This is a genomic window from Paenibacillus sp. MY03, from assembly GCF_002165585.1.
Classification (GTDB): domain Bacteria; phylum Bacillota; class Bacilli; order Paenibacillales; family Paenibacillaceae; genus Pristimantibacillus; species Pristimantibacillus agaridevorans.
The window spans coordinates 1-56,209 of sequence record NZ_MXQD01000062.1 but is presented as its reverse complement, the minus strand read 5'-3'; the positions used below and the strand labels follow the sequence as shown (position 1 = coordinate 56,209).

The 56,209-nt window shown below is 53.7% G+C and carries 46 protein-coding genes and 1 other annotated feature; of the genes, 33 read left to right on the top strand and 13 right to left on the bottom strand.

Features of this window, described 5'->3' with window-relative positions:
- Positions 1-183: 183 nt before the first annotated feature.
- Complete coding sequence (locus B1748_RS32325; protein ID WP_087572088.1) at positions 184-1,086, bottom strand: helix-turn-helix transcriptional regulator; 903 nt, start codon at positions 1,084-1,086, stop codon at positions 184-186.
- 153 nt (positions 1,087-1,239) lie between these two features.
- Between B1748_RS32325 and B1748_RS32320 the strand changes: the two genes are divergently transcribed.
- The 3 genes from B1748_RS32320 (at position 1,240) to B1748_RS32310 (ending at position 7,213) form a co-directional block, all read left to right on the top strand.
- On the top strand, positions 1,240-2,370 hold the full coding sequence (locus B1748_RS32320) for a Gfo/Idh/MocA family protein (protein WP_087572087.1): 1,131 nt from the start codon (positions 1,240-1,242) through the stop codon (positions 2,368-2,370).
- Positions 2,371-2,749: 379 nt separating this feature from the next.
- Complete coding sequence (locus B1748_RS32315; protein ID WP_256976079.1) at positions 2,750-5,884, top strand: ATP-binding protein; 3,135 nt, start codon at positions 2,750-2,752, stop codon at positions 5,882-5,884.
- A 48-nt stretch (positions 5,885-5,932) separates the two neighbouring features.
- Positions 5,933-7,213 carry a molybdopterin-dependent oxidoreductase gene (locus B1748_RS32310; protein WP_306299353.1) on the top strand — a complete coding sequence of 427 codons (1,281 nt, stop codon included), beginning with the start codon at positions 5,933-5,935 and terminating at the stop codon, positions 7,211-7,213.
- A gap of 70 nt (positions 7,214-7,283) precedes the next feature.
- Here B1748_RS32310 and B1748_RS32305 read toward each other — a convergent pair whose 3' ends face one another.
- Entirely contained in the window at positions 7,284-7,772 is a 489-nt protein-coding gene (locus B1748_RS32305; RefSeq protein WP_087572086.1) for a hypothetical protein, read from the bottom strand.
- A 12-nt stretch (positions 7,773-7,784) separates the two neighbouring features.
- The gene (locus B1748_RS32300; RefSeq protein ID WP_087572085.1) at positions 7,785-9,491 is read right to left on the bottom strand and encodes a hypothetical protein; all 1,707 of its coding nucleotides are present in this window, start codon (positions 9,489-9,491) and stop codon (positions 7,785-7,787) included.
- A 219-nt stretch (positions 9,492-9,710) separates the two neighbouring features.
- On the opposite strand from B1748_RS32300, the gene B1748_RS32295 reads away from it, so the two are divergent.
- The 10 genes from B1748_RS32295 (at position 9,711) to B1748_RS32250 (ending at position 20,033) form a co-directional block, all read left to right on the top strand.
- The gene (locus B1748_RS32295) at positions 9,711-11,438 is read left to right on the top strand and encodes a bifunctional diguanylate cyclase/phosphodiesterase (protein ID WP_087572084.1); all 1,728 of its coding nucleotides are present in this window, start codon (positions 9,711-9,713) and stop codon (positions 11,436-11,438) included.
- Positions 11,439-11,596: 158 nt separating this feature from the next.
- On the top strand, positions 11,597-12,397 hold the full coding sequence (locus B1748_RS32290; RefSeq protein WP_087572083.1) for an undecaprenyl-diphosphate phosphatase: 801 nt from the start codon (positions 11,597-11,599) through the stop codon (positions 12,395-12,397).
- A gap of 115 nt (positions 12,398-12,512) precedes the next feature.
- Positions 12,513-12,647, top strand: a complete 135-nt coding sequence (locus B1748_RS38145) for an S-layer homology domain-containing protein (protein ID WP_373271318.1) — start codon at positions 12,513-12,515, stop codon at positions 12,645-12,647.
- Positions 12,648-13,597: 950 nt separating this feature from the next.
- Positions 13,598-14,575 (top strand): diaminopimelate dehydrogenase, encoded by a 978-nt coding sequence (locus B1748_RS32280; RefSeq protein ID WP_087572081.1) that lies wholly within the window; start codon positions 13,598-13,600, stop codon positions 14,573-14,575.
- A gap of 117 nt (positions 14,576-14,692) precedes the next feature.
- A complete protein-coding gene (gdhA, locus tag B1748_RS32275) occupies positions 14,693-16,063 on the top strand; it encodes an NADP-specific glutamate dehydrogenase (protein WP_087572080.1) in 1,371 nt (456 codons plus the stop codon).
- Between the two features lie 152 nt (positions 16,064-16,215).
- Positions 16,216-16,602 carry a hypothetical protein gene (locus B1748_RS32270; RefSeq protein ID WP_087572079.1) on the top strand — a complete coding sequence of 129 codons (387 nt, stop codon included), beginning with the start codon at positions 16,216-16,218 and terminating at the stop codon, positions 16,600-16,602.
- A gap of 164 nt (positions 16,603-16,766) precedes the next feature.
- The gene (locus B1748_RS32265) at positions 16,767-17,144 is read left to right on the top strand and encodes a GntR family transcriptional regulator (protein WP_108995171.1); all 378 of its coding nucleotides are present in this window, start codon (positions 16,767-16,769) and stop codon (positions 17,142-17,144) included.
- Positions 17,145-17,196: 52 nt separating this feature from the next.
- Complete coding sequence (locus tag B1748_RS32260) at positions 17,197-17,964, top strand: hypothetical protein (protein ID WP_087572077.1); 768 nt, start codon at positions 17,197-17,199, stop codon at positions 17,962-17,964.
- Positions 17,961-19,286 carry a hypothetical protein gene (locus B1748_RS32255; protein ID WP_087572076.1) on the top strand — a complete coding sequence of 442 codons (1,326 nt, stop codon included), beginning with the start codon at positions 17,961-17,963 and terminating at the stop codon, positions 19,284-19,286. Before B1748_RS32260 ends, B1748_RS32255 begins: the two co-directional genes overlap by 4 nt.
- 15 nt (positions 19,287-19,301) lie before the next feature.
- Complete coding sequence (locus B1748_RS32250) at positions 19,302-20,033, top strand: ATP-binding cassette domain-containing protein (protein ID WP_087572075.1); 732 nt, start codon at positions 19,302-19,304, stop codon at positions 20,031-20,033.
- Between the two features lie 11 nt (positions 20,034-20,044).
- On the opposite strand, the gene B1748_RS32245 is transcribed toward B1748_RS32250, so the two are convergent.
- Both B1748_RS32245 and B1748_RS32240 read right to left on the bottom strand, forming a co-directional pair.
- Positions 20,045-20,923, bottom strand: coding sequence for a LysR family transcriptional regulator (locus B1748_RS32245; protein WP_087572074.1), 879 nt, complete (start codon positions 20,921-20,923; stop codon positions 20,045-20,047).
- A 140-nt stretch (positions 20,924-21,063) separates the two neighbouring features.
- On the bottom strand, positions 21,064-22,521 hold the full coding sequence (locus tag B1748_RS32240) for an S-layer homology domain-containing protein (RefSeq protein ID WP_087572073.1): 1,458 nt from the start codon (positions 22,519-22,521) through the stop codon (positions 21,064-21,066).
- A 180-nt stretch (positions 22,522-22,701) separates the two neighbouring features.
- Positions 22,702-22,974, top strand: a binding site (T-box leader).
- A gap of 312 nt (positions 22,975-23,286) precedes the next feature.
- Here B1748_RS32240 and asd point away from each other — a divergent pair.
- The 10 genes from asd (at position 23,287) to B1748_RS32190 (ending at position 36,921) form a co-directional block, all read left to right on the top strand.
- On the top strand, positions 23,287-24,378 hold the full coding sequence (gene asd, locus B1748_RS32235; protein WP_087572072.1) for an aspartate-semialdehyde dehydrogenase: 1,092 nt from the start codon (positions 23,287-23,289) through the stop codon (positions 24,376-24,378).
- A gap of 156 nt (positions 24,379-24,534) precedes the next feature.
- Complete coding sequence (locus B1748_RS32230; protein ID WP_087572071.1) at positions 24,535-24,828, top strand: RNA polymerase alpha subunit C-terminal domain-containing protein; 294 nt, start codon at positions 24,535-24,537, stop codon at positions 24,826-24,828.
- A gap of 648 nt (positions 24,829-25,476) precedes the next feature.
- Positions 25,477-26,367, top strand: coding sequence for an ABC transporter permease (locus B1748_RS32225; RefSeq protein WP_087572070.1), 891 nt, complete (start codon positions 25,477-25,479; stop codon positions 26,365-26,367).
- 3 nt (positions 26,368-26,370) lie between these two features.
- The gene (locus tag B1748_RS32220; protein WP_087572069.1) at positions 26,371-27,264 is read left to right on the top strand and encodes a carbohydrate ABC transporter permease; all 894 of its coding nucleotides are present in this window, start codon (positions 26,371-26,373) and stop codon (positions 27,262-27,264) included.
- 86 nt (positions 27,265-27,350) lie between these two features.
- Complete coding sequence (locus B1748_RS32215; protein ID WP_087572068.1) at positions 27,351-29,030, top strand: type 2 periplasmic-binding domain-containing protein; 1,680 nt, start codon at positions 27,351-27,353, stop codon at positions 29,028-29,030.
- A gap of 115 nt (positions 29,031-29,145) precedes the next feature.
- A complete protein-coding gene (locus B1748_RS32210) occupies positions 29,146-30,951 on the top strand; it encodes a cache domain-containing sensor histidine kinase (protein ID WP_087572067.1) in 1,806 nt (601 codons plus the stop codon).
- The gene (locus tag B1748_RS32205; RefSeq protein WP_256976078.1) at positions 30,948-32,537 is read left to right on the top strand and encodes a response regulator transcription factor; all 1,590 of its coding nucleotides are present in this window, start codon (positions 30,948-30,950) and stop codon (positions 32,535-32,537) included. The genes B1748_RS32210 and B1748_RS32205 overlap by 4 nt, the downstream gene beginning before the upstream one ends.
- 210 nt (positions 32,538-32,747) lie before the next feature.
- Positions 32,748-35,576, top strand: coding sequence for a glycoside hydrolase family 2 TIM barrel-domain containing protein (locus B1748_RS32200; RefSeq protein ID WP_087572066.1), 2,829 nt, complete (start codon positions 32,748-32,750; stop codon positions 35,574-35,576).
- Positions 35,577-36,076: 500 nt separating this feature from the next.
- The gene (locus B1748_RS32195; protein ID WP_087572065.1) at positions 36,077-36,427 is read left to right on the top strand and encodes an ArsR/SmtB family transcription factor; all 351 of its coding nucleotides are present in this window, start codon (positions 36,077-36,079) and stop codon (positions 36,425-36,427) included.
- Positions 36,424-36,921 carry an SRPBCC family protein gene (locus B1748_RS32190; protein ID WP_087572064.1) on the top strand — a complete coding sequence of 166 codons (498 nt, stop codon included), beginning with the start codon at positions 36,424-36,426 and terminating at the stop codon, positions 36,919-36,921. The genes B1748_RS32195 and B1748_RS32190 overlap by 4 nt, the downstream gene beginning before the upstream one ends.
- A 235-nt stretch (positions 36,922-37,156) precedes the next feature.
- Here B1748_RS32190 and B1748_RS32185 read toward each other — a convergent pair whose 3' ends face one another.
- From B1748_RS32185 to B1748_RS32170, 4 genes are all read right to left on the bottom strand, one after another.
- The gene (locus tag B1748_RS32185; protein ID WP_087572063.1) at positions 37,157-37,435 is read right to left on the bottom strand and encodes a hypothetical protein; all 279 of its coding nucleotides are present in this window, start codon (positions 37,433-37,435) and stop codon (positions 37,157-37,159) included.
- Entirely contained in the window at positions 37,416-38,858 is a 1,443-nt protein-coding gene (locus B1748_RS32180; RefSeq protein WP_087572062.1) for a radical SAM protein, read from the bottom strand. The genes B1748_RS32185 and B1748_RS32180 overlap by 20 nt, the downstream gene beginning before the upstream one ends.
- Entirely contained in the window at positions 38,859-39,620 is a 762-nt protein-coding gene (locus tag B1748_RS32175; protein WP_087572061.1) for a prolipoprotein diacylglyceryl transferase, read from the bottom strand.
- Positions 39,621-39,987: 367 nt separating this feature from the next.
- On the bottom strand, positions 39,988-40,419 hold the full coding sequence (locus B1748_RS32170) for a DUF4395 domain-containing protein (protein ID WP_256976077.1): 432 nt from the start codon (positions 40,417-40,419) through the stop codon (positions 39,988-39,990).
- A gap of 169 nt (positions 40,420-40,588) precedes the next feature.
- Here B1748_RS32170 and B1748_RS32165 point away from each other — a divergent pair, with 169 nt between their 5' ends.
- Positions 40,589-40,945 (top strand): nucleotide excision repair endonuclease, encoded by a 357-nt coding sequence (locus B1748_RS32165; RefSeq protein WP_087572060.1) that lies wholly within the window; start codon positions 40,589-40,591, stop codon positions 40,943-40,945.
- 1,094 nt (positions 40,946-42,039) lie between these two features.
- Here the strand turns inward: B1748_RS32165 and pdxR are convergent.
- A complete protein-coding gene (gene pdxR / locus B1748_RS32160; RefSeq protein ID WP_087572059.1) occupies positions 42,040-43,458 on the bottom strand; it encodes a MocR-like pyridoxine biosynthesis transcription factor PdxR in 1,419 nt (472 codons plus the stop codon).
- 135 nt (positions 43,459-43,593) lie between these two features.
- Between pdxR and B1748_RS32155 the strand changes: the two genes are divergently transcribed.
- Together B1748_RS32155 and B1748_RS32150 are read left to right on the top strand one after the other, a co-directional pair.
- Positions 43,594-44,304: an aspartate/glutamate racemase family protein gene (locus B1748_RS32155; RefSeq protein ID WP_087572091.1), complete on the top strand. Its 711-nt coding sequence runs from the start codon at positions 43,594-43,596 to the stop codon at positions 44,302-44,304.
- Positions 44,305-44,521: 217 nt separating this feature from the next.
- Positions 44,522-46,228 (top strand): hypothetical protein, encoded by a 1,707-nt coding sequence (locus B1748_RS32150; RefSeq protein ID WP_143810422.1) that lies wholly within the window; start codon positions 44,522-44,524, stop codon positions 46,226-46,228.
- Positions 46,229-46,282: 54 nt separating this feature from the next.
- Here B1748_RS32150 and B1748_RS32145 read toward each other — a convergent pair whose 3' ends face one another.
- Positions 46,283-46,792, bottom strand: a complete 510-nt coding sequence (locus tag B1748_RS32145; protein ID WP_087572057.1) for an SRPBCC family protein — start codon at positions 46,790-46,792, stop codon at positions 46,283-46,285.
- A gap of 58 nt (positions 46,793-46,850) precedes the next feature.
- Positions 46,851-47,189 carry an ArsR/SmtB family transcription factor gene (locus B1748_RS32140; protein ID WP_256976076.1) on the bottom strand — a complete coding sequence of 113 codons (339 nt, stop codon included), beginning with the start codon at positions 47,187-47,189 and terminating at the stop codon, positions 46,851-46,853.
- A gap of 133 nt (positions 47,190-47,322) precedes the next feature.
- Here B1748_RS32140 and B1748_RS32135 point away from each other — a divergent pair, with 133 nt between their 5' ends.
- The 7 genes from B1748_RS32135 (at position 47,323) to B1748_RS32105 (ending at position 55,967) form a co-directional block, all read left to right on the top strand.
- Positions 47,323-48,093 (top strand): NUDIX domain-containing protein, encoded by a 771-nt coding sequence (locus tag B1748_RS32135; protein ID WP_087572089.1) that lies wholly within the window; start codon positions 47,323-47,325, stop codon positions 48,091-48,093.
- Positions 48,094-48,150: 57 nt separating this feature from the next.
- On the top strand, positions 48,151-48,801 hold the full coding sequence (gene pnuC / locus B1748_RS32130) for a nicotinamide riboside transporter PnuC (RefSeq protein WP_087572056.1): 651 nt from the start codon (positions 48,151-48,153) through the stop codon (positions 48,799-48,801).
- Complete coding sequence (locus B1748_RS32125; protein WP_087572055.1) at positions 48,794-49,786, top strand: AAA family ATPase; 993 nt, start codon at positions 48,794-48,796, stop codon at positions 49,784-49,786. Before pnuC ends, B1748_RS32125 begins: the two co-directional genes overlap by 8 nt.
- A 37-nt stretch (positions 49,787-49,823) precedes the next feature.
- Positions 49,824-50,738 carry an ADP-ribosylglycohydrolase family protein gene (locus B1748_RS32120; protein ID WP_373271319.1) on the top strand — a complete coding sequence of 305 codons (915 nt, stop codon included), beginning with the start codon at positions 49,824-49,826 and terminating at the stop codon, positions 50,736-50,738.
- A gap of 124 nt (positions 50,739-50,862) precedes the next feature.
- Entirely contained in the window at positions 50,863-51,444 is a 582-nt protein-coding gene (locus tag B1748_RS32115) for a WYL domain-containing protein (RefSeq protein ID WP_087572053.1), read from the top strand.
- Positions 51,437-51,739 carry a putative quinol monooxygenase gene (locus B1748_RS32110; RefSeq protein ID WP_087572052.1) on the top strand — a complete coding sequence of 101 codons (303 nt, stop codon included), beginning with the start codon at positions 51,437-51,439 and terminating at the stop codon, positions 51,737-51,739. The genes B1748_RS32115 and B1748_RS32110 overlap by 8 nt, the downstream gene beginning before the upstream one ends.
- 388 nt (positions 51,740-52,127) lie before the next feature.
- Positions 52,128-55,967: an S-layer homology domain-containing protein gene (locus tag B1748_RS32105; protein WP_179215928.1), complete on the top strand. Its 3,840-nt coding sequence runs from the start codon at positions 52,128-52,130 to the stop codon at positions 55,965-55,967.
- 35 nt (positions 55,968-56,002) lie between these two features.
- Here B1748_RS32105 and B1748_RS37280 read toward each other — a convergent pair.
- On the bottom strand, positions 56,003-56,209 hold a 207-nt coding region (locus B1748_RS37280), incomplete at its 5' end, for a hypothetical protein (protein WP_218781681.1).

Here is a 56,209-nt window from a genome sequence, read left to right as displayed (position 1 = left end):
TTCAGTTTTTCACAATGAATAGACAGCCTCCGTGTGTCTGTTAGATTTTAGAAACATCAGCTAATCGAAGAATAGCGACGCTCCTGTCCGTTAGAAGGACACCCTCGCACAACGGAGCGATCGAATCATCCATCAGGGTGAGGTTGTTCCCTAGCACCCGTCGGGACGAATTTGTTGTTGGCGCTACAAGAGGGAGGACATTTTGCGATATTCGCGAGGGGAGACGCCCTGCCATCGCTTGAACGCATGACTGAAGTGATGCAAATCCTCGTATCCGATAAGCAGGCCGATCTGCTCGATTTTCAGATCGCTTTCCCTCAGACAGCGCTTGGCCTCCTGGTGGCGAAGCCTGCTGACATATTGCCCCGGGGTCGTCCCGTAATGCTTCTTGAACAGTCGGATGAAATAATCCGGGCTTACGTTCAGGCGATTAGCCATGATGTCGCTAGTCCAAGGAAAGTGTAGAGCGCGGGCAATCTCCTCCGTCAGCTCCTTGAACGCGTCTTGATAGGCCTGGGGAACAGTCCGCGCCGGGATCGGCAGCAATCTGGACAGAGCGGTCGCAATCAGCAGCATGCCTCCCTTGCAAGCCGCGCCGAAGCCCGGCTTCTCCTGTGTAAACTCCTCGCAAACCTTCTCCATCAAGCGGACAATGTCCTCGGGCACGGAAGCATAGCGACGGGCAAAGAGGTTGTTCCCTTCGCTGTCAAGCGGCGGCCGGCAAAATCGGTCGTTGCGCACATTCCTTTCATCGACATCGACAAACAGTTCGGGAGAGATCTCGAAATCATCGAAGAAATCAAAATGGATGCCGAGCAGATGCGTTCTATCGGCAGCCCGAGTTTCGATGCGGTGAGGCATGGCGGCATGGAGGAACAACAGGTCGCCAGGCAGATAAGTATCTGTGTCGTTAGACAGAGGGAAATGGACGCGCATTTCTCCCGAATAAACATACATGATCTCGAAATCGTAAATTCTTCTTGCCGGCAGCAGAACGGGAGGCACCCATTGATGCTGTGCCCAGTGGACGCTGGGATTCATATCCTGCATGTCGGAAGAGCGATTCTTTTGCAAGTACAGGTCCATGAGGCAATCCTCCTCGCAAATTTATATCGATAATATACAACTAATGAACTGATTCAAGCAAATACTTCCGTTATCATCCATGTTATTATTTCGGTAATTAATCGATAATCAATAAGTTTTTCGATTCAAACTACGGAAAGCCAGGTGCGGAACATGAGATTGGGAGTAATCGGTTACGGACTACGGGTTAGCAGTATTTTTCCCGCCCTTCAATCGGAGGAGTTAGGTTACAGCATCGCTGCGATAGCGGATCCGAAGCGCGATGAACTAAAGACCAGGCTTGGAGAGGAAGCTCGCCATACGCAATTTTTTGACAATGCGGACGAAATGCTGGATTCTTGCGAGCTAGACGGCATTATTATCGGAACGCGCTGCGACCTTCATACGGATATGGCGCTTAAAGTGCTTCGCCGGCATTTGCCGCTGTATCTGGAGAAGCCGGTCGCAACCACTTACGAGGATTTGTCGCGGCTCAAAGCAGGATACGAGGCTTCCCGGTCGGAGGTAGTCGTCTCGTTCCCGCTCCGCAATACGCCGCTCGTCAGGCTGGCCAAGGAAATTATCGATTCCGGGAAGATCGGTACGGTGGAGCATGTACAAGCGGTTAACAACGTCCCGTACGGAGGCGTGTATTATCATTCTTGGTACAGAGACGAGCGCATTACGGGCGGACTGTTTCTGCAAAAGGCGACGCATGACTTCGACTATATCAACTATCTCATCGGACTTAAGCCGATTGCCGTATGCGCGATGAAGTCGAAGCGGGTCTTTACGGGAACGAAGCCGGCAGGATTGAAATGCTCAAATTGCGAGGAAAATAGAACCTGCGAGGAAAGCGCACTGAAGCCGCATAATCGTCATGGGGATGACTACTGCAGTTTTGCGGAAGATACAGGCAACGAAGATTCTGGCGGGGCGTTGCTGCGTTACGAGACGGGCATGCATGTCAACTATTCTCAGAATTTTTTTGCGCGCAGGGGAGCGGCAAGGCGCGGCGCCCGTTTGCTCGGCTACAAGGGAACGTTGGAGTTCGACTGGTATACGAATGAGCTTAAGGTCTATATGCATCATGAGGCGCGGGTGGAGACGCATGCCATCGATGTCAATGCGATGGATGGACACGGCGGCGGAGACGGGATACTCGTGAACAATTTCCTGCAGACCGTCCGGGGCAAGGAGCGCTCGCAGACGACGCTGGGCGACGGCTTGCTGAGCGCGCTGCTCTGCTTGAAGGCAAACGAGTCCGCCGAGACGAATACGTTCCAGAACGTGGAATGGCCATAAAACGTCGTCCCATCCGGTTAGCGCGTACTGCTGGCGCAGGACGAAAGCCGGGGGAGGGGAGTTATCGGATGCCGCAAGGCATGCCTCCTCATCGGAACGGAGCATAGAACAGGGGGCTGTCCCAAAATGACAGCCCCCTTGTTTTTTGCTATACTCACCAGGCGTTACGCCAACTTGCTTGAAGCTGCGCGTGAAATTCTGCACATTTGCATGCCTGAGCCGGTGACTCGGTTGTTCGCATCCCGGACATTCAGCATACGGTCTGCGGCTGCGGTCAGCCCGAGATCGCACCTGCGAAGTAGCAGAATATTGCTGGTTTGAGGCGGTATGGGGTTACGAGGGCCCGTTACCGTAATCGTATAAAGGAGTAACGCTCCTGATGTCGAATCTTAGCTGTATGAAAACTTTACGAGACTACCCGCTAATAAAATCCGCTATGCTGACGATACTTTTCCTCGGACTTCTGCTGGGCTTTCGATGGTTATGGCAAGAATGGAATCCTATTCCGGAGCATCCTCCGATTCAACAAGGTGTCATCGATCTTGGACAGTGGGACTTCGAACAATCCCCCTCCATGCTGCTTGACGGCGAATGGGCATTCTACCCTGGCCAGCTGGAAGGAACGCCTGTCGGCGAACCCCGGTATGTGCCAGTGCCTGGAAGCTGGGGAGAGGCCATGCCTGACGGAGAGGCATACGGCTCCGGCACGTATAAGCTGACCATTCTGCTTAAAGAGCAGCCCGAGCAGACGTATGGTTTCTGGATCAAACGAATCGAGGCCGCCTCGCAGGTTGTCGTAAATGGAGAGACCCAGTCGGCATTCGGACAACTCGGCTTAAGCAAGGATCAATACAAGCCCAGTCGCTGGTCTTATACCGCAACCTACTCCAACGACGATGGAAAGGACTCCATCGAGCTGCTGATCCGCGTCTCCAATTACGACAACCCGGTTCGCGGCGGAATCGTAGTTCCGATCCGCTTCGGCTCTCAAGCGGCGATCGACGGAGAACGCTGGTATTCCATCGGCTTTCAACTGATGACATTCGTTATTTTGATGCTGCATGGCATTTACGCCATCATTTTATATATCTTCAATCGCAAGCAATACGCGTTTCTGGTCTTTTTCATGATGATGCTTTCATCTGCGCTATCTATCATTACAATCCATGACAAGCTTATTTTGCACTGGCTGCCCGTCAACTACACCTGGGTGGTGAAGCTTGGAAGCATTTCTTATGTCATGCTGACGTATTTCATGTTGATGCTGACGCGAATCTTCTCGGGGAGCGTGTCGGACGGACGATTGTTTCGTTTATTCTCGTGGCTGTTCGCGGCATACGTTATTACGATTATGGTGCTGCCAATCGACACGGTTCATTATTTGTCGAGCCTCCGCGTAGGCTTGTTCTTCTACGTCGTGCCTGTCGTCTGGTTCCTATACCTCATAGGCAAAATGGTGGTAAATAACCACAGCGGCGCTATCTTTTTGCTGCTGTCTGCGATCGGCGTCATATCCAGCATCGTGTGGGGGCTTCTTAATACGTATGGCATGAATTACACGGAATATTATCCGTTCGATGTTATTGCGGCCATCATCGGCTTCTCTTCTTACTGGTTCAAGCTGTACTTCCGCAATGCGGCCGAGAACGCGAAGCTTAATGAACAGCTCAGGCAGTCGGACAAGCTGAAAGACCAATTTCTTGCGCACACGTCGCATGAGCTTCGGACGCCGATCCACGGCATTATTAATATCGCCCAGACGGTTGCTCTAAGGGAACGCCAGTCGATCGAGGACAGAAGCTACAAGGATATGGAGCTGCTCATTACGATCGGCAGGCGTATGTCGCATTTGATAGAGGATTTGCTGGATCTCGTGCGTTTAAAGGACAAACATGTCGTTCTCCAGATGCGGCCGATCCCGTTGCAATCCATCGCGGAAGGCGTTATCGGCATGTTGGGCTATCTTGTCGAGCAGAAGCCCGTCAAGCTGGCTTCGCGAATACCGGACTCCTTCCCGGTCGTCATGGCGGACGAAAAGCGGCTTGCCCAGATTCTGTTCAATCTTATTCATAATGGCATTAAATATACGGAAAAAGGCGAGGTCTTCGTCGAAGCGGCGATCGTTCAGGGACGAGCCGTCGTTAGCGTAACGGATACCGGGGCCGGCATGGACGAAGCGACGCTTGCCCGCGTCTTCCTCCCGTATGAGCAAGGGCATTCGGACAACGGAGGCATCGGGCTTGGTCTCGGCATCTGCAAGCAGCTTGTGGAGCTTCATGGAGGAACGCTTACCGCTCGTTCGCGGCCCGGGAAAGGGACGGAATTCCAATTCTCGCTGCCTCTCGCAGATAGTCAGTCGCCGGATGGCACAGGAGATCCCAATGCGGCGGCGCAGCCATGGAATCATGTATTGGGGGCGGGAGAGAGTACGCTCCTGGCACCTGAGGAGAACGGCAGCTGGATAGAGCTGGCTCCGCCTGAAATGGGAACGCATGGCGTGAAGCAGAACATTCTCGCTATCGACGATGATCCGGTCAATCTTCAAGTGTTGGCTGGCATTTTGGGCAATGATTCTTATACCATCACAACAGCGGCAAACGCTTCTGAAGCGCTGGAGCTGCTGGAGAACGGCCAGTGGGATCTCGTCATCTCCGACGTCATGATGCCGGGCATGTCCGGCTATGAATTGACCAAAGCGATCAGGGAGCGGTATTCCATCTCCGAGCTGCCTGTACTGCTCCTGACGGCGAGAAGCCAACAGGCGGATATCTATGCGGGTTTTTCCGCTGGAGCGAACGACTATCTGACCAAGCCTGTAGACGCGCTGGAATTGAAATACCGCGTCTGGTCGCTAATGACGCTTAAGCGTTCCGTAACGGAGAGACTGCGACTGGAGGCCGCTTATTTGCAGGCGCAGATTCATCCGCATTTTTTGTTCAACACCTTAAATTCCATTCTGGCCTTAAGCGATATCGACCCGGACAAGATGAGGAAGCTCGCAGAAGCTTTTACATCCTATCTGCGGATTAGCTTTAACTTCCTGAACGCGGGGGAAATGGTGCCGTTCGCTCATGAGTTGAAGCTTGTTCGCTCCTATCTATACATCGAACAAGAACGATTTGGGTCGTTGTTGTCCGTCGAGTGGGAGATCGACGCGAACATCGATCTCATGCTGCCGCCGCTTAGCCTGCAGCCTATCGTAGAAAACGCCGTCAAGCACGGGGCGCTGAGTCGCGCGGAAGGAGGCACGGTTGTCATCCGGATCATCCGGCGGGGGCAGGATACGTTGTTCGAGGTGAAGGACAACGGCAAGGGGATGACGCAGCAAGATGCGGACAATCTGCTTCAGCATGTTTTCGGCGGCACGGGCGGCATTGGCATCGCCAATACGAACCGGCGGCTTGCTCAGCGTTACCGGCAAGGCCTGACTATCGTCAGCGTGCCGGGGACTGGCACGACGGTGTCCTTCGCAATCCCGATGGAACAGCAGAAGAAGGACCAGCCAGGGGAGTGAGCGCTCTCGCGAAGCTGGTCTTTCGCGTTGTGGGAGCATTACGGTACAATGAAAGCAGAAGATGAACCTTCGGGGGGCGGAGATGCCAGTATGAGTGGACTGTTGAAAAAGCTGCGTCAAGGGTATGGCAAGAAGCTTGTCTCCATCCATGCCTGGAATGGGTGGATCGTCCTGTTGCTGGCCTTGTCCGGCCTTGTTCTGTTGGGAGGCTTCTGGCGAGGCGTCCTTGGCGAAGGGCGCGTCTGGCTCAAGTGGTTTCATATCGCCGTCGGAATCGCCTCCGTGCTGCCTATTGCCTATTATCTCGTGCTTGCGGGCAAGCATTGGAGGAGGCTGAAGGGCAAGCCCATTCAGAAGCTTAACGTCTATATCGTGCTAACCTTTCTATTCGGATGGCTGCTGTCAGGCGTTATCCTCTGGCAGTTCAAGCTGGCAGGACCTCGCTTGTCGAACGCTTCGCTCGTAACTCACGATCTCCTGACGTGGATCGGCTTGCCTTATATCATCTATCATTCCTTGTCGAGAGCTCGTTGGCTCAAAGACTCCAATCGACGCACCATTGGGCCGCCGCCGACAGAGAGGGACGTCTACCATCCGGCGGCCCCGCAGCCGTTATATACGCGCCGCGCGTTCATTCGCGGCGCAATAGGCGCCGGTCTTGCGGTGACTGTCGGTCCGTCCTTCCTGAAGTGGTTCGGCGATCAGCTCGGCAGCGCGGGTAATGGCAGAAACATGGAGCAATTGATCCAAAACGATTCGAACGTAATGCTGCCTGCGCCGGAGCCTCTTCCAGACTCGGCGCCTCCCATTGGCGGAGGAGCGCAGGGCAGCTTCCGCGTGTACACGGTGACGCCCATCCCTTCGTTCAATAATGAGAACTGGTCATTGCGCATCGATGGACTCGTAGACAAGCCGCTGGAATGGGACTGGGATACGTTCGTTAAGCTTAAGCGAACGGTGCAGGTTAGCGATTTCCACTGCGTGACGGGGTGGTCGGTCTATAACAACACATGGGAGGGTATCCCGGTCAAGGAGATATTGGCGCTGGCTGGCGTAAAGGGGAAGGCAAAGTCCGCGATCTTCTACTCGGGCGACGGTGTCTATACTAGCGGCATTACGCTGGAGCAGCTGGCCCAGGACGATGCGATGATTGCCGTCATGCACGATGGAAAGCCGATTCCGAGCGATCTAGGCGGACCCGTACGGCTTATCATGCCGGGTATGTATGCCTATAAATCGGTCAAGTGGCTTAACCGGATCGAGCTCATCGAAGGGGAACATATCGGGTATTGGGAGCAGCGCGGTTATGCGAACGAGGCGTGGGTGTAGGAAAGCCGATACCTAAAAAATAGGGGTGTCCGCAGAGTCTTATCGACCCTCGGACACCCCCGTTATTATGTCAGACTTCGGCTATAAGCGTATCCGAGTATAGGTGAAGCTGGTGAAGCGCCAGGCCATTGACCCGATCAAGATGCTGAACGCCCGACTCTCCTTCCAACCATTCTGCCCGCAGCATGGAGTTATGCTTGAAGTATAAGGCTCCTCCAGGCTCCGAAACGCCGAAAGCGCCGATCGGGAGCGTAAGATTGAGGCTCGCGCATATTTGTACCAAGGATGTATAGCGATCCTGGACCGTCCGGTCCCGGAGTACGGCGAACGTCTGGAGCAGATAGACGCCGGCCTGCTCTGCTTCTTCTAATCCTGGAAGGAAGCTCATCTCCAGCAGCACCGATTCATTGCCGGAGCCGATCTCGTCGAATCGGATCAGTAGCGAGGCATAGGGAGCCTCGTCGTCCGGCTCGGCCAGCTTGGCGGCGATGCCGTGTCTGCCGTAATAGTCGTGCAGGCCGCCCAGCACGGAGCGGGCGAACGATAATGACTCGGTCATGGCGATTCTCCTCTACGTATGCAATTTCTTGGCGATCAGATCTTTGCCCGGTTTCTTTTTCGCCTTGTCGATCTTGAGGCCGATGTTTTCGATAATCGCCCGGCTCTCCTGATCGTCTCCCACGACCCCGCTCTCATACAGCATGCCGGCCAGGTCGGTAACGAGCTGATTGTAGCATTGCCCCAAGCTGTTGAAGCCGTGCTTCTCAAGCAACGACTGCCGAACCTTGTCTCTGGCAAGCCCCTTGTATGTCTCCGAGGCCATGGCTTCATCGACTTTAAGCGCCTTGTCCACAAACGCTTCTTTCCTTTTGTGTTTCTTGTAAAACTTCACGATTGCCGCGACTCCGCCCAAAATCGCGCCAAGCGCGATCAGGATTGGTCCGGCAGGAGATGCCGCTGCTGCGATCAATGCTACTCCGCCCGCGACCATCAATGCGCCCTTGACAGCGGTCATGCCGCTTTTGGATTTGTTCATCTCTTGCGTGGACTTGCCGAGTCCGGCCGCGAGCCGCTGCTGCTCGGCAAGCTCTCCGCTCTGCCCGGCCAGCCGCTCTTCGACTTCGCCCATGCGCTTGACATTGCGTCGGCCTTCGATATAGCCGGCCGCGCCTCCCGCCATGTAAGCCGCGCCTCCAATAATTGCGCCGGCGCCGGCAGCCGCGGTAGCCGCGCCATTGAGCGCCATGCCGGATACCTGTCTAACGCTGTTGACCGTGCCCGCTGTAACTCTCGCCAGGTCAGCCGCTCCTCCGGCGCCTTCGCCCGCGACGACCTGCGCCTTGCCGGCTGCGCTGAGCGCGCCGTCATAATTTTGGCTCGCATTATAGATTTGCGACACCGCGGCAACGCCGCCCAGCCCTCCCGCTATCGGAGCGGAGACGAGAGCCGTGCCCTTGGCGCCGGCCGCGCCAAGCGTCTGGCTGATCGTGGAGGAGCCGGATACGCCGCCTGCCGCGCTGGATGTACCGATCGCCGCGTAGCTGGCGTAGTCGCGATCCTGATCGGCATTGTAGTTGGTGGTGTCGATCTTTTTCGCTTCCCTAACAATAACGGAGAACTTGTCCCATTCGACGGACTTGCTGATGAAGCCGGACATCATGGTTTTCTTGACGGCGTCGACGGAGATCGCTCTCGCGCTGCCCGCCATCGCGCGGATGGCGCTCATCTTCTGTTCCGGACTTAAAGTATCAAAGAAGCCGAACAGATCCGTCTTCTTGGAGGAAGAGGCCTGCGCCTTCAGCCAGCCGTAGACCTCGCCATAGCCGCCTCGGCCTTGCAGATTCGGCGGTGTCCGGACTGCCGGGACGTCGGCGGCCGGGGAAGACGCCGATGACTCTGCCCGAGCGGGCGTCTCGACGACCGGCGTTGCCGAAGCGGCAGTCGAGGGGGCGGCTATCGAAGCGGCAGGCGTTGCTGCGGTCGATGCAGCCGCCGGAGTTCGTGTGGATTGAAACATATTGCCGGGACGCGTGATCTGCCGTTGAATCGGAGCCTGCGTGCCCGGGGCCGCCGCGCTGCGATCCCGGAACAGCTGCAGAACTGCCTGATTGCCGGAGGAACGCTGCAACTGCATGACGTCGGCAGGCGACATGCTGCCTTGCCTGAAGTTCGACAAGGCTTGTCCAGGAGCTGCTTGAGGCGTACTTGCGCTGCGCCCCGCGGGGGCAGGAGATGCGGTGGATTTGGATTGATGCACGTGATCGGCGGTTTCGGCCATTGCAAACACCCTCTGCTAAGTGGGAATCTATCTTCGTTTTTTACCATTCCGTGCTAGATTAGACAATTATATAGTAGCATAATCCTGGTCCTTTGGCACTAGGCAATACTTTGCGAGCAGGGTTGTGTGAAAGAGATTGAAATAACGGCAGTCTAGTGGGAAAATATATAGAACACAACATAGAAACGAAAAAAGACAGAGGATAGAGGCGAAACCGAATTGAATAGCACATACTCCCTGGACGACGGCAACAGCGGGATATCCAGCAGCATCAAAGAACTCGCCGCGATCAAATACGCGCTTGACGTATCCTCAATTGTAGCCATGACGGATGCTAGCGGCGTTATTACATATGCCAACGATAAATTTTGCGAGCTGTCGAAGTACAGCCATGACGAGTTGATCGGCAACACGCACCGCATTCTCAATTCGGGTTATCACAGCAAGCAGTTCTTTCGGGAAATGTGGGCGACGATCGCATCGGGCGAGGTGTGGTCCGGCGAGGTCAAGAACCGGGCGAAGGATGGATCGCACTACTGGGTAAAAACTTTCATCGTGCCGTTTATGAGAAATAATAAGCCCTATCAATATGTCTCGATCCGCACGGACATCACGGAGCATAAACGCGATCAGGAGCTGATCCGGCATATTGCTTATCACGACACGTTGACAGGGCTGTTTAACCGGGACAGTCTCCAGCAAAGTCTGAAGCAGTCCATCGAGAGGGCTAAGCCGGACAATCGCAGCGTCTCGATTCTGTGTATCGACCTGGACCGCTTCAAGTTCGTAAACGATTCGCTTGGCCACTCGTACGGGGATTTGCTGCTCAAGCAGGCTGCGGAGCGGATGTTGGCATGCATTCGTCCGAAGGATATCGCCTCCAGGCTCGGCGGGGACGAGTTCATGATTTTGCTTCCGGATACTTATGTAGAAGAAGCCTATCAAATGGCGGAAAAGATTGTATCCCGGCTGTCCGAGCCCTACCAATTGGAACACTATGAAGCTTCTATTACGGCAAGCATCGGCATTAGCGCTTTCCCGAATGACGGAGAGCATCCGGAATCGCTGCTGAAGTATGCGGATGCAGCCATGCTTCAGGCGAAGCAGGACAATTCGAACCCGGTCAGAACGTTCTCGTGGGAGATGAGAAGGGACTTCGAGCAGACGATTGATCTGGAGAAGGGGCTGCGAGAGGCGCTGGCGGGAGGAGAGTTTTTGCTCCATTATCAGCCGCAATACCACTCGCAAACCGGTCGGATTACGACGCTGGAGGCGTTGGTGCGATGGAATCGGGCAGGCGTGGGGCTCGTATCTCCAGCGGAATTTATCCCGGTGGCAGAATCCACGGGCTTGATCGTGCCGATCGGAAATTGGGTGATGAGAACGGCCTTCCAGCAACTCAAGGCGTGGCATGAGGAAGGACTGCCTCCCGTCAAGATTGCGATTAACATTTCCGCGTTGCAATTCCAGGCGCAGGACTTCATCGAGGTCGTCACGGCATTGCTGCGCGAGACGGGGCTTGATCCGCAATATGTCGAGCTGGAGTTGACGGAGAGTATAGCCATGCAGGATGAGAAGCATACGCTGGCGACGCTGGGCGAGCTTAAGCGGCGCGGCATTTCTATCGCGATGGACGACTTCGGCACCGGCTACTCGTCCTTAAGCTACTTAAAGCGCCTCCCGCTGCATACACTTAAGATTGACCGCTCTTTTATCCAGGACATAACAAGCTCTGAGGAGAATTTGGCCATCGTCCGAACGATAATCGAGCTGGCGCGCATCCTCCGAATGGATGTTATTGCCGAAGGAGCGGAGACGGGAGAGCAAGTAGAACTGCTGAAGCTGCAGGGCTGCTTTAACGTACAAGGCTATTATTACAGCAGGCCGCTGCCGACGGATGACATGACGGAGCTGCTTAAAGGCGCTTTTAAGTCCGATAAAAACTAAACGGGTTACAATATTGTAAGCTTTCTGTCATTCATTTTCGATTGATTATTGACCCGTTCTTCAACTAAACTAATAATACGTGTGTTGAACAACCTCTAAATAGAGTTTGGGATTTTGGCAGGCAAGAGGCAGACTGTAGTGAAAGGCGGAGTTATGGCATGCAGGATTTTATTAATGCGATTATATTGGGTATTGTAGAAGGACTGACGGAGTTCCTGCCGGTCTCGTCCACGGGCCATCTTATTTTGACCGGCGACCTGCTAGGCTTTGACGGGGAAGCGAAGAAGACTTTCATGATCGTGATTCAGCTTGGCGCGGTAATGGCGGTTCTGCTGCTGTACTGGAAACGGTATATGTCGATGCTTAAGGATATGGTTAAGCTCGACTTCAAGAAAAAGAAGCTGAACGTCATACATATGATTTTGGCGATGATTCCGGCACTGATTGTGTACTTGTTGTTTAATGATTTTATCAAAAGCGTGCTGTTCGGATCCGGTCCGGTGCTCATCAGCCTCGTTGCCGGCGGCATACTGCTCATCATCGCGGCGCGGGTAAAACGTAAGATCACCGCCGAAGAGACGGACGACATTACGTACAAGCAGGCGCTTGGCATCGGCCTCTTCCAATGTCTGGCGCTGTGGCCCGGCTTTTCCCGCTCCGGTTCTACAATCTCTGGCGGCTTGCTGCTAGGGACAAGCCAGAAGGCTGCCGCGGACTTTACGTTTATGATCTCGGTTCCCGTCATGCTTGGAGCGACGGTACTGGATCTGTATGACAGCCGCGACATGCTGACCTCGGATGATCTGCTGCTGTTCCTTATCGGCTTTATTGCAGCATTCGTAGTCGCTATGGTCGCCGTCGTGACTTTCCTTAACCTGATCAAGAAGCTCCGTCTGGAGTGGTTCGCGATCTACCGGTTCGTTATCGCTATTCTGTTCTATCTGTTTGTCATGAGATAACAGTATTATCAGGTACAACTTAACGTAGTTTTCCAATGAAAGTACACATGCATGCAACACTTTGTTATAAGGTGTGCGGCGTATGTGTGCTTTTTTTGTGCAGCAATAATCAATTTTGTGGCATTTCTTGTGCTTGCAAAATCTTGGAGCTGCCTCGGAAACAGGTATTATCTCCGGCTACGCAGACGGCACGCTTCGTCCGAACGATCGAATCAATCGAGCAGAGATGGTTACGATGCTGAGGAAATGATGCGACATACCAGACTGAAACGCCGATGGTTCGTGAAGTAACTTTGATTAGCGTCCATAGGCGTAAGTAACGCTTATGGCTCCGAAAAGTAGGCGAACGAGCAGCTGTAGGCGTTAAAAACGGATGGACCGGAAAGTAACACTGATTAGCAGCCATAGGCGTTAGTAACGCATATGGCTCCAATATAAATCACCCTCTAAAACGGCAACCGAAGCCGGCCGCAATTGTGGCAATTGTCGGAACAAAATGTGCGAGAACAGACGTCAAAACAGGCAGGATGCAGGCCCAATCGGGCTAATGAAGCTTTCCAGGGACGTTTTTTTTTGTTTTTTTGGGAAGAAAATAGTAAATTTGTTTTGCAGAAACGAACAAATGGCGTTAGATAACGTACTGTATGAAGTGTATATAAGTTGAATATGAACATGATTGTAGATATATGTTATGTTGTATGACTCTACGGGTAATAAAATGTCGATAAAATTAAGGCGGAAGAGGAATATATGTACATTTGCTAGCCGTTTTAATGCCATTTTGTATGCGCTTCTTTAAGCCGGGAACTGATGTTATGCGGTTGAAAACCTGGATGGATTACACCGATTCATTCGTCTTTTTAAATTGCGAAACAGTGCGTCTACTCAGTAAATGCAGATGAAAAATCAACATTTTTCAGGCGTTTTTATGCATCCGAAAATGGCAATTGAAAAAACGGTCATCACGTCGGCATTGCATCGATTTTCCACTGGCATTTGCTTCGGATTAGAATTGCTTACTCATGTTAGATTACCTGCGTTTGCATGATTTAATTATTTGTTTGCATAATTGCGATAGATTATTTAAAATAAAACGATATTATGAGGTAAATGAACTCATTTTCGGCAAGAGCGGCAAAATCTTGGCTAAACTCCTAAACGGGATTATAGGGGTGTGTGCTTTATTTTAGGAGGAGCAAAATGGAAACTGTGAAAGTAGGCATCGTGGGATACGGCAACCTTGGCAAAGGAGTCGAGCTGGCCATTAAACAAAATCCGGATATGGAGCTTGTTGCGATCTTTACGCGCAGACAGCCGGATCAGATGGCTTCGGGTGACGCCAAGTTTGAGCATATTTCGGCGACTGAGCAGTACATCGGCAAAATCGACGTCATGATTCTATGCGGCGGCTCTGCGACGGATCTTCCGGAGCAAACGCCATTTATGGCTAGCATGTTCAACACGGTAGACAGCTTTGACACGCACGCCAAAATACCGGAATTTTATGATAAGGTTAATGCTTTAGCAGAGCAAAGCGATAAACTGAGTGTAATCTCAACGGGCTGGGATCCTGGACTGTTCTCGCTTAATCGACTGCTGGGGCAAGCCATCCTGCCGGAAGGCAAGGACTTCACGTTCTGGGGCAAGGGCGTCAGCCAAGGACATTCCGACGCGATTCGCCGCGTTCCCGGCGTAAAAGCAGGCGTGCAGTACACGGTGCCCGTGCAATCGGTCATCGAGCGCATCCGCAACGGCGAGACGCCTGAATTGGAGACGCGCGAGAAGCATCTTCGCCAATGTTACATTGTTGCAGAAGAAGGCGCGGATCGCGATGCCATTGCAGAGACGATCGTATCCATGCCGAACTACTTCGCCGATTACGATACGACTGTCACGTTCATCACTGAGGATGAGCTGAAGTCCGAGCATAGCGGCATGCCGCATGGCGGCTTCGTCATTCGAAGCGGCGTAACGGGATCGGGCACGAAACAAATTATCGACTTCGGCCTAAAGCTGGAGAGCAACCCCGAGTTTACAGCAAGCGTGCTTGTGGCCTATGCAAGAGCAGCTAAGCGGATGAGCAAGGAGGGCCAGACGGGAGCGCGCACAGTATTCGACGTACCATTGTCCTATCTGTCGCCGAAGTCGGCCGAGGAGCTTCGCCGCGAGCTGCTGTAAGGCATACCGCATGAATCACGATTGTCGCAATATATATGCTTTACCCTATTCATAGCGCAAACTTCGGATTACCTGTACTAAGGTCCGACGTTTGGAGCCAAAGGAGCGACCACATAAGTGAATGAGTTATTGACCAAGCAGCAGTCGGCGAAAGACTATGTACAATCCGTCTACGAGTTGATTATCCACCGCAATCAAGGCGAAAAGGAATTTTTTCAGGCGGTAAAAGAAATTCTGGATTCGCTTGTTCCGGTTCTGGAAGCGAACCCGCATTACATCGAGCAAAACATTCTGGAGCGGATTACCGAGCCGGATCGTGTTGTCTATTTCCGCGTGCCATGGGTGGACGACAAAGGCAAGGTGCAAGTGAACCGCGGTTTCCGCGTACAGTTTAACAGCGCGCTAGGTCCGTACAAAGGCGGACTTCGCTTCCATCCTTCCGTAAACACAAGCATTATCAAGTTCCTCGGCTTCGAGCAGATCTTCAAAAATGCGCTGACCGGCCAACCGATCGGCGGAGGAAAAGGCGGCTCTGACTTCGATCCGAAAGGAAAGTCCGAGCAAGAAGTTATGCGTTTCACGCAAAGCTTTATGACGGAGCTGTATCGTTACATCGGGCCGGACATCGACGTTCCAGCCGGTGACATCGGCGTTGGCGCGCGCGAGATCGGTTATATGTTCGGTCAATACAAGCGGATTCGCAGCGGCAACGAAGCCGGCGTTCTGACGGGCAAAGGCCTGCAATACGGCGGAAGCCTGACGCGTAAGGAAGCGACAGGTTACGGCTGCGTGTACTTCGTTAACGAAATGCTGCAAGCAAAAGGTTTGGAACTGGAAGGGAAAACGGTAGTTGTCTCCGGCTCCGGCAACGTATCCATCTACGCGATCGAGAAGCTTCAACAAATGGGCGCCAAAGTCGTTGCCTGCAGCGATTCCGGCGGTTACGTGCACGACGAGGAAGGTATCGATCTGTCCCTCCTGAAACGCTTGAAGGAAGTTGAACGCAAGCGGATTAGCGAATACGTTCAGTCCCGTCCGAACGCGACTTATACAGAGGGCTGCGAAGGCATCTGGTCCATTCCTTGCGAGATCGCTCTTCCGTGTGCGACTCAGAACGAGATCGACGAAGATGCGGCGAAGCTGCTTGTCGCTAACGGTGTTATCGCAGTAGGCGAAGGAGCGAACATGCCTTCTACGCTGGCTGCGATCGACGTATTTATCAATGAAGGCGTACTATTTGGACCTGCTAAAGCAGCCAATGCCGGCGGCGTAGCCGTATCGGCGCTGGAGATGGCTCAGAACAGCATGCGTCTGTCGTGGTCCTTCGAAGAAGTGGACGCGAAGCTGCATGACATCATGCGCAACATCCACCGCAATGCCGAAGCGGAAGCGGCCAAATACGGCCATCCGGGCAACCTTGTCGTTGGCGCCAACATCGCTGGTTTCGTCCGCGTGGCTGATGCTATGATCGCTCAGGGCGTTGTTTAAAACGACTACGCTATTATATTCTTTTACAACCATATGAAAGCACCCCGCAGCTACACTCTAAAAAGTGCAGCTTGCGGGGTGTCTTTGCTTCAAACAGAGATTATCCGGGTAAAAGAACGAGTTGAATTCCTTACAACCGGGAGGTGATTGGCATGAATGCGACTTGGATCGGAATGGCGATCGTTGCCTTTTCTCTGCTGACTTTACTGTTTATAACGATTCCTCTGCTGCGACGGGGACTTCAAAATTCCGGCCGGGAGGATCGTGTTACGGCTAAAAAGGTATTGGAGGAAGGAACGGAGGCGAGAGCTGTCATTCGTTCCATAAAGCCTACAAATGCGAGGCTTGGCGGCGAGCCCGTCGTGATCTTGGAACTGGACGTCTTTTTGACGGACGGCAGTACCAGACGGACCGACGTCAGAACCGCCATACACTCCGTTCATATACCTGCCTTTCAACCAGGCCAAGTGATTGGCGTCAAATACGAGATGGGAACTGGCGGGTTCGTCGTTGCAGTGGAAGGCGCTTATTTGCCTTAAGAGAGATATGCGAATAAGAGGGAATGCCGCTACAGCCCACCCTGTCCGTTGGACAGGGTGGGTTGTTTGTGATATTGAGGTATCGCTTAATAGGGAAAAGTGACTTTACAACATTCGTGTATTACGCATATAATACAAAAATAGAAAGGATCGGTGACGGAAACGTGCTTTCATTCCACGAATTGGCGCTGGACGGCAAGGAGCCGGTCTATATGCAGATTGCCGGCTACATCAAGCGTCAAATTGTCCTCGGCAACGTCTCCTCCGGAGAGCGGCTGCCGTCCAGACGAGAAATCGCCGCGCAGCTGAACATCAATCCCAATACGGTACAAAAAGCCTTTAAGATGATGGAAGACGAAGGTTATGTCCATACGAGCGGCAATCAGGGAAGCGTCATCTTCGCTGATGCGTCTATGCTGGCCAGGCTGGAGGAGGAGTTGACCCAGGGGCTCGTGCTGTCATTTATCTCATCCGCCAAGGAGATGAACCTGTCTTTTAAGAAGATTATCGACTTGGTGAGCGAGCATTGGGAAGTAGAATGAGCAATTTTTTTGAGTATCATGTATTAGTCGAGTAGTACATGGAGGGATAACATTGAAATCATGGTATCGGTTATGGCAATACGAATTCAGCCTGCTGTTTCGCGGGACGCTGTTGCTCGCGATTGGAGCGGTCGTGACGCCGCTGCTGTTTCTGCATGCGGAGATGGGCAAGGACTATGCGGAAATCCGGCGGTACGAGCATCTTTTCGCCGAATCGGGGGCGCTTGCGTCCCTGCTTGTCTACTTTGTTGCCTTGCTCGCTCTTTTTCTGAAGTCCATTTATTCCGGCTATTGGGGCGGCAAAAGCATGTACGCAATGCTGACGTTGCCAGTCCGCAGAGAAAGCTTGTATTTGGGCAAGCTGGCGGCCTTCGCGGTTAGCATGCTGGTGTTCTGGGCGGCTTCGGTCCTGGGGATCTGGCTCGGCTTCGGGCTGCTGGACGACAGGGTTCTGCATGCGACCAATGGCATTGGCGTTCCTGCTAATGGCATGTTTCTGGCCGTTATTCGCTCCGATTATTTGCGATTGATAATACCTTATGGCTGGCAGGGGCTCCTGTCCACGATCAGCATAGGCACGGCGATGACGACCGGCATCTATTATGGCGTTTTGTGCGAGCGCAGCAAGCGGTATTGGGGGCTCTTCCTTGTTGCCGGATCGCTGTTTCTCGTTATCAGAGTGCTGATCTATCGTATCGGTTTGCCGCATCCGTATTTGACGGCTTTTAACTTGAACGCCAGCAGCGTAGCCTTGCTGATCTTTGTCCTGTGGTTCGCCGGGCACAGCATTCGGTTGATGAGAAGGGGGGCGATCGTATGAGAAGGGATGGAGTTGCAAGAGTAAAGCGCCTGCTGAAACGGCATGCCGCTCTGCCGCTGCTCGCGATAGGACTGGCGATATTGATCATTCTCTACTTTCAGATCTCGGGGGCCAGAAATAACGGGAAGCTGGAGCTGGTCGATCTTTACGGTGATCGCTCTGCGCTCCGGGACGTTGTATTGTCAGGTTATGTCCAGGATAGTTATCACAGGATGAGCTTCGAGCTTACCGAGGACAAAATAGACAAAGAGACAGTCGTGTTTGGCAAGCCTAGCCAGCCGATCGCGAATTATTCTCCCGGTATGCCGTTGCCGAGCGGGGATAGGGCTTATCAAATTTTTCCTGGTTTCTATGCCGGAATCGGGTTTGAAATTCAAGCTTGGCGCATGCAAGAAGGCTACAGAATGAACGTGGAAGGAACGGCATTGGTGGAAACGGCTCTGCAGTACAAAGGGACGGCTGACGGCTATTCGTTTTCCAACCATCAGGAGAAGGGGCTGGCTTTCGTAGGAGAACGTATCTTTTACGTTCCTCCTACAACCCGGTACTATACGGGGAAGAGCGGCATTTACGAGGTGCTGCGCTTCGGGGATCGGAACAGCATGCAGAAGCCCGAGGAAGACGAGACGCGCGTATTGGTCGAGCTGAACATGGAAGGGAATCGGCAGGAAGCGTGGCAGGGACTCGAAATTCTGGGGTTGGAGGCTGTCGGAGACAAGCTGGCGCTTATTGCCTTGGAGGATGGAGAGATCGTGGTAAGCGGGTATGACAGCGAGACGGGAGATTCGCTAGGTCGGGTTCGGCTAGCCGAATATGTGTATATGCTGGGCCAGGGAACGGAACCGCCAAAGGCCGACGATTATTACGAGGATTATGAAGCATATGTCGATGAGGATCTTGGCGTGTTGAATCTGAAGTTTTATAATACGGGGTCGCCGGAGAATGAAACGAGGCATATGGTCGCAAGCATCTCCATGAAGGATGAAGTAAAGCTCATCAACAAGCAGGAGTTAAGCTACAAGGGACGGGACCGCTCCCCGTCGGGAGCGTCGAATAATTGGTTCAGCTTCCGGAATGGAAGGTTGTACGTCATGAAGGTCTCCAGCGTAGAGCCGGAAATGTATACTTTATTCGAAAGTTTGTATGACCAGCAGGTCATGATCGAAGTGTATGAGAATGGCGAGAAATTGTATGCCGGCGAGCTCCGTACCGATGTAAACGACGATGTCATCGAGGATCGATATTTGGCTTCGACGCACTTCCAGCAAGAACGCAGCGAGTATCGCGAGATCGGCGGCCTGCGGATCGGCAATGCAAAGTAGAGAGGGGGAGCATGAATGTTGGAGCTGAAGCAACTCTATAAGCCGTTCGGCAAAGGGGCCGCGGCGGCGCTGTCCATTGGCAGCCTGACGATCCCGACGGGCGAAATCGTGGGCGTGCTTGGCCTTAACGGCGCCGGCAAAACCTCGCTGTTAAAAGCCATTGTGGGGCTGGGCGAATTGCAGGAGGGGGAGGTGTCGTGGCGCGGTCGGCCGGTTCAAGAGCAGTATGGCGAAGTCGCCTACATTACGGAAGAAGGCAGCTTTCCGCCTCATATGAACGCTTCCGAATATGCGGACTTTCTTGCCGACTTCTATCCAAAGTTCAACCGGGAACGATACGAGCGCCTGATGAAATTTTTCGAGCTGGACGAATACGTCCGGATGGGGAAAATGTCCAGAGGCCAGCGGGCAAGGATGGAGATTTGCGCCGGCTTCTCCAAGGGGGCCAAGCTCATTTTGATGGATGAGCCGTTTCTCGGCAAGGACGTATTCGCAAGACGCGACTTCCTAAAGCTGATGGTGACCAGTCTGCAGGAGGACGAAACCTTTTTGATCACGACCCATCTGGTGGACGAGATCGAGCATGTCATAGACAGGGCGCTTATTATCCATCAAGGCGCCATACGGGCGGATGTGTATATGGAACAGCTGCAAGAGGGCGGCAAACGGCTGGAATCGCTGCTGGCCGAAGTCGTCGGACATGACGGAGAGCGGTATCGACGGTTCCTGAGCGGCCCTTCGGATTGAAGGGGCTCGCCTCAGGGCAGCATATCCAGAAACGTTTTGCCCGCTGAGGATAACGGGACTCCTCGCAGAGTAGCGATGCCGATATGACGGGTAGGCAGAGGGAGCTGGAGGGGGATCTCGACGAGAGAGCCCGATTCCAGCTCCTTTTTTACGTAGTCCCGAATGACAAAGGAGACGCCGAAGCCGCTCTGGGCGAATTGGACGAGCAGATCCACGCTTCCCAGCTCGAATTCCGGCTGAAGCGAAATGCCGTGACCGGATGCATAGGCGTCAAGGAAACGTCTTGTGCTGGAGCCTTCCTCCAGCATTAACAGCGGATGCCCGCCAAGCGCCTCCAGCGAAAGAGGCGGTCCGGCGGCGAGCTCCGCGTACTTTTTGCCTCCTACCAGGCAGTCTTGCAGCGGAACGCTGCTCTTGAAATGGATGGCGGGGTCGGATGCCGGCAAGCTGACGATGCCGAAGTCGATTCGGCCTTCCTTGAGCAGTGCGAGCGTCTCCGGGGTCGTTCGGTTCGTTACGCCAATGCGGACGCCGGGATACCGCTCATGGAACATCTCCAGGTAGGGCAACAGGTAATGCTTGCACAACGTGTCGCTTGCTCCGATCGTTATTTCGCCGCTATGCAACCGATTCATATCCGCGATCGACTTCTCGCCAACCTCGATGGCCGCGAAGGCTTGCTCCAGCTGCCGGTAAAGGATGGCCCCTTCGTTCGTTAAAGTGACTCCCCTGGACGTTCGGAAAAATAACGGGCCGCCAAGCGCGTTCTCGAGCTGCTTGATGGTCTGGCTGACCGCTGGCTGCGTAATGTGCAGCCGAAGGGCGGCTTTCGTGAGGCTGCCGGTTCTGGCAATCCAGTAAAATACGCGATACCATTCAAGGTTAATCATGAAATTAGTACTCCTTATATTAGATATTAGTAATATCAATTATTTTAATAAATTTTTTGATGCGGTGAAATAGAAAGGCCCGGCTCGTTGTGGCGAGCCGGGCATGCTGTATAGATAAACCTATTTCTATTTTATATGTGTCAAGGGATATAAACTGGAGGCAAAGAAATCACTGGCGGGTTTACAGGAGGATATGACTCCACAGGAGCGGTAGGGTTAGGTTGGTCGATCCCTAACTCTTCATTAATATCTACACATTTGTAAGAGACGACTTTTCCATCGTCATCTACGGCAGCGATAGCGAGAAAGTTTTTGCCACTCTCGCGTTCGATGTCGAGTGTGCCGGAATCAAGATCAAGATCATTGCCGCCGAAAACTGCTTTGGCAGGAGGTGTCCCGATCATCGAATCGCTCATCTTGAATTGCCACTTTGTTGCACCGGCGGGAATACTGTTGAGTGTCAGCTTGATTGTATTCACCGTATCGCCTGCTTGTATGGCGTCTGGTAACAAATCAAGATCTTCAGGTGCCGTCAATGCAATATTGCTAAACTTAACGACCACGCCATAGCTAGTCACTTCATAGAGACCAATGTGATAAGGGAGAGGTACATCTTCGATGACATCGCCGGACTCATAGTCGGAACCGACTTCGTTTTCGAAGGCATTATAACCTACAATTGGCGTGCTAATTGCCGTGCTGCTTCGCTTGATTAAAAGACTATTGTTAGGTTGAGAAGAAGCCACGATAGCTACGGAATTAGACACGGATCCCATTTTGAGTACATAGTTCTCAATAGGGGGTACGGTTGGAGTTGGCGTCACCGTTGGTGTAGTCGTAGGCGTCTGTGTCGACACCGGCGGGTAATACGGCGTCGCCGTTGGTGTAGGCGTTGGCGTTGCCGTAGGTGTCGCTGGCGGTGTAGGCGATGCCGAAGGTCTAGACGAAACAAACTGCTCCTTGGCCTCATAAGCGCCTAACACGAGCAAATCTCTTGTGGCACTGGACGTTCCGCCGAATTTACCGTCTGCGCCGTTTGCAAGCAATTTTAGCTGCAACGCTAAATCCACATAACCCTTGGCCCAATCTGATACAGTGCTGTCGTCGACGCCTTCTTCTTTTTTGGCCTCATCATCCTTGCCTAGTCCACGAACCAAGAACGTGGCCAATTGCTCCTTGGTAACGTCGCCGGCAGGGTTGAACCTCCCATCGCCCATGCCATCCGTAATGCCAGCTTTCTTGATAGCCTCGATATACGGAAGAGCGTAACCGTTAGCGGCGTCGTCGGCTTTGACGTCCGAGAAGGATGAAGTTTTTGCATCCTTATTGACATCAAGTCCATAGATCAACGCCGCCACCTTCGCGAACTGGGCGCGATTCATCTCATCCTTCAATCCGAACGTGCCATCGCCGACGCCTTCGAAAATGCCAGCGCTGATCATGGCATCGAACTTGGCTTTGGTAGCCGCGTCCAAATCCTTTAGATCGGTGAAGTCCGCCGATGTTTTAGCCTCGGCTTGATCCGGCCCGAATGCGAGCGCGGAAGAGGCAAGCACGGCAGCCAGCCCGGCGAGGATCATCGTTTTTTTTCTTTTCATTTTTTATTAGTCCTCCTTACAAAATGTGGACATTTCCAGAACTATCTTACAGTGTATCATCCACGGGTCAAGCAGCCAAGAAAAATTTAACACTGTTTGAACATGTGATTTTCAATATTTTTTGAGGAAATTGCGAATAGTGGTTTACCTAAGGGCTAGAAATTGATATTATATATGACAACAAATGCGATGACGAGACAAGTAGGTAAATGGATTCTTTATCAGAGAGCTCCGGCCGGTGAAAGGGAGCAAAGAAGACTTTATCCGAAAAAAGACTCCGAGCAGCGCGTCGGAACCTGAACCCGGAATGGGCAGGGGGTGATGCGACAGGAGCTCCTGTTACAGAGCTAGAGTATAAACGAGGGGATACCCGCGTCGTACTTGAAGAGGCGCATGCGGCGACGTATACGCGAATTTAGGGTGGTACCGCGAGAGTTCAATCTCGCCCCTGAGACTGATAATAGTCTTGGGGGTGGGATTTTTTTGATTCTAGGCATCCGCACGATTTCGCTATATGATGAGCATAGAAGTTCAAGAGTTGCGCATTCAATAGGCAGAGGGCAAGCTGGCTGGCTGTCAATGGTATTGCAGATATGTCGGCAGTAAGCGGGATTGCAGATGAACTGGAGATAAACGGAAATTGAAAGTAAGCGGGCTGTACCGGAATCGCATTTTAAAGCTAGAGGTTCCGAAATAAGCGCAATAAACATGTAATGAAGGTATAGAGGACTCAGGTTTACTACTATAGAGGAGGCAACGAAACAGATGACACAATTATTGAAAGTCGGCATTGTAGGCGGTACGGGAATGGTAGGTCAGCGGTTCGTGCAGCTGCTGGACGGCCATCCGTGGTTTCAAGTAACGGCAATCGCGGCGAGCGCGGGCTCGGCGGGCAAGACTTACGAACAATCCGTGCAAGGTAGATGGAAGCTGGATACTCCGATTCCTGAGGGCGTGAAGTCCATTGTGGTGCAAGACGCTTCGAAGGTAGAAGAGGTTGCTTCCGGCGTCGATTTCATCTTCTGCGCGGTCGACATGAAGAAGGATGAAATCAAAGCGTTGGAGGAAGCCTATGCAAAAACGGGCACTCCGGTCGTATCTAACAACTCCGCACACCGCTGGACGGCGGATGTCCCTATGGTTATTCCGGAAATTAACCCGGGTCACCTGGACGTCATTGCGGCTCAGCGCAAGCGCCTTGGCACGGAGACGGGCTTTATCGCGGTCAAGCCGAACTGCTCGATTCAGAGCTATGTGCCGATGCTCAACGCGCTTAATGAATTTGGTCCGAAGACGGTCGTCGCTTCGACGTACCAAGCCATCTCCGGAGCGGGCAAAAACTTCACCGATTGGCCGGAAATGCTGGACAACGTCATTCCTTACATCGGCGGCGAAGAAGAGAAGAGCGAGCAGGAGCCGCTTCGCATCTGGGGCAGCGTAGAGAACGGCGAGATCGTGAAAGCAAGCGCACCGCATATTACGACGCAATGCATTCGCGTGCCTGTAACGGATGGCCATCTGGCGACGGTATTCGTATCGTTTGAGAACAAACCTTCCAAGGAAGAAATTCTGGATCGTTGGAGCAGCTTCAAAGGTCGCCCGCAAGAGCTCGAGCTGCCTAGCGCGCCTAAACAGTTCATCACGTACTTCGAAGAAGAGAATCGTCCGCAGACAGGACTGGACCGCGACATCGAAGGCGGCATGGGCGTATCCGCGGGTCGTCTGCGCGAAGATTCTCTCTACGATTTCAAGTTCGTCGGACTGTCGCATAACACGTTACGCGGTGCGGCTGGCGGAGCGGTACTGATCGCCGAGCTGCTGAAGGCTGAAGGGTATATTACGGCTAAGCAAGGCTAGTATTTACTGTTTCGTTCCACGCAATTTTCCCGGTGCGCGGGCGGTTACGCATGACGGTTGTTTATACATGCAGCAGCATGGCAAGGCTGCTTCGCTTCCGAGGCGGCGACAGCGGAGAGCGCACCTTCACCTTCAATGGACAGGAGGAATACGATAATGGTTGCAGCACCGAAGACGCTGAGAATATGCGAGAAAGGGCATCGCTACTATAAGAGCAGCGAGTGCAACACTTGTCCGAAGTGTGAGAGCGGAAATGCGCCTGAGACCGGCTTTATGGCAAACTTGGCTGCGCCGGTGCGTCGCGCGCTGGAAACGCAGGGCATCTCCACGCTGTCTGAGCTTTCCGCTTATTCGGAGAAGGAAATTCTGAAGCTTCACGGCGTTGGTCCGTCTTGCATGCCGATACTCCGTGAGGCGCTCCGGGAAGAAGGTCTGTCTTTTAAGGCTTAGTCTGGACACCCCGCACGTATAATATTAACAATTACGTTTTAAGCCGTGGCTTTCACCAAATGGTGGGGGCCACGGCTATTTTAATTGTCACTTAGAAAAGTTGCTATATGCCTCGGGGCGACAGTGGGAGCAGCAACCCGAGAAAAGAGACTCTCGATTAATTATGCATAAGTTCAATTGTAGGCATGTGTCTGGTAAGAAATGAACGGAGCAACTGTAAACGGAACTGAAAGGCTTTATTTCATCAAAAAGCGCGATTTCGCAATTCTAATGGAACTGACAGCCCTTAAGAGGGGCAAAAGTTCGCGGTTTGCCTAGATTTCTCATGAATAACGTCGCCCAGTTCCATTAGATTCTAGTATCACGTCAAATGATCAAAATAAGGCTTCTCAGTTCCTTTACAGGTTGTCGATGATCGATTATAGCTTCATTTCCAGCTTTGCACACAATGAATCGACAGTCTCGAAAACCGGGTTGCAATGCGCCGCGGAGCGTAAGCCCCGCCTTGTTTTGGTCATTTCTGGGCATACTGACAACGCAACCTGCACGCGAATAAGAAACAACTAATGATTTCGATAGATAACCAATCGTTGTTATATGGTTCCCCAATCTTGAAAGGCTTATCATTTAAAGCAGGAGGGGAACCGGATGGGAAGATTTTATAAATATCGCTGGCAATATGCCATGATTTTACCGGCAGTCGCGCTGCTATTTCTATTCAACTACGTCCCAATGGCGGGCATTCAGATCGCCTTCCGGGACTTTCAGATCGGGTCGTCGATTTGGAACAGCGCTTGGGTGGGCTTCGATAACTTCGCCTTTTTTAAAGAACCGCAGTTCTGGGTCGTTGTCACCAACACGCTGTACATTTCAGTGCTGAAGTTTATCTTCGGCTTTCCGGCTCCAATTTTATTGGCATTAATGATTAACGAGGTTCTGCATTCCGGCTTCAAAAGATTCGTGCAATCCGTGAGCTACCTGCCTCACTTCTTCTCATGGATCGTCGTGGCGTACATTCTGCAATCGTTCCTGACGCTGGACGGCGGACTCGTGAACGATGTCATTCAGAAAACGGGCAACGAATCGATCTTCTTCCTGGGCTCGACGGAATGGTTCCGACCGATGATCGTCGGAAGCGGCTTGTGGAAGGAAGTGGGCTGGAATACGATTCTGTACCTGGCAGCCATTACGGCTATCGATCCGCAGCTTTACGAGGCGGCGAAGGTAGAAGGCGCGGGCAAGTTGGCGCAGATTCGCAACATTACACTGCCGGGCATTATGCCGACGATCACGATCGTGCTCATTCTGAGCATTCCAAGCTTGATTACGGTCGGCATGGATCAGATCTACCCGATGATGAACTCGGCGAATATGTCGGTATCGGACGTCCTGGATACGTACGTACTGCGAAGCGGTCTGCAGCAAGGTTACTTCGGGATGGCAACGGCCGTAGGTTTATTATCATCGGTCCTTGCACTGGTGCTTGTTCTTCTGACGAACGCGATATCGCGCAAAATTAACGGCGAAGGGCTTTGGTAACTCATGAGACTATCCGTAGGAGAAAAGGTCGGACAAACCGTTATTGTCGTGTTGTTATCGCTGCTTTGTCTCAGCGTCATCTACCCGTTCCTGTATATGCTTGCGATTTCCTTAAATGAAGGGGCGGACGCGGCAAAAGGCGGCGTCTACTTGTGGCCGAGATCATTTACGCTCATCAACTACGAGATCGTGCTTGGCAACGAGGTTATCCGAAGCGCTTATCTGATTACGATTGCAAGAACGGTCCTCGGAACCATCGTTGGCATGCTCGTGACGCTGATCGCGGCTTACGGCTTGTCCCACAGAGGGTTGCCGTTCCGCAAAGGCATTCTAGCTTACGTTCTGATCACAATGTTGTTCAGCGGCGGCCTGGTGCCGTTCTACATTCAGTTGTTCAATCTGGGACTTACGAACACGTTCCTCGTGTATATCATCCCGACGGCATTTTCGGCTTGGAATATGTTCGTCATGCTGAAATTTCTGCAAGGCATTCCGGAGGCCCTAAACGAATCGGCTGAGCTTGACGGCGCGGGTCCCGTGCGGATCCTGTTCCAGATCATCATACCGCTCTCGAAGCCGATGCTGGCCGCGCTGGGTTTGTTTACCGCAGTGGGGCACTGGAACGATTGGTTCGCCGGAGCGTTCTACGTCACGGATCAATCTTTGATTCCGGTACAGACGTTCCTGCAGCAATTGCTCAACGCGTCCGACCTCTCGGCCGTCATGGGCTCCAATAATAACCAGGAAGCACTGGCACGCGGCTCGCAGCAGAATATTACGCTGATGTCGATCAAGATGGCCGTCGTTATGGTAAGCGCCATTCCGATCCTGTGCGTCTATCCGTTCTTGCAGAAGTATTTCGTCAAGGGCGTACTGATCGGCTCCGTCAAGGGTTAAGACTTACAGGCAAGATTCAATAAGGGGTATAATGATCCAACCATATACCGTTATCGTTACACAATCGCAAGGGGAGGCAGACAAACATGAAGTGGGGACTAAAAAGCAAGGGTACGATCGCGGCGGCGCTGGCAACTACGCTGGTGCTGGCTGGCTGCTCCGGCGGCGCAAACGAAGCGCCCTCGGAAACAGGCGGCAGCGCGGCAGCCGGAGGCAACACGGCATTTAATCTGTGGCTCGGCTGGTCGGCGACGATCAACAACGACAGCTCCGTTCAGAAACATTGGAAGGAGAACGAACCGGGGGTAGCGGTAACGCTGGAAGCGACGCAAGGCGATGCGGCAACGGCTCTGAACCTGAGGCTGAACACGGACGGATTTAAGGATGCGGCGATCTTTAGTCGCAGCGAGACGGTGGAAAGCGCGATGCAGCGCTCGAAGAAAATCATGTCACTGGAGCAATACTTCGACATGCCGGACAAATATCCGGGACTTGCTTCCATTCCGAAACAATATCTGGAGGAAATGAAGGACGAGAACGGCCAGATCTGGTCGATCCCGACCTGGTTCGACCAGAATCCGGACAATCCGTGGCCGGGCTGGGCTTCGCAAACATGGCTCGTTCGGACGGACGTGCTGGAGAAAGTGGGCATGACGCTGGACGATCTGGCTACGCTGGAAGGCGTGGAGGAATACTTGAAGGCAGCGGGTAGCGTGAAGGATGATGCCGGCAAAACGCTTAATCCGATGGGCTTCCTGATGGATCCAAGCGATACGATCGGCTGGAACGACGAGAACGCCATTTTGAGCGCGTTCGGCGTAACGACGGGCAGCGCCGGCGGCGTCATCCCGGTCGAGGAGAAAAACGGCGAATTTGTGCTGCTGTATGACGATCCTCAGTTCAAAGCCGCTTACCAATGGCTTAACGAAATGTATTTGGCCAAGCTGATCGACCCTGAAGTCGTAACGGATAAAAAAGAGCGTTACAAGGAGAAAAACAAATCCGGACGCACCGCGCTGAACGTAGGCAGCTTCTTTAATGTCGACGCGACGCTGTGGGAAACGCTGGACGGACCGACGGAGCCGGGTTGGTTCTATCAAGTCGTGCCGTTCCCGAAAGTGGAAGGCGTAGACAAAGTCGGCGCGAACCAAGTCGTGAACCCGTACCCGGGATACGACGTGTATGTCAGCAAAGACACCAAAAATCTTGAAGCTATCCTGAAGTTTTTCGATTACACGCTGCAGCCGAACGCAGAGCAGCAACATGTCATTAACGAAGGTCCGACTGGCGTGTTCTGGGATTGGGTCGACCAGCCTCTCGGCGAATGGAAATATATCGACGAAGCGTACAAAGCAGAACGCAATAGCGGCGACACGGCGCGTAAATCGTCGGTAACGCCTGAGTTATACATGGCTTCGTCGTATAATAATGATTGGTACCCATGGTGGAATTACGGCGAGTCGGACAAAGCCGGAGCGAAACGTACGTCGGAATTTACGTCCGAAGTCGGCGCGATGGGCGGCGTACGCGGCGCGGAGCTGTACGATATGGTGAAAGCGGAGCCGGGCGGTCTATGGGAGAAATACGGACCGGAGCTTGAGAACGTACGTAAAGAGTACAGAGCCAAGCTGATTATGGCGAAGGATGCCGCGCAATTCGAGACGGTTTGGAACCAATTCCGCGATGCGTTGGAGAAACGCGCGCATTGGAGCGAGCTGAAGGAAGAATGGCAAACATCCTACGACACTATGATTGCAAAGCAATAGCATAGAGGCAAGCAGGAGCAATCCCGTAAAGGGGGTTGCTCCGTTTGCCTTTTCTCCTGCAGGGAGTGCTTCTCTTCTATTTAAACGGAATGATACGGCTGGGAGTGGTTGAGCAATGGTGCTGCGATTAATCGAACGAACGGCGATACGTGTGACGAGGGGACTCCATCTCCGCGGAAAAATTTTGTTGCTTTACGTGCTCATTGTTTTCGTGCCTACCGTTATTCTCGGTATCGGCGCGGGATATTTCGCATTGCAGAGCGTACGCGACAATTACATGGTCACGATCAGGGAAGCGGTTCGCCAGACTTCTCAGAACATCGATTTCCGAAAGCAAGCCTACGATCTCCTGGCCGTCCGTACGGCGACCGACGGGGAGCTGTCGGCGAGATTGTCCAGAGAACATGCCGACATGTCCGACCAGCTGCTCTCGCTGGAATACGTCGACCGGTCGTTTTTATCGACAAGCAAGTTGCTGCCAGGCATCGACATGTTCCGGATCTATCACACGAACGACACTCTCGTCCAGGACGGGAGACTGCTGTGGAAGCCGGAGGGTCGACCGCTCGCCGGACGGACCGAGACGGATTGGTACAGCGAAACGCTGGCGTCAGGCGAGCCCTTGCGGTGGATCAACGTACCGGGCGAGACCGACCAGCTTCTGGTGTCGCACAAGATTTTCAACACGAACGGCTCTAGCGTCGTCGGCGCCACCTACATGCTGCTGGATTACGATTCCGTGTTCGGCGACCTCTTTGACAATCCCTTCAACGGGGCCGGCGATATCTACATTATGGATCACAACGGACGTATTGTAGCTTCGTCCAGCGAGGATCAGATCGGGACTGTCGCTGCGCGTATTCCGGAGCTTAAGCAAGCCGAAGGCATGGGGGAAGGGGCGTTCTCGGAAGGGGTCATGCTGGATGACAAGCAGATGATCGTCGAGACGCTGGCTTCGGGATGGAGCGTGGCCGCGGTGCTGCACATGGACCAGTTGGAGCGGCAATCCAAAGGGATTGCCTACGGGATCGTGGGCGCTATAGCTTTCTTCCTGCTGTTGTCCATGTTTATGGTCATGACGGTGCTAAAGAACGTCGTATGGCGGATTCGCAAGCTGGGCAGCCGGATGAACGACATTGCCGAAGGCGAATTCGATGTAACCGTCACCAGCAGGGACAAAGACGAGCTCGGCGAGCTGGAGGTTTTGTTTAATTCCATGACGGGCAAGCTCGGGACGCTGGTCAACGATATTACGAAGTCGAGGCTGAAGGAGCGGGAGCATTCGTTCCGCGCGCTGCAGGCGCAGATCAATCCGCATTTTATCTATAATTCGCTGAGCTTAATCAGATGGCGTGCCATGGATCAGGGAGATAAGACGCAGATTCGCGCGATCGACGCACTGACGACGTTCTACCGGCTTGCGCTCGACAACAGGGTAAACGTGACAAGAGTGGAGACGGAGCTGCAGCATGTCGAAGCTTATCTCGATATCCAGGAGCTCCGCTACCCGGACCAGGTACAGATCGAGTGGGACATCGACCCGGAAGCGCGGCCTTACTACACGATCAAAATGCTGCTCCAGCCCATCGTCGAAAACTGTTACGTGCATGGCGCCATTATGCAAAAGGAAGATGCGTTCATTCGGATCTCGGCCAGGAAGGAGCAAGACCGCATCCGGTTCGTCATTCACGATAACGGGGCAGGGATGTCCGCTGAGACGCTGGAATCGCTGCGCGAAGGCAAGCGGACCGGCTCCGGCAATGGCTTCGGCACCGCCAACATTAGAGAGCGGCTTCTGCTTTATTTTGGCAGCGGCAGCAGCATGACAATCGACAGCGCCCCAGGGGAAGGGACATTCGTGGCGATCGACATCCCCGCTTATCTGGAGCAGCCGGAAATCAGGAAAGGAGATGGCGTATGATACAGGCTTTGATTGTGGATGACGAGCCAACGCATATACAAGGATTGGTCAGGCATGTCGGGTGGGAGGCGATCGGCTACGCGCCGCCGCTGACCGCGCAATCCGGAGAGGCGGCACTTGCTCTGTTGCGGAATCATGACATCGACGTGCTTATCTCGGACGTGTCGATGCCGATCATGACGGGGATTGAACTCGTGTCACGATGCAAAGAGCTGGGTTACCGGCTGCAGGTGCTCATTATCAGCGGTTACAACGAGTTCGAGTTCGTGCAGGAAGCGATTCATGTCGGCGCACAGGCTTACGTGCTTAAGCCGATCAAGACCGAGGAAGTGGAAGCGAAGCTGACCGCATTTCGCGCCGCGATCGAGAAGCAGCGGGATATCGAAGCGGAGACGAACGAGCTGCAAGAGAAGGTGTCCGGCAGTCTGGATGTCGTCAAGGAACGTTTCGTCCATGATCTTGTGTTGGAAGGGCTCGCGGACGACGATACGAAGGAGTCCTGGATCAAGCTGCTGGAGCTGCCTCCGCTGATGCGGGGAATCAGCGTCATCTCCTTCGGCTACGACCGGTTTATGGACGGCGGCCGGGATGCCAAAAGCCGAATCGTGCGAGGGAGCGGATTCCTGAAGGCGGTAAAGGTCAGCTTGGCGGACTTCCCCGGCGTCATCGCCGCCAGCATGGGATCGGAGGAGGTTGTCGCCGTGCACCTCAACCCCTTGCCTGAGGAGCAGGTCCGCATGGAGAAGGGCATCGCGTTTGTGCAGCAGTGGATTCGAGAGCAGTACGGCTCCTCGGTGACGGTTGGGCTTAGCCGCATCTTTAAGGATTGGGGCGAGGCCCCCATCGCATATAAACGCGTGAAATATATGATGGCCAAGGCGCGGCTGCTGGAAGGCGGACAAGTGCTGTACGAGGAGCGGCTGGACGAGACTGAATTTCTGGAGCACCGCGTCAGGGAGGAGTACATTCCGGAGATCGTCCGAATGCTGGAGAAGGCCGACGAAGCGGGCAAGGCGGTCGAATATACCAGCAGCGTGCTGGATATGCTTATCGCTCATCATCCCTTCACATACATTCAGGCGTTCGGGCTCGGTCTGCTTAGCGAGCTGGCGCGCAAGCGGAAGCTGCAGGACGATGCGATGGCCGATCTCAACATTCCGGTCTGGCAGCGTCTGATCGACTGCACGACGGTGCCGCAGGTCAAGGAGGCCGTGATGGATTATGTCGCCAGGTACGCGGAGTCGGAGCATAACAAGCAGAACTCGCAGCAACACAATTTGATCCAGAAGATCTCGGACTATATCGAGGCCCATATTCATGAGAATGTAACCGTCAAGCAGCTGGCGGAGCTTCATCACCTGAACGCGAGCTACCTGAGCGTGTTGTTCAAGAAATCGACCGGCAAGACCGTATCCGAATTCGTGCAGGAGACGCGGATGAACAAAGCGATGGAGCTGCTGCGCGACCCGCATGTCCGGGTCTATGAGGTAGCGGAGCAGGTTGGTTTCCAAACGGCGGCTTATTTCACTTACCTTTTCAAGAAAACAACGGGATATACCCCGCAGGAATATAGGGACTACCACTAAAATACGTGTTCAAAAAGTTCGGTTTTCAGCACCGAGAAGATTGGATGAAGGTAGAAAGTGAGGAGCGGAGCGTAGTGGAAGCTACGTGAGCACCGGAAGTTTCGCCTGAATTCAATATTCGATGTCGAGTAAGCTTCTTGGCATACTTCGTGATCAAAAGCGGACTTTTTGAACTACCACTAACAGGATAAATAGGAGTTGGGGAACGAGATGATTACGAAGATTGGTCTGGAAGGACAATGGCGGCTGAGGCTCGATCCGGAGAAAACAGGAAACGAGGGTTCACCGTTCGACGATACGATAACACTGCCGGGAACGACCTCTCATGCCGGCAAAGGGCCGGCGAACGAGGAAGCGCTGGCGGGTTCGCTGACGGACTCCTTCAAGTTCGAGGGTTACGCCTGGTTCTCGCGCGAGGTGGACATTACGGCGGAGCAGGCTGGATGGAACGCCATGCTTTATCTGGAGCGTACGCGGATCACGACCGTCTGGATCGACGGCGAGGAGATTGGCACGCGGAACAGCCTGTGCACGCCGCATGTCTACAAGCTCGGCAAGTTGCTGACGGAAGGGAAGCACCGCGTCACGATCCGGGTCGACAACACTTCTTATCCGACCAAAGGCGGACATATGACGTCGGCGGACACGCAGACGAATTGGAACGGCATTACAGGACGGCTGGAGCTGCAATTTGCAGGCGACGCCTATCTGGACGACGTACAAGTATACCCGGATGCGGTAAATCGTACGTTTACGGTCCGGGCGAAAGTGGCGGGCGTGCCGCAAGGCACGTTATCCGTAACGGCAACGGCTGCTTCTCGCGAACATGCGGGAGTTCGGTTTGGAGACGCGTCGATCTCCGTAGAGGAGTCGTTTGCGGTATCGGGCAGCGAGCTTGAGGTGACTTATGCGCTTGGAGCCGATGCGCAGCTATGGAGCGATGCTTCTCCCAAACTCTACGAGCTGAAGCTGCGTCTTGTCAGTGACGGGGGTGCATTGCTGGACGAGCGGAACATCGTGGCCGGCTTGCGGGATTTCAGGGCGGACGGCGATAAATTCACGATCAATGGCGCGAAGACGTTTCTGCGGGGCAAGCATGACGGGCTGATTTTCCCGCTAACGGGTTATGCTCCGACAACGCTGGAAGAGTGGCTTCGCATTTTGGGCATATCGAAATCTTATGGCATTAACCATTACCGCTTTCATACCTGCTGCCCTCCAGAGGCAGCGTTCGAAGCCGCCGATATGCTCGGGATCTACATGGAGCCGGAGCTGCCGTTCTGGGGCACTATAACGGAGGAAGGCGACGAGAAGCATAACGAAGCGGAGCAGCAATATTTGATCCGGGAGGGCTTCGAAATTCTACGCTCCTTCGGCAATCATCCGTCGTTCGTCATGATGTCGCTTGGCAACGAGCTGTGGGGCAGCAAAAGCCGGATCGCGGAAATCATGCGCGGATATAAGGCTTACGACAGCCGTCCGCTGTACACGCAAGGCTCTAACAACTTCCAGTTCGTGCCGGTTATTTTAGAGGAAGATGACTTCTACTGCGGCGTTCGTTTCTCCAGAGATCGTCTGTTCCGGGGGTCCTACGCGATGTGCGATGCGCCGTTAGGGCATATTCAGACGGATAAGCCGAGCACGATGAAGGATTACGACGAGCAGATCGTTCCGAGCGGCCTCGGTGGGGACGGCGGCACGGATGGAGGCGGTGAGCTCCAAATTCAGTACGGAACCGAGGCGATCACGGTCAAGGCGGAAGCGGCATCCGAGCTTATCCCGTCCATTCCCGTCGTGTCCCATGAGATCGGGCAATTTGGCATGTATCCCAATTATGCCGAGATCGAGAAGTACGATGGACCGCTTAAGGCGCGAAACTTCGAGCTGTTTCGCGAGCGGCTGGAGCTCAAGGGGATGGGGCATCTCGCGGACAAGTTCTTTCAGAGCTCCGGCAAGCTCGCCGTGGAGTGTTACAAAGAGGAGCTGGAGGCGGCCTTCCGTACGCGGCAGCTTGCAGGTTTCCAGCTTCTTGACCTGCAGGACTTCAGTGGACAAGGCACGGCGCTCGTGGGCGTCCTGGATGCTTTCATGGATTCCAAGGGATTGGTGGAGCCGGAGGAATGGCGCACTTATTGCTCCGACGCTGTGCTGCTGGCGCGGTTCGAATCCTACGTCTGGGTATCCGGCGATACGTTCCGAGCCAGCGCGGAGCTAGTCTGGTTCAGACCGGAGGCGCTTGGCGCAGTAGAGGCGCAGTGGGAGCTTCTGCTTAGCGGCGAAGTCATTGCCGAAGGGGGATTAAGCGCGGCTGCGGAAGAGGGCAGTCCTTATGTTGATCTAGGAGCGTTCGAAGCCGTATTGCCGTCGCTGGATGCTGCGAGTCAGCTCGAGCTTCGTCTATGGATCGAGGGAACCGACGTGCGTAAGTCTTACGCGCTGTGGGTGTTCCCACATGTAGATAGCGGCTCGGAGCTGGGTGGCCTGCATGTGTTCGACGAACTGACGGACGAAGCTGCGTCGTTGCTGGAGAAGGGCGAGAACGTCGTACTGTTCGCGAAGCCGGATGCGCTGGCGGCCAGCATCGAAGGCACATATTGCACCGACTTCTGGAACTATCCGATGTTCCGCTCCATCTCGGAGAGCATGAACAAACCAGTGCCCGTTGGCACGATGGGGCTCCTGATCGACAACGAGCATCCAGCGCTGCAGGGCTTCCCGAGCGATACGTACTCCACGTTTCCGTGGTGGAGCATCGTTTCCCGTTCGCGCTCGCTCGTCCTCGACGATCTGCCGCGCGAGCTTAGCCCGATCGTGGCGACGATCGACAATGTCGAGCGCAACCACAAGCTCGGCCTGCTGTTCGAATGCCGCGCGCTGCACGGCAAGCTGCTCATCTGCGGCGCCGAAGCCGGGGGGCTGGCTGAGACGCCGGAAGGCAGGCAGCTGCTTCGCAGCATCGCGGGCTATGCCAAGTCGGACGCCTTCCAGCCGGCGACGGAAGTTGAGTTGTCCGCGCTGCAAGGACTGTTCCGCGCATAGGGGAGTGGCAAGACACCAAGTAGCGCTTCGGCGCTGCTTGGTGTCTATTTTGTTTTGTCGGTGAAACTGACCAATGGATCGTCAAAGCAGCCAAAATGCGCAAGTGTGTCGGTCGACGGCTGCGAGCGCCCCTATGTACTTGCTTTTTCATACACATTCGCTCGTCTCCGCCCCTCAGGGCTCCGATGTACTCGCTTTTTCATACACATTCGCTCGTCTCCGCCCCTCAGGGCTCCAATGTACTCGCTTTTTCATACATATCCGCTCGTCCCCGCCCCTCAGGGCTCCGATGTACTCGCTTTTTCATACACATACGCTCGTCTCCGCCCCTCAGGGCTCCGATGTACTCGCTTTTTCATACACATTCGGTGAGACCGACAACTGGGCGGTCAAAGTGGTCGAAAAGCGCGAGTTTGACGGTGTGACTAACAACGAAGCTATCAACCAGCAACATTTAATTAAGTGTAGACTTAATTAAGTGTTTGCTTTATAATAAGCGCATGGACAAATTTACAGCGATTGCAGACATCACGAGAAGGCGCATCATCGAGCTGCTCGCCACCGAAGGCGAGTTGTCGGCCACGGACATATGTGGACACTTCCAAGTAAGTCCCCCAGCTATCTCCCAGCACTTGAAGGTGCTAAGAGAAGCGGGCGTCGTAAGTGTGGAGAAGAGGGCGCAGCAGCGGATCTATCGGTTAAATCCGGAGGCGATGGCTGAAGTCGAGGACTGGGCGAAGCAGTTCCGCGAGATGTGGAGCAGAAGATTCGAGAAACTAGACGCGTTGCTGGAAGCGCGCATGAAGGCAGGACAACAATCCAAACCATCGGAAGGGAACGATGAATCATGACAACAATCAACGAAACGAGGCTGATTGCGGAGCCGGGCAGCCAAATGATCAAGATCGAAAGAGAATTCAATGCGCCGAGAGAGCTTGTATTCGAAGCATTTACGGATGCCAAGCTGTTTGTAGAATGGATGGGGCCACGCATTTTGGAGATGAACCTCGAGACGTTCGAACCGCGCGACGGCGGCAGATGGAAGTATGTGCATAGCGACAATGACGGCAACGCATATGCATTCCGCGGCGTGTTCCACGAAGTGACGGCGCCGGTGCGCATCATCCAAACGTTCGAGTTCGAGGGACTGCCGGAGAAGGGACACGTTTCCCTGGAGACAGCGGAATTCGTCGAGCTGCCTGGAGGACGTACCCGAATCGTGATGGAGTCCATTTTCCGTTCGGTAGCCGATCGCGACGGCATGCTGCAATCCGGCATGGAAGGCGGCATGAACGATTCCTTCCTGCGGCTCGGAGAGCTGCTTGAGAAGCTGCAATCGAAGTAGCGGCCAGACAAAGACATTAGCGCCGATCCTACTTCGAACTTCGATACCTGCCTGCGCCTCTATCGGATCAGGCGATTGTAACCGTCTATCCAACCCATTGCAAAGAAGCTCCCTACGTCACCTGCAAAATGGCGCCGGAAGCTTTTTTTGCTTAATAAGAACTATCTCTCACTATCTTGGAATTAAGCTGTCGCCATAATCTCGTGCAGCCAGTCAACTTGCGGAAAGCTCGGTGCTACGAAAACGTCATGGTCATCACAATGCCAAAGCAGGCGGCATTAAGCAGAAAGGTAACGCCAGCTCCGATAAGCAGCCCTTGTACGATGCCTCCACGCTTTCTGCATATGATGATCGCGGGCAACAAATACAAGAGTTGAACAACGCCTATAAAAAAGAAGCTGACGGGAAATAGAAACAGCAGCAGATGAAGCACGGCCAGCAATCCGATGCCGAGCCATACGTCTTTCGTATGCCCGGGCGGCCTTTTGCTCCCGTCATTCGTTCCAGTCATCATAGACTTTCCCTCCTGGCCTCATATCGAATTCGGCTCTCAGCGCTTCCAGCTTTTTCTCTTGATCGCCGCGATAGAACATATTGTAGGTATCGAAAGGAATGATTCGCCCGTCGGGATGCACGATATGGACGCAAGACTTCTTGACGGATCGGACGTCGAAGTTGTACGGGTCCAGAAATTGCATAATAATGACCCGGAACACGTTGTCGTAGCCGATATGCTCGGGCACGGATACCATCGGCAGGCAACACAGCAAGTTTTTCAGCGACAGGGCCGACGAGTCCGGCGAATGGGCGGTCGAAAACAGCTCGAAAATTTTGGACTTCAGCGTCTGATCCTGTTCGAATACGATCGTGTTGCGTCCGCCCTCCAGCAGAATCTGAGGATCGATCAGGCCGGTAAGCGGCAGCACTTCTTCGCCGAGCTTCAATGCGTAACCCATCGCCAGGCAGTCGGGATGGCAGGGGACGGGGATGATGTCCTCTTCGCGGAAGATGCCGGATTGATCTATTATGCTCTGCCTAACCTCGCTGAGCGTCAGCCGATCCTTCGCCGGATCGAATTCCTCCAATCGTCCTGCTGCCTGGATCGGTTGGAACGTGACGCCGCGCACGGCAGGCTGCTTCAGTCCAAACTGGATGATGTCGCCGATCTCGTCGTCGTTAAGTCCCTTCTTGAGCGTAACGACGAGCGTGGTCGAGATGTTGAATTCGTTCAGATGGTCCAGCGCCCTCCTCCGGACGTCACGCAAGTCGACGCCGCGCAGCTCTCGCAGAGCTTCCTCCCGGAAGCTGTCGAATTGCAGGTAGATCTCGAATCCGGGCGTGTATTCGGCAAGTCTCTTCACGAACGCGCGATCCTGGGCGATGCGCAGGCCGTTCGTATTGACCATGATATGTTTGATAGGCTTGCTCTTGGCGAGATCCAGTATTTCAAAAAACTGAGGGTGAATCGTCGGTTCGCCGCCGCTGATCTGCACGATGTCGGGTTCCGCTTCATTGCGGACGATGGCGTCCAGCATAAATTCGATCTGCTCGAGCGTGCGCCACGATTCCTTGTGCGGAGACGATTCCGCATAGCAGATCGGGCATTGCAGATTGCATCTCTCGGTCACCTCGAGCAAGGTCAGACAGCTGTGCTGCTCGTGGTCGGGGCATAATCCGCAATCGTACGGACAGCCGTAACGAATGGGGGTATTCCAGTGCATAGGCATCTCGGCAGGCTTCAGAAATTCACGGCATCGCTTATAATAAGCCGCATCGCTCGCGATCAGCACCTTCTCGCGTCCGTGATGCCCGCAATATTTCTGCAAGAAGACCTGGTCGTTTTCGATAATGACCTTGGCCTCCACCTTGCGCAGACATTTCGAGCAAATGCTGTTCGTCAGTTCGTAGAAGAGGTAAGGCCTGTTCTTCGTCGTCATCTACAATTCCTCCTTGTGCAAATGCTGCGGCCTTCTGAGCCTGCTGCTCATCAAATAGCCGTAATAGATCAAGCCGGCTATGCATGCCAATTGGACATTGTTTAGCCCGAGATAAGGATGCGGGGTCGGCTTGATAAAATCGACTGTAAACCGGAATAGCAGATAACCCGTCATAAATAGCTGGAAAACCATGCCGTCCGGCATTGCGCCTTGACGTTTTTTGCGATACAGAACTACGCCTAGCACCAGAAGAAAAACGATCTCGTACAGCTGTGTCGGATGTCTCGAAATGCCATCGCCGAAATCGACGCCTATCGGCCAGGTCGTGGCTATGCCGTAAGTGTGATCGTCCAGACCGGTCATGAAGCAGCCGATGCGCCCGATCATCATGCCCAGGATGATGGGAAGGGCCATATCATCGCCTGTGGAACGAGTGATGCCGACGCGTTTCTTCGTCCACTCCACGCCAATCAGCCCGCCAAGCAGTCCCCCGACGATCGTCTTGCCTTCCATCATATAAACGTAGTCGTTCCAGTTCTCGATCGTCCTTATGGGATCTTCCAGCCAATACAGCAGCTTGGAGCCGATCGCGGCTCCGAGGATGGCTCCGACGATGACCCAGATGCCTTGCGCAACGGGAAGCTTATCTTTGCTGCGGGTAAGCAGATACACTCGAAAGCCAACAAAGTAAGCCAATGCTTCGAAAACCGTGTGCGGGTGCAATTTGATAAAACCAAGATCGATCCAGATGGGAAAAGTCATCGCATTCTCCTGCTACCTCAGTATTGGAATCGTTTTCTCTTACATTCGATGGAAGCACGGGGGATTCCTCCCCTTTTTACAATACATTCAAATTGATCATAACAATCTCAAGGTCCTATTACGCGCGCCGAGATCGCGAAAATCGTAGCGGCGTTTGACAAATAACGAAAAAACCGGGAGCTGCGTATGCTCCCGGTTTTTATTTTTACCACAATAGAATTTATAACTTTTCGAGCATTCGAAAACCGAAATTCTATTTGGCGATAAATCCTACCTCAAAAAGCGGCCGCTCACCCTCGAAAGGCCTCGATAGAGGATTTCTCATCATTTCGCCATAACGCAGGCTAGTTGCATATATCCACGAGGCCTATTGAGATCCATGCCGCAATCTTCTAGCGCGGAACTGCTTGTATTGGAAGTAGATCGTGCAGCCGATGCAATAGCCGAGCAGGGCGGCGAGCGCCGCTGCGCCCATCATGGCGGCAAAGATATTGCCCGCGGTGCCGAAGCCTAGCAGCAGACAGACAAGCGAAGCGGTCAAGAACAGAACGGCGAGCGAATTGTTAAATCGCTGGAGCTCGACAGCCTCGGTGCCGGAACGTGATACGAGGCTGCCCAAGAACGGGCGAGCGATGCGGACGAATAGATTGGCCTTTGCACCGAAGGCGAGGCCGATTGCTTGTATGAAGAACAAAACGGCGATAATCCAAACGGACTGAGTGATGAAGAAGGCAATTAGTGACAAAACGATACCCGCCTGATTGCTCTTTACGTATGGAATAGGAATTTCCTTCACCATTAAACCAACTTTCTTGATTGGAATTAAAGTCATTAAACTGAGTATAATCTGACGCGAAATTTTTGGCAATGGGAACGATGAGAGAACGACAATGAAGATTCCTCTAAACATTCGGGCTGTATTGTGATAGTATGGTTCTGTCTAATGTGAGAAGAGGAAGTGACAGAACATGATCAATATTACAGTCCCGGAGCCGGATGTTACGATTCTCAAGCAGAAGGATCCGCAGCTCAGCCATATTTACGGCTTTACCGATTTCCACTTGATTACGCGGGAGAAGGGCGGATTCTTTGCCTTCTATAACGACAAGGACGAGCTGCTGTTCGTCGGCAAAGCGAGGAAGCTCAGACAGCGAATCAAAAAACACTTTGAGGATGCCGTATCCGTGATGAAGAACCATCGGGAAGAGGTAACGAAGATCGAAGTGTTCGAGAACGAAAGTCCGCTGGAGCGGGAGCTGTATGAGACGTACATCCTTAACACGCGGCAAGCGAAATATAACGTAGAAAAAGTGTTCTACAAGTAAGAGGACCGCGTCAGCGGGCTATATAAAAAGCAATTCGCAGACAGGAATGCATAGGCCTGTGCGGATTGCTTTTTTTAATATAATAAAGTCATTTTTTCCATTTCGGAGCGAAACGCGTTGCTTTGCCAAAGGACGGCGACGGCCGTTCACCGTGCACATAATAAAGTATAAGTTTTCGGTCTTCGAAAACGGATTTCTTATTGGCGATATTACCTGCCTTATGCTTCCCAAGCGGCTTTACTTTGCAAGCTGGAGGTCGATCATCTTCGAGAGGCGAGGGTAGAAGTTTTCTCGTGGCGCACTCTGATGTAGATGTGTTTGTACAATTTATGCCAATATTCCGGCTGAGGGCTTGGCGCGTTTGGTCGCGGATGGTGGGTAATTGGAGTGCTGGAGTTGAATTGCTGTTGCTGGTGTTGGATTGCTGTTGTTGGAGTGCTTGCGCTAGTATGCGACCTTGGATATTTTCACATGCGTTATAACAATTGAGCGAAAATACACAATTATGATGTGGATAGAGCAATGAATTCGTACATTTGTACATTTATACACAAATTTTGTTTCAAAAAGGTCCCTAACGACGATATGAGGAGAGGATTTGTGTATTTTCGTACAATTTGATGTGCAGGAGGCCCATCTCTTTAAGAAATTGGGGAGAAATGCACAAATGCGTAGAGCGGTCGATTTCCTGGCCATACCATGTACATTCTCGGCAATGAGTTCTCTATGGGAGATGGTGCGATACGAATAGGGGCGACGAGCGGTCTACAGCGGGACGTTCGTGGTGACCTTAGTCCCCGAGGGTGGAACTTCTCGTCGAGTAGATGTGGGCGTCTACTGAGAGAATTGGAGTGATAGCGTCGCTGATGTCCGTTAAGTTCGTGGTGCGCGGTGAGGCGGAGTAATATCGAGTTTTATTTGGTAGGAGCTGCACGTATAGCACCATGTGGCTGCTGCACCCGCACGTATAGCGCCGTGGGTACAGCTCCGGTACGTCGAGCACCATAGGGACTGCACCCGCACATCGAGCACCATGGGATCCGCGCCCGCCAGGGGAGAGATTCGTCTCCCCCGTCCCCTTTGGCTTCCCCCCGTCACTCCGCCGCCGCGATCGCTCGGGCCAACCGTTCGACGCCGTCCGCAATGTCCTGCGGCGTTAAGCCGCCGTAGCCCATGACGATCCGGTTCTCGTGCCGACCGCGCACAAGCGCGTAATGCTCCACCGCGTAGACAAGGACACCCTCGCGGGCAATTTGCGCCATTCGTTCTTCGGTGAAGCGGACTCCCGGCACTTCCACGACGAGATGCATCCCCGCGGACTCGCCCAGAATGCGGGCCTGCGGGAGATGCTTGCGGAGATTGCTCGCCAGCGTCTCGCGACGCTTGCGATAGATCTTCCGCATGCGGCGAATATGCCGGTCAAAGTAACCTTCCTCCATAAAGCGGGCGAGAATAAGCTGCTCCAGCATGGCGGTGTGGCGGTCGGCGAACCACTTTAGCCGGCGATATTCCTCGACGTAACGGATGGGCAGGACGGCGTAGCCGATGCGGAGCGACGGGGACAAGATTTTGCTAAAGGTGCCGACATAGATGACCCGTTCCGGGTCCAACCCCTGCATGGAGTGGACGGGCACGCCTTCGTACGTGAATTCGCTGTCGTAATCGTCCTCCACAATGAGGCAATCGCTCCGTCTGGCGTATTCGATGAGCTGGATGCGACGCTGGATGGGGAGCGTGCCGCCGAGCGGAAACTGATGGGACGGAATAACGAAGACGAAGTCGGGAGCTTCGCCCGCCGGGAGCTCCTCGGGCAGGATGCCCGTATCGTCGACGGGGACGGGCAGTAATTCAGCCCCGGCATAGGAGAAAATCGTGCGCATCTCGTCGGTGACGGGATCCTCTACCGCTATGCGCGCCCGCTTGTCCCGCGAGAGCAGGCCTGTAACTAGCTGCAGCGCCTGCGTCGCGCCCGTCGTAATGACGATCTGCTCCGGATGGCAGCGGACGCCTCGCGCCTGCAGCAAGTAGCGGGCGAGAACGCTGCGCAGCTCGGACGCTCCTTCCGGGCTGCCATAGCCAAAAGCGCGCTCCGGCGCATACAGGCAAATTTCTTTCGCCAGCCTGCCCCATGCAGCGCGGGGGAAGTAGTCCGCGGCGGGATGCGCGGCCCGGAAGTCGATCATGCCCGGGGGAGGGGGTGGCCTTGCGATTGAGGCAGCGGACTGCCCCTCGACGTCGCTGGACATGGCCTGGGCGATGGTCGGGAAATGTGAGCCGGCCGCCACGTAAGTGCCGGACTGTGGACGTATTTCCAAGTAACCCTCGGCAAGCAATCGATCGTAGACTTCCAGCACGATATTGCGCGACACGCCGATGGAGGAGGCGAGCTCGCGGCTGGAGGGCAGACGCTCGCCTTCGACAAGCTCGCTTCGCAGGATGCGCTGCCGCAGCTGCTCGTATACTTGAACGGTCAGCGAAGACTCGGCGGAACGGTCAACGGGAAACCATAACATGTGCGTAACCTCTCCTTACATACGTCTTGGCATTAGAACTGGTACTATGAATATATGCCATTCCTGGTCCTTATGGAAACCAGTATACCATGTTATGCTGGAGTTATATAAGCGGGAAGGGACGTGCGGGTAATGATGAAGACGATCGGATTAATCGGCGGACTGAGCTGGGAGTCGACGGCCGACTATTACAAATATATTAATCGAGGCATCAGCGAACGGGCGGGAGGACTGAGTTCGGCCAAATGTTTGCTGTACTCCTGCAACTTCGAGGAGGTCGTGCAGCTGCAAAAGGCGGGAGAATGGAAGCAGGCCGCCGAGCTGCTCGCCGATGCCGCGAAAAAGCTGGAAGCCGGCGGCTGCGATACGATACTGATCTGCACGAATACGATGCATGTCGTCGCGGGCGAGGTGCAAGAGGCGGTAAACGTGCCGCTGCTTCATATCGTGGAGACGACGGCGGCGCAGATCAAAAATAGCGGACTTCGCCGCGTAGGTTTGCTCGGGACCCGTTACACGATGGAGCAAAGCTTCTACACGGATCGCCTGCGCGAGCATGGCATCGAAGCTATCGTGCCGGACGAGGAAGATCGGATCCGCGTGCATGATGTTATTTTCGGCGAATTGTGCAAGGGAGAATTAAATGCGTCTTCCAAGGCGGAATATATCGCGATCATCGAACGTCTGCGGGCACGGGGAGCGGAAGGCATTATTCTCGGATGTACGGAAATTCCGCTGCTCCTGAAACAAGGGGATATCGACATGCCGCTGTTCGATACAACGCGCATCCATGCGGAGGCAGCGGTGGAGTTCGCCCTTGCGTCTATGCCTTCCGTCACTGCATAGATGCTGCCCATCAATCGCAAAGAGTTAAACGAGAGTCCTGTCCACCGCTGTAATAGCGGATTGGTCAGGGCTCTTTATGCTTCTAGAGGCTATTTATCTGCGCAGATGACAGGCCGTCATGAACAGATTCCCGGCAAGCATAGCAACTTTGAAGCCGGTTGGAGCGTCCAATAGATGGAAGATAGTGGCTGGTTGTATGCAGAAAGGGGCGGTTGTATTGAAATTGTTTAGTCGGAAGCGGATATTTTTCGTTCTGATCCTGTCCATGATTATCGTACAAGCTTGCAGCAAAAACGGGGAAATAGATAAAAACACGGCTAGCTTGGATTTGCCTTCGGAGATCCAAGTCGTTAAGGTCATTAACGAAGAGAGCGGCGTTGTGACGGAACATCGCGATCTTGGCGGGATCGAAGCCATCGTGGCAGGACTGGAAGAAGCGGAACTCTCTTATATTGGCGATCCGGAGCAATCAGGCATTCTGTACAAGCTCGAACTGGTCGGAAGCGATAGAAGTTTGATGCTCTCGCTGAACGACTTGCGCCAAACCAATGGTTCGGCTCCCAGCGGCAAGGTGTATGCGGAAGGGACAAACGAATCCGGCGCCCAGGCTTGGGCATTAACGTCGGAATTGATCCAGCGGATACTCCAGGGAGATCGGGATGATAGCGAGCCCGAGCTGACGGTCACCATCGATGAAGACAGCGATACGGTCCTTTTGATCGGCAACCGGGATATGGATCGGGAATCGGTGGAGCTTGCGATCCAATCGACGATATATGATGCCAGTAGTTTGGGAACGCTTGACTATCGTTATGGGGTGGAATGGACCGATAATCGACGCGCGGTCGTCCGGTTTACGGAGCTGCCCCCGGAGAGCGCTGTCGGATTTATGCTGGAAGGAACAATGACGTCGGAAGGCAAGCCGGTTAAGGCTGTATTGCCTTATGAGGGAAGAGCGGTCATCGTGCATGCGGGCAAGGCATGGAGCGGGATTAGATGGACCAACATTCAAGGAAACCTCGTTAAGGAGCATGCCTTCGACTCGGCGGTGTATGTCGGTACGTCATGCTGCCCGGGGAAAGACGGAATTATTAACATGTACGATCGGGACGGCAAAGTGGATCGGCTGGATCCCGAAACGGGCGAGGTGTCTCGCCTAGACCTTGAGGAATGGCCGGAGTTGACGGTGAGCAGGTCGAGCGACAGCGGCGTTCAAGATTTGTATGCTTTTCCCGCGCAAGGGGAAACCTACTATATCGCTAAAGGGTTGGAATTCGTCTATCTGGTGGATCCGGCGGCCGATTCAAAGAAAAGAATTTATCAATCGGAGGAAGCTTCGATTTATGGGATTGCGTCATCGCCGGACGGCGACAAGGTTGCCGTACTGACGGATTCGGAGGGCTTTTTGGGCTCGTATGCGGATTTGTGGATTTTCGATGCGACGGGAAAACGGTTGGCTCATCACGAGAAGGCGGCTTACATCGGACATAGCGACGGATGGCATTTCGTTTATCCGATGGTTTGGCAGGATTCGGATACCGTTGCCGTACCGCTTATCGGCCGTTCGGATTTGGTTATGGGACGCGGCAAGGCGATTTACGATGTAAAGAAGGGATTGCTCGCCGAAGAAGCAAGCGTGACGATGCCTGAAGTTGCGATAGAGATCTTAAAAGGGGCGATCCCGGGCTGGAGCGGTGAACGGATGGAAATTATTCGTGCATTGCCGATGCCGCAGACGGGCGAAGAAAGCGACCGATATTTCGCCGCACACATCGCCGGACAGGGCACCTTCTTGATCGACTTGCGAGAAAAACAAGCCTCCCGGGCAGGGGCGGGAGCGTTGCTAGGCTGGACATCGGATGGCAGCTTGCTGACCTGGTATTCCGCGGAAGGGAAGTATCCCGAGGTTTCGCTGTTGGATTGAAAGCGATCAGGACCGCAAGCGTCGCGGATGCGAGGTTTGCGGTCCTGTTGCCGATTATTGAAGCTCCTCCAGGTAGCCGTCGAGCTCGTCGAAGGAGCCGTCGAAGCCTTGCCGCATAGACTCGAACATGCTCTGGTAGAAAGCTTGCTGCTTTGGCGTCGCGTTATGGGGACCGACGGTTATCGTAAGAGTCGTTCCTCCATCTGCTTCTGCAAATGATATATCATGGTTCACTTCCAGCGGGAAATCGACAAACTCGGGGCCGAACGGAGCGGGGACCGTGTTGCCTTCTTCATCCGAGAAACAATTCAGGAAGACAAGCTTCTCGGGCGCATCAATCTCGCGATAAATGAATTTGGCCCACATCTGGTGGCCGTCCGGGTTTGTCAGCCGATAATGAAAGAGGCCTTGCGGCTTCAGCTCATGCTTCGCGACATGCAGCGTCGAGCCTTTTGGACCCCACCATTTGCTCAGATGTTCGGTCTCCGTCCATACTTTGAACAATAAGTCGCGCGGAGCCTTAAATGTACGAATGATCCGCAATTGTCCTTCCGTGGTTGTCATGTTCATACCTCCATTTGTGTTTGATGATCGGCTACCGGCCCTTATACGCGGTTTGCGGTTATTCATTCGAACCTTCTTGTATTTCCTGCAAATAATCGTCCAAACGATCCAGTCGCTCGTCCCAGATTCGCCGGAATGTGCCGACCCATGCGTTCAGCTGTTGCAGCGGTTCTGGACGAAGCTTGCAAATTCGGCGGTTTCCGTCGGGAATCATCGTGACGATGCCGTTTTCCTGAAGCACGCGAAGATGCTTCGACACCTGCGGTTGATTCAGGCTTAAACGTTCCACTATATCGCCAACAGTGAGCTCTCCGTCCCTCAGCAGCTCGACGATTCGAAGGCGTGTGGGTTCTGCGATGGCTTGTAATATGTCGTTCATGACCATAATATACGTCATGAGGAATATTCCTGTCAAGGCATGTAGTGGATTGACGAGGGGGAGGCTTGACATTTCAATCAATTATGTCATAATGATGTTATCAAATCGACATTCCGTGAACGAGAACAAATTAGTTAAGCAGGTGAATGCAATGTCTAACGAAGAACATTCCGACGCCTATTCGCCCGAAAACTTCCGTACGCCGGACGGCGCTCCCAGCGATATCGTCATCTTTACGATAACGTCGAGAGAGAAGGCGACGCCGAAGAAGGCATTGCCGACGCGCGAGCTGCAGGTGCTGCTGATCAAGCGGAAGGTCTGGCCCTACGAAGGCAAGTGGGCGCTGCCCGGCGGCTTTTGCAAGGAGACGGAAAGCATGTACGAATGCGCGCTGCGCGAGCTGAGGGAAGAAGCGGGCGTAACGGACGTGCATATGGAATACTTCAACGTTTACAGCAAGCCCGGCCGCGATCCGCGAGGCTGGATTCTGTCCCATGCTTACTTCGCATTGGTGCACGAGCACAAGCTTATCAATCGGAGAGCGGATACCGACGCGTCCGATGTCCGCCTGTTCCCTCTGGAGGAGGCGCTTGCGATGGAGCTTGGCTTCGATCATGGCGACATGCTTCGCGACGCGCTTGCGAGAGTGCGGGAGAAGATGCTGACGACGACGATCGCGCGGGAGTTTCTGCCCGAGGAATTTACGATCAGCGAGCTGTACCAGGTCATCCAGACCGTTGTACCGACGTTCGAGGAGCCCAACTTTATCCGCAAGATTACGTCCACGCAAAGCCGCCAAGGCATTATCGAAGAAGCGCGGGATTCCGAAGGCCGGCCCAAGTCGTCCAATCGTTATTCGCAGCGTGCGGCCCAGCTTTACCGATTTACCGAATATTCGCCGGGGCTGTCTATTTACGGCTAGGCGATTTTCTTCTCGCTTTTGATATTATCATATTGACTATATAAGGAGGCGCTCATCATGAACAACAAATGGCTCCTGCCGCTATTATTCGCCGCGATGCTGGCCATCGCCTGGTTCACGTCCTCGACGACGCTGGAAATCGTCGCTACAACTACGGGATTGCTCAGCGTATGGCTGACCGCCAGGCAGAATATCTGGGCTTGGCCTGTCGGATTGGTTAATGTCGGCTGCTTCTTCTTCATGTTCCTGGAGGTGAAGCTGTATGCCGATATGATGCTGCAGGTCGTGTTCTTCGTGCTCAGCATCTACGGCTGGATCGTCTGGCTGACCAAGCGGGAAGGCGCCAAGGTGCGCCCGACGCGGAATCTGACGAAGCCGCTTGCGATCTTTCTCGGCGTGCTGGCCGTCGCCGTGACGGCGCTATGGGGGTACTTGCTTCATGCGCACACCGACGCTTCGATTCCGTACGCGGATGCTTTTATCGCCACGCTCAGCCTGATTGCCCAATTCCTGCTCTCTTCGAAAATTTTGCAAAACTGGCTGGTCTGGATCGCCGTCGATGTATTGTCCGTCGGGATGTACTTCTACAAGGAGCTTTATGCGCTGGCGTTCCTGTACGTCATCTTCCTCGGCATTGCGACGAGTGGATATGTTTCGTGGAAACGGGATTACGATAGAGCTATGAAGGGGGGAACCACCCATGGATGAGCGGCGGATCGGATTGACGCTGGGGAAGTTCGCTCCGCTCCATAAGGGGCATCAATACATGATCGAGACCGCGCTCGAGGAAATGGATGAGGTAATTGTGATCATCTATGACTGCCCCGAGACGATTTCGATCCCGCTGCATGTCCGCGCCGACTGGATTCGCAGGTTGTATCCGGGGACGGATGTCATCGAAGCTTGGGACGGACCCAAGGAGACCGGCTATACGGCGGAGATTATGAAAGCTCAGGAGGACTACGTCCTGGGTCTGCTCGGAGGGCGAAAGGTCACGCATTTCTACTCCAGCGAGCCGTACGGCGAGCACATGAGCGTCGCGCTGAACGCCGTTAACCGCCAAGTCGATCTCCAGCGGCTGACTGTTCCCGTATCCGGTACGGCAGTGAGGAACGCTCCTTATGAAAACCGGCATTATCTGAATCCCATCGTGTATCGAGACTTGGTGACCAAGGTCGTATTTTTGGGCGCGCCTTCGACGGGCAAGACGACATTGGCCGAAAGTATGGCGAGGCATTATAGAACGGCGTGGATGCCGGAGTACGGCCGCGAATATTGGGAGCAGAACCAGATCGACAGAAGACTGACGCTGGAGCAGCTGGAGGAGATTGCGACCGGCCATCTGGAGAGAGAAGAGAAACAGCTCCAAGAGGCGCGCGATGTGCTGTTCGTGGATACCAATGCCATTACGACGTATATGTTCTCGCTGTATTACCACGGGGAGACTACTCAGGGGCTAGCGAGATTGGCGAGGGAGGCGGAGACAAGATACGGACTTGTCTTCTTATGCGATGCGGATATTCCGTACGACGATACTTGGGATCGTTCGGGCGAGGTGCAGCGCGAGGAATTCCAACTGGCGATCGTAAACGATCTCAGGGAGAGAGGCGTGCCGTTCCAGATCCTGCGAGGTACTCTCCGGGAGCGGGAGGAGCAAGTGGCGGAGGCTCTTAAACGTTTGGATCCGCTATGAACATTGTTGAAGGTCGAATAGGTTGGCATGGAAGGAGATGCGGGTTATGGTGGATGCGAGGGTTTTTGACCGATTAAAGGGAGGCTTATATGGCGTAGCTATAGGCGATGCGCTCGGAGGGACGACTGAGTTTATGAGCGTAAAGGAGATTCAAGAGAAACACGGCTTCTTGACGGAAATCATCGGCGGAGGAGTCTGGCGTCTTGCGCCGGGCGAGGTGACGGACGATACGATGATGACGTTATGCGTGGCGGATGGCATCTTGCTACAGCCCCGCCAGCCGCTCGATCCAATCGGCGAGAAGTTTCTGGAGTGGTACGGAACGCGGCCGAAGGATGTCGGCAACATAATCCGCTATGTCATCGAGCACTACGAAGGGAATTGGTTCGAAGCCGCCCTGTATACGGACCAGATGATGGGACAAAGCGCCGGTAACGGGTCTCTGATGCGATGCCTGCCCGCTGCGCTGGCATATCCGGGATTGGCCGAAGCGGAGCATATCGCTCGCCTGCAATCCCGCATGACGCACTATGATTCGAGGTGTGACGAAGCATGCGCGATCTATACGCGCATCGCATACAGACTGTTGCAAGGAGAGGAGCTGCGTGATGCTCTCTGGACGGAGGTGAAGGGCACGGAATACGAGCCTGCGCTGACGGTACCGCCGAATTGCGTACCTGGAGGTTTCGTTGTCCACACGATGCTTTGGGTTGTCTATCTGCTCGCAACGTCGACCGACTTCGAGCAAGTGGTGCAGCGGGCAGCCAACCTTGGAGGAGATTCCGATACGATCGGTGCCATTGCGGGGGGCTTGGCAGGTATTTATTGCGGTTACGCGGGAATTCCGGCTCGTTATGCGGAAGCCATTCTTATCCGGAAACGCTTGGATGAGACAGCCGAGTCGTTAATGGCTCTTCGCCAAGGCGGACAGGATCAAAGGATACAGGCTTGAGAGTAAATATTATAGATTTAAGAAACTATCCCTGACCGTCTTTGTCAGGGATAGTCGGTTATACTAGACATATAACCGTCTACCGAATTAGGGGAGGGAAGAAAAGTACCAGCACTTCCTGCGGATGCTGGAAGATGCCGCGGGTCAAGGGCAAACGCTTCGGATGGCGTATGACAAGGGCAAAGGCGAACAGGTACCGGCAAGGCTGTTCGACCCGTACGGAATCGTGTACTGGAAGGGCAACTGGTATGCGGTTGGCTATTGCGGATACCGCGAAGACATTCGCAGCTTCCGCGTCGACCGAATGACCGGACTGCATGCAACGGATCTCAGCTTCCATCGGCCGGCCGCATTTTCCGCTAGAGATTTCCTGCTTTCGCATCTGCTTCCGTCCGAAGGAGACAATCGGAGCATGGAGACTGTTCTCATTCGGGGACAAGAGCAAGTGTTGAACGAATTATGCCGGCACTGGCTGTTCGGCCATGCTTTGACCGAGCGTCAGCCGGAGGCCGCCTTCTTCCGATTGGATAGCGCCTTGTTGTCGACGTATGTGCCTTATTTCTTAATGCCGTACAGCACCTCGCTTACCATCGAATCGGTGCCTCTGGCCAGACGCATGGCGGAAGCGTGCAGAACTATGGCGGAGCATTACGGGGCGATGTTAACGAATCTGGAGTTACGAGGAGAGGGAGAAGAAGATGGATAAATTTACGATGTTTGGACAACTGAAGGCTCATCCTGGCATGAGGGATGAGCTTGCGAGACGGATGCTTGAAAGTGCGCAGACTTTGGAAGGAATGGATGGCTGCCTCTTCTATATTTTAAACGAGTCGGAGGAGGATCCCGATGCGTTATGGATCATGGAGCTGTGGGAGAACAAGGAAGCCCACGCCGCGTCGTTGAAGAACGAGAAGGTGAGAGCTTTGATTCAAAGCTGCATGCCTTTGATCGCGGGAACCAGCTCCGTGCCGATACGTCCTATTGGCGGGAAAGGTTTGTAAATTTAGCGTCAGAAGTTTAATTCCGACTATTTCTATCCGAAATACGTAAAAAGCATTGACAGCAGGGGGAATGCCCCTTATGATGGGTTCAGGCGAATTTGTATCACGAACTAGGACAACTAAAGAGCACAGCATCCACTGGACCACCAGAGATTTGTTTGAAAGCGCATGGGCGCTTTTCGACGAGTCTCTTTTTTTATCCTGAATTCACAAGTTGAAAGTAGCTGCTGCTGCCATTCGACAGTATGCGGCGTTCCATTCCATCCGAGAAATAGAGAAAGCCTAAGCTTCCTGTATTTCAAGAAAAGGAGGTTGTTCCCCTCTAGCTTACTTGTTGCATGGTATTTTACTATTATAATTCCAATTAATTAGATCGGAGATGTGTGAAATGAGCAAAATCAAAAAAACACGCCGCTTTGTTTCCCTGCTGCTCGCCGCCGCGATCGCGGTTCCGGTGTTCGGCACGGCCAACGTCAGCATACAAGCAGCGCCTTCCGTCGTTCCGGCAGCTCCCGGCAACGCGGGATACTTCGGAGACCGTTACGAAGCATTAGCAGGCAAAGAGCATGTATTCGAGACGGCAACTTATTATGAGCTGGACTACCTGCTGCGCAATGCGCCGACAGGAGCGGACGACAACTACGTCATCCTTTTCGGCGGCTCGTGGCAGCCGGAGACGCAAGCCGCTATCGGCTACATAAACGAAGTGGCTCAGGAGTATGGCATTACGTCGATTAAGAACTTCGATACGAGATTGGCGGGACCGAATCCCATCGAGGGGAGTAGTGTGCCTGAAGCCAATCGGGCATTCGATATTACGAATCCTGACAGTATCTACGGGGACTTCACTAGACGTTACGTTGATCTGGGCGCTCGTTATTTGACGAACATCAACGATCATACGGCTGGCAACGCGGGTACTCTTTCCGCTAATTATACAGTTACGACTGCATCCAATGTGACTTATACTCCTCCTGGAGGCGCGGGAATCAAAACGGTGAATATCGCCGAAGCGCCGTTCTTGTTCATTTACAACAAAGGCCACAAAGAAGGCGTCGATCCCGCTCCCATTGTCGCATCCCTAGAAGGGATTGGCAGTGCCGGAAGCCTTGCTGCATTGCAGGACGGCAGCGGAGGCGAGGCATACAAAACGGCGCTTCGCGGCGTATTTGACGCTATCTCTCCTGAAGGCACCAAAGAGGCTAAATTCAAAACATTGACGAACCAGGAGTACATTCCAGGCTCTTACAATGAGTTTAGCTCCACCAATATTTTCGACGGAACAGATCCTAGCGCCGTTATCGATTCGGTGACGCTCGATGAGTTAAAGTACGTGCTTAATCAGGAGGGCACGTTCGCGGTATTCATTGGTTGCGCGTGGTGCGGCGATAGCCAGGGTATCGTAAGATACTTGAACCTGGTTGCTAGCGAATACGGGGTAGACAAGGTTTACAATTGGGACTTTAAACTGGATGGCGGCGTTGGCGGGCTTACGTCCGTTACGAGACCGACTAACCCAAGGTACGCCTATGGTGAGACTTTAGACGGCAGCGCGCTGCATGCTAGAACTAAAGATAAAACAATTACACATTTTTACACTGATGTAGTTAACACGTATTTGAAAAATCTGGTTTCGCAGGACACGAAAAGAGATGCATTCATTACAGGTACTATTCCTGGAACAAGCACGACAGTATCCTCGGCGAGAGTTCAAGCTCCTTATATTTTCGTGTATGACAAAAGGAATGTAGACGAAAACGGCAATCCGGCTCCAATACTGGGCCATGTTGAATTAATGGGCGGCTGGAGCGTGACCGGTAATCCAACTACTGCAGCTGCCAAGTTGCGCATTAACAGCTTAAGTACCTTATTCTCCAGAATCGAATGGAAACCTACCGGCTTGACGGGCGCTAGCCCAACGTCGCAAGGCGCGGCTGACGGCGCTATTGTTGGCATCGAAAAAAAATTCTTGGAGTATAGGCTCAAAGACAACGGCAACTATATCCCTGTTCCAAATACGGGAAATCGTGTAGAAGGTCTTGCTTCAGGCGTTTATGAGATCCGTTACGCGAAAAAAGCAGGTTTTGACACTTCTAACAACACTGCCGGAACAGCGGCTTCAACCCTCTATCCAGAAGGACCCGCAATTGAAATCGTCGTTCCCGAATTCCAGGCGGCGCCGGTTGGAATTGACGGCATCGCGCCGACGGAAGCGGGCGGCAACGGCCAGATCGTCCTGATTGAGGACGGCGAGCTTCAGGATCTGCCGGAAGGCTTGGAGTATAAGCTTGATGATGCTCCGGATTCCGCATATGCGGCCGTTCAAGGCGTTGCCATCAGCGTAGAGCCCGGACATTATTATCAAGTTCGATTCGCGGCAAAGACGGTTCAGGGCATCTACTACGCGCCGAGCGCATCCGTTACCGTCTACGTAGCCGGTTATCAAGAATTGGTGCCCCCGGACAGAACGAAGCTCGGCGTCGTACATACCACGACGCTTGAGAACAACGATGGGCAAATTACGGGTCTGGACGCGGTATCCTCAGATCATCCCGATTATCAGCTGGAGTACAAAAAAGACGACGGCGAATATGCCTTGTTATCGGAAGAAGCCATTACCGCAGGCGAGTTGACCGGATTGTCTCCCGGCACGTATTACGTCCGATATGCGGCTTACACCTCGCCTGACGAGGAGACGTTTAACCCAAGCCAGCCGGTCGAGCTGACGATCAAAGGCAACGTTGCGGCTCCGACAGGGCTTGCAGGCGTAGCGCCTACAACCAGCGGCCAAAGCAACGGTAAAATTACAGGCACGAATACCGGACTGGAGTATCGTTCCAGCACGGAGTCTAATTATCATCCCGTAACGGGCTCGGAAATTACAAGCCTGGCTCCGGGCAGCTACCTGATTCGCGTGAAAGCAACGGATACGACGCTTGCCAGCGCCGATACAACGGTTACGGTTCCGCAATATGTTGCTCCGTCCCAACCGGATAATAACACAGGTGGCGGCGGAGGCGGAACGACAACTCCAACGCCTGAGCTCGTAACCGAGCTGACTAACGGCGCGCGGGCTGACGTGGGCGCCAAGCTGGACGAAACATCCGGCACATGGCTTGCGGTCGTCCCGGATAACGTCGTGAACGCACTGCTCGAAAAAGCGCAAAAAGCGGAGAGCGAAGGCAAGGATGCCTCGCTTGAGATCCGCGTAGAAGAGGCAGATGCTTCCGGCAACGTACAAGTAACATTGACTCGCAGCGTGTTCAATACGCTGGTATCGGGTTCGAAAGCAAGTCTGACGATCGATGTAGGTTTCGGCACCGTCACGTTCGACGTCGAAGCGCTCGGCACGATCGCGGGCAATGAAGACGAAGGCGACATCAGCTTCATCATCGGCAAGTCGGAGTTGACCGAGGAAGGCAAGGAAGTGCTGGGCGACCGCCCTGTCTACGATCTGCTCGTGTACGCGGGCCAATCGGAAGTATCCTCGTTCGGAGGTTCGCTTGTGAAGGTGTTCTTGCCTTACCAACCTAAGCGCGGCGAAGATACCAACGCACTGATTATTTATCATGTTAATGAAGACGGAGAGCTGAACCTGGTAGAGGGTCGATACAACCCTTCGGCAAAAGGTTTGAGATTCTCGACCGAACACTTCTCCCAGTACATTATCGGCTACAACAAAATCGAATTTGCCGACGTAGCTTCTTCCTCCTGGTACGCCTCCGCGGTGTCCTACCTGGCGGCGAGAGAAATTACAAGCGGCACGGACGAGAACCATTTCAGCCCGAATGCCAATATTACGCGCGGACAATTCATCGTCCTGCTGTTAAATGCATATGGCATTGAAGCGGACGGAGCGGGCTCCGACAACTTTGCCGACGCTGGAAACACGTATTACACCGGTTATCTCGCGGCCGCCAAACGTCTGGGCATCGCGAACGGGTACGAAGGCAACGTCTTCGCGCCTAACGACACGATCTCGCGTCAAGAGCTGTTCACGCTGTTGTACCGGGCGCTGACGGTGCTCGACAAGGAACCGGCTTCAAAAGGCGGAGCCAGCCTGAGCGACTTCTCCGATCGGACTGACGTTGCGGGCTACGCACTGGAGTCTCTGGAAGCGCTCGTGGAAGCGGGTGTGGTGTCCGGATCCGAAGGCAAGCTGAATCCGCGCGCCGCATCTACTCGGGCACAAGTGGCGCAAGTGCTTTACAATCTGTTGTCGAAGTGATCCAACTGAATTTAGCGTTATCGGAGAGGGGCAGCCTATGCGGGCTGTCCTTCTTTGCGTTGGGAGAAGAAAGCTTTCGCCACATTGCGAAAGGGAAAAGCTCCCGCTATTTTGGCCAGTACAACATCGCACAACCAATTAGACGGAAAACGGCCCTTTAATTCGCTTGATTGAAAGACACTTCGGCGGAAAGGGGAAGAATAGAAGGAGGTTTTCAGACTGTTGAGAAACCCACCAATCTT

Bases quoted from the DNA above. Each gene is read 5' to 3' on its own strand.
- B1748_RS32325 (WP_087572088.1), bottom strand. From the start codon at position 1,086: ATGGACCTGTACTTGCAAAAGAATCGCTCTTCCGACATGCAGGATATG.
- B1748_RS32320 (WP_087572087.1), top strand. From the start codon at position 1,240: ATGAGATTGGGAGTAATCGGTTACGGACTACGGGTTAGCAGTATTTTT.
- B1748_RS32315 (WP_256976079.1), top strand. From the start codon at position 2,750: ATGTCGAATCTTAGCTGTATGAAAACTTTACGAGACTACCCGCTAATA.
- B1748_RS32310 (WP_306299353.1), top strand. From the start codon at position 5,933: ATGAAAGCAGAAGATGAACCTTCGGGGGGCGGAGATGCCAGTATGAGT.
- B1748_RS32305 (WP_087572086.1), bottom strand. From the start codon at position 7,772: ATGACCGAGTCATTATCGTTCGCCCGCTCCGTGCTGGGCGGCCTGCAC.
- B1748_RS32300 (WP_087572085.1), bottom strand. From the start codon at position 9,491: ATGGCCGAAACCGCCGATCACGTGCATCAATCCAAATCCACCGCATCT.
- B1748_RS32290 (WP_087572083.1), top strand. From the start codon at position 11,597: ATGCAGGATTTTATTAATGCGATTATATTGGGTATTGTAGAAGGACTG.
- B1748_RS32280 (WP_087572081.1), top strand. From the start codon at position 13,598: ATGGAAACTGTGAAAGTAGGCATCGTGGGATACGGCAACCTTGGCAAA.
- B1748_RS32270 (WP_087572079.1), top strand. From the start codon at position 16,216: ATGAATGCGACTTGGATCGGAATGGCGATCGTTGCCTTTTCTCTGCTG.
- B1748_RS32255 (WP_087572076.1), top strand. From the start codon at position 17,961: ATGAGAAGGGATGGAGTTGCAAGAGTAAAGCGCCTGCTGAAACGGCAT.
- B1748_RS32250 (WP_087572075.1), top strand. From the start codon at position 19,302: ATGTTGGAGCTGAAGCAACTCTATAAGCCGTTCGGCAAAGGGGCCGCG.
- B1748_RS32245 (WP_087572074.1), bottom strand. From the start codon at position 20,923: ATGATTAACCTTGAATGGTATCGCGTATTTTACTGGATTGCCAGAACC.
- B1748_RS32240 (WP_087572073.1), bottom strand. From the start codon at position 22,521: ATGAAAAGAAAAAAAACGATGATCCTCGCCGGGCTGGCTGCCGTGCTT.
- asd (WP_087572072.1), top strand. From the start codon at position 23,287: ATGACACAATTATTGAAAGTCGGCATTGTAGGCGGTACGGGAATGGTA.
- B1748_RS32230 (WP_087572071.1), top strand. From the start codon at position 24,535: ATGGTTGCAGCACCGAAGACGCTGAGAATATGCGAGAAAGGGCATCGC.
- B1748_RS32225 (WP_087572070.1), top strand. From the start codon at position 25,477: ATGGGAAGATTTTATAAATATCGCTGGCAATATGCCATGATTTTACCG.
- B1748_RS32220 (WP_087572069.1), top strand. From the start codon at position 26,371: ATGAGACTATCCGTAGGAGAAAAGGTCGGACAAACCGTTATTGTCGTG.
- B1748_RS32215 (WP_087572068.1), top strand. From the start codon at position 27,351: ATGAAGTGGGGACTAAAAAGCAAGGGTACGATCGCGGCGGCGCTGGCA.
- B1748_RS32210 (WP_087572067.1), top strand. From the start codon at position 29,146: ATGGTGCTGCGATTAATCGAACGAACGGCGATACGTGTGACGAGGGGA.
- B1748_RS32205 (WP_256976078.1), top strand. From the start codon at position 30,948: ATGATACAGGCTTTGATTGTGGATGACGAGCCAACGCATATACAAGGA.
- B1748_RS32200 (WP_087572066.1), top strand. From the start codon at position 32,748: ATGATTACGAAGATTGGTCTGGAAGGACAATGGCGGCTGAGGCTCGAT.
- B1748_RS32195 (WP_087572065.1), top strand. From the start codon at position 36,077: ATGGACAAATTTACAGCGATTGCAGACATCACGAGAAGGCGCATCATC.
- B1748_RS32190 (WP_087572064.1), top strand. From the start codon at position 36,424: ATGACAACAATCAACGAAACGAGGCTGATTGCGGAGCCGGGCAGCCAA.
- B1748_RS32185 (WP_087572063.1), bottom strand. From the start codon at position 37,435: ATGATGACTGGAACGAATGACGGGAGCAAAAGGCCGCCCGGGCATACG.
- B1748_RS32180 (WP_087572062.1), bottom strand. From the start codon at position 38,858: ATGACGACGAAGAACAGGCCTTACCTCTTCTACGAACTGACGAACAGC.
- B1748_RS32175 (WP_087572061.1), bottom strand. From the start codon at position 39,620: ATGACTTTTCCCATCTGGATCGATCTTGGTTTTATCAAATTGCACCCG.
- B1748_RS32170 (WP_256976077.1), bottom strand. From the start codon at position 40,419: ATGGTGAAGGAAATTCCTATTCCATACGTAAAGAGCAATCAGGCGGGT.
- B1748_RS32165 (WP_087572060.1), top strand. From the start codon at position 40,589: ATGATCAATATTACAGTCCCGGAGCCGGATGTTACGATTCTCAAGCAG.
- pdxR (WP_087572059.1), bottom strand. From the start codon at position 43,458: ATGTTATGGTTTCCCGTTGACCGTTCCGCCGAGTCTTCGCTGACCGTT.
- B1748_RS32155 (WP_087572091.1), top strand. From the start codon at position 43,594: ATGAAGACGATCGGATTAATCGGCGGACTGAGCTGGGAGTCGACGGCC.
- B1748_RS32145 (WP_087572057.1), bottom strand. From the start codon at position 46,792: ATGACAACCACGGAAGGACAATTGCGGATCATTCGTACATTTAAGGCT.
- B1748_RS32140 (WP_256976076.1), bottom strand. From the start codon at position 47,189: ATGACGTATATTATGGTCATGAACGACATATTACAAGCCATCGCAGAA.
- B1748_RS32135 (WP_087572089.1), top strand. From the start codon at position 47,323: ATGTCTAACGAAGAACATTCCGACGCCTATTCGCCCGAAAACTTCCGT.
- pnuC (WP_087572056.1), top strand. From the start codon at position 48,151: ATGAACAACAAATGGCTCCTGCCGCTATTATTCGCCGCGATGCTGGCC.
- B1748_RS32125 (WP_087572055.1), top strand. From the start codon at position 48,794: ATGGATGAGCGGCGGATCGGATTGACGCTGGGGAAGTTCGCTCCGCTC.
- B1748_RS32120 (WP_373271319.1), top strand. From the start codon at position 49,824: ATGCGGGTTATGGTGGATGCGAGGGTTTTTGACCGATTAAAGGGAGGC.
- B1748_RS32115 (WP_087572053.1), top strand. From the start codon at position 50,863: ATGCTGGAAGATGCCGCGGGTCAAGGGCAAACGCTTCGGATGGCGTAT.
- B1748_RS32110 (WP_087572052.1), top strand. From the start codon at position 51,437: ATGGATAAATTTACGATGTTTGGACAACTGAAGGCTCATCCTGGCATG.
- B1748_RS32105 (WP_179215928.1), top strand. From the start codon at position 52,128: ATGAGCAAAATCAAAAAAACACGCCGCTTTGTTTCCCTGCTGCTCGCC.